This is a genomic window from Arthrobacter zhaoguopingii (assembly GCF_009828605.1).
GTDB lineage: Bacteria > Actinomycetota > Actinomycetes > Actinomycetales > Micrococcaceae > Arthrobacter_D > Arthrobacter_D zhaoguopingii.
This window is the reverse complement of record NZ_WIAE01000008.1, coordinates 56,175-112,848: the sequence shown is the minus strand read 5'-3', so window position 1 is coordinate 112,848 and position 56,674 is coordinate 56,175. Positions and strand designations below refer to the sequence as shown.

Below are 56,674 nucleotides of genomic sequence, written 5' to 3'. Positions count from 1 at the left end.
CACTGTGAAGAACACCATCGTGAACGCAATCAGCGAGTCGGCCGCATGCCCGCTCGCGAGGCCGTGGTGCAGCTCCTTGGCGCACAGGGCGATCGCGACGACCGCGGTGAGGTCGAAGAGAAGTTCGAGCGGTGACGGGCTACGGTGGTCCTCTGTCGGATCGCGCCTGAGCATCGTCGTGTTCCCGCGGGTGGCCACTCAGGCACCCACGTGCAACAGCCCGAACCGGGTTCGCTGCCGCTCGGGAACCAACCCGAGGTAGTCCTTTTGGGAATGCCGGTAGACGGCGAACCCGGCGAGCCCGACAAGCCTGGCGAGCCGGTCGTCCACGTTGATCCCGGCGCGATCCCGCGCCGTAACACAAAGGCCCTGCGCGACCTTATTGCTGGCATAAGTGGTCATGGCTTCATAGAATAGTTGCATGCGCATACACCGACAAGATAGTTAAGTTGGTGTCGATGCGTCGACCACAGCATCGCTGCAGACCCACAGCTCATCGCAACCACGGAGATTCACTATGACAAGCGAAATGATCCGCAATCCCCGGACCGACCACCTCCTCACGCCCGAAAATTCAGCCCTCCTCGTCATCGACTATCAGCCGGCACAGATCGCCTCGATCCGTTCAATGCCGCGCGAGGAACTGATATTCAACATCGTGGGCACCACCAAGGCGGCACTCAACTACAACCTTCCGATCATTCACTCCACCGCCAACGTCGGAACGGGCCTCAACAAGCCGCCAATCCAGGAGTTGCAGGACATCATTGGGGACCTGCCGACCTACGACCGGACCACGGTCAACGCGTGGGAAGACGTTGAATTCAAGCAGGCAGTCAGGGCACTAGGGCGCCCCAAACTCATCATGACCGCGCTCTGGACCGAAGTGTGCCTGGTCTTTCCCGCACTGGACGCCCTTCAGGAAGGCTACGAGGTGTACGTCCCCGTGGACGCCGTGGGTGGCACATCGGTCGCGGCACACGAGGCAGCACTACGCCGGATCGAACAGGCCGGCGGAAAGCTGATCAGCCGCGTCGGACTGTACTGCGAACTCCAGCGGGACTGGACCCGGGAGGAAACCATCCCCGGATTCATGGACGTCTTCGAGACTTATGGCGGGTCTCTCCACGAGAATCCAGTGGAGTCGGGTGCGCACTGAGAAGCCTCCCAGCGGAGAGCGTGGAAAATGCCTCGTGCTGATCAGCGCCCTGACGCACCATCACTTCACGGCAGTGGAACTGAAACCGCCTAGCTGATCTCGGGTCGAGGGTCCAAATCGCGAAGATTTGGGCCCTCGGACCGTGTCGGTGGGCATTATGTTCTGCAACGCCCTGGGGGACCCTGTCCACTACAGGAATGCGCTCCTGCGGCTGGTGACCCCGGAATCCAGGCAGGCCTAGGGCAACTCCGGGATGCCTCCCGCTTCACCACATCGACCGAGGACCTTGGCTACGGTTCGCGCACCGAGCCCGCCGCCGGGGACGGAAACGTCCATTACTTCAACTTCATGCAGGGAATCACCCAGTCGTTCCAGGCGTGTTGGGTTACGCGGGCCGTGGTGCTCAGCAGCCTGGCCGTTGTCCACCGCTGTGTGTCAATCAGGTAACCGTTCCTTATGGTCACTGGGCCAGGACCGGCGAATCGATCTGCGAGGCTCCGGCTCAGCCGCCGCAGGCCCGTTCTCCTTGGCCTAACTCTGAAGCCAGGCTACGGCCCTGCGAGGCGAGGTGAAGAACCTCGTCGGGCAGGGCGGTGCATTCACTGCGATATAGAAGTTGGCGATGACCTGATCCACGGGCGAGGAACCCAGCAGGGCGATTCGGGACGCGGCCCGGGCTCCGGCGAAGACCGCTCGCGCCCCGCGCGTGACCGTCCCGGTATTCGCCATCTCCGCAAGCATCGGGCGGCCTTCGACTCCCGCGAGAGCGTCGACCAGGCCCACGATGGATTCGGCGTCTTCGGTGGTGACCGTACTGTCCTGGTCCATGACTAGGTGAATGATGCCGTTCGGTAGTACCTCGACGGTGGCCTTGCCGCCCTCGATGCGTTGTGCGGGCACTGCCCCACCTCCTCATGACAACGCCGATGCTTCCGGGACCGACGACCCGGATTCCCTCATGAACTCAGGAATCAGCGGTACCTCAGCATAACCAGATCCTGTGGCTGCCCTAGCGGCCAGCCCCCGGGTGCCGTCTGCAAGGACGCCCGTAATGCGATCGAGGTCCCGCATACCTGCCCCACACGCCGCCCTGCCTTACCCTACACATGTGTAGGGCATAGGATCGAAGGATGACATCGCAGAAGAACCGAGCGTCGGCGATAAGGGCCCGCAAGGACAAAACGGCACGAGCCAGGTCAATCGTCACTGGCGCGACCCCGACTAGCCGCAAGGGAGCAGTGGTGGGTGCCCCTGCCCGGACCCGCGCACCCCAGGGGGCCGAGCAACCGACGCCCTGGCTGGCGGACAAGCGAACCGGGTTCCTCGTCTCCGCTTTCGGCGGTTCCAGCGCCCTAGCCGGCATTCTTGGCGTGTCCCGCAGCCAACCCGGGAAGTGGAGCAAGGGCGAGGAAGCACCGAGCCCGGAATCCGCGCGCCTGCTCCTCGATCTGGACCACGTCATGGCCCGCGCCGCTTTGATCTGGCCAATGAGTGTTGCCCAGGAGTGGATGGTTGGATCGAACTCCTACCTCGAGGGAGCCCGCCCAATCGACGTGCTTAAGACCCGCGGTTCGACCGAAGTCATCGAGGCTCTGGATTCGGCAATGGCCGGGTCCTTCTCCTAGATGCTCGTCTACCGGGTCTTCCCTCACGTTCCAGCAGCCCGGCCGAACCAGTCAGGCCACCACAGCTACCTTCACAAGCCCCAGGGCAGGGGCCGGATCGATAACCCCTCCCACTACGACATGTGGTACTTCGCGCTGAGCCCCGAAGCCGCAGTCGGGGAGGTCTTCGGGGACCTCCCGCGCTGGAGCGAGGACATGTTGATCATGCCGCCTGGCCTCCGCCGGGTTCTCGGGGTCTACGAGGTCGCCGACGACCTTGCCCTGCTGGACCTTGATGACGCACGCACCCTCCTGGACCGCGGGCTCCGCCCGACGCAGGTCATCGCCCGCAACCGGCCGGCCACCCAGGCCTGGGCGCTGAACGTCTTCAATGAGCGCACCGATTCGGGCGACCAGAAGTGGGCCGGGGTCAAATGGTGGTCCTTCCAACGCCCGCACTGGACGGTCTTCGGGATCTGGGTAGCACCGGGGGAGGCGCCGCCGCACCGGTTCGCCCGGCTCGAGCCGCTGGATGTGGGCCACTCCGCGGTGCAGGACGCTGCCAGGTCGCTCGGCAAGACCTTCCGCTAGACGCCACAGCCCCAATTGGGCAGGCGGGATTCATCCGCCGCACATATGACACCCAGGGCGTCTCAACCGTCGGGATGGCACCTGGCCGATTCGGCCGAGCGAGAGAATCCGTTATGCAGCTGTCGGCCGCTCGGATCATGAATGGTTTGAGGGGAGGTGACGTCTTGATGAAGTGTCTGGAGACCGTGCATGTCCTGCGGCGTGCCCGGGATTCGGTAACGAGCGCGGGCACCACCCGGTCACGGCCGCGGTTGAATCTCTCCGGCAGGATCGGACTATTTACAGCAATGAAGCGCCGCACCCTGTCAGTGCGAGGTGCGCAGTCGTGGGAAGGCCTCTGGTAGGGAAAAACGGGGGGGTGGACAGTGTCCACACCTGGGGCTTCGGATCGCGTGGTACTTCGGTCGGACCGGGCCGGATTCCCCATGTTTCCCGAGGAGCCCAGTGTTTGCAAGGGCTGGAGTCCGGTTCGAGTCCCCCTGCGGGCACATGTTTCCCCTAATCAGAGGCCCTTTTGCTCTCTGACTGTGGACAGCCGGCCCAATTCTGCGGTCCGGGTGCCGGTTCCGGTGGCTGGGTTGGGGTTTTCTAGAGGTGGGGTGCTTCCTTTCTGTCGCGAAGGCCCGCTTTGGGCGTTCTTATTACTTCATGGGGGAGCGGCGGGGTGGCTGCATGACTTTGGTGAGGTTTTGGCCTGGTCACCCTCCTCGCTGAGCGGCTTGGGCGAGGCAGTTGACCGGTGATGCTCGACCTTAGGCGTCTGGTGTCCGCTCACTGACGTGAGCCACCGGCTGGTTGCCGGGATCGGGTGAGCAGCCGTGTCACAAGCGGCAATGATCGGCGACTAGTCGGCATTGCTATATACCGGTAGTTAACGTTACTATCTACTGGTATCCAGTGTCGCTGAGTAGTAAGGGAAGGTTCCGTGGGCAAGCAGACAACCGAGATGCTCAAGGGCACGCTCGAAGGAATCGTGCTGGCGATCCTGGCCGTGCAGCCGGCATATGGCTACGAGATCACGGCCCGGCTCCGCGAGCAGGGCTTCGCCGACATTGTCGAGGGCACCGTCTACGCGCTGCTGGTCAGAATCGAACAACGCGGCCTCGTGGACGTGGTGAAGGTTCCGTCCGAGAAGGGTCCGCCGCGCAAGGTCTACTCGCTGAACGCGCTGGGCGCGGAGTACCTCGAAGAGTTTTGGAGGAACTGGCAATTCCTTGCAGAACGGATCGAGCAGCTCCATCACAGCATCGACAACCCGCAGAAAGAAAGAAGCTAATTATGGCCGCAAAATGGATCGAGACCCTCACCGGGTCACTCGAGCAGAAGAAGCAGTACAAGCAGGACAAAGCCCGCATTGATGCCCTCCCGGAGCCGTACACTATCGCGGCGAAGGCCATGCACCGGTACTTCATGTACTACGGAGGCATCACCGACGGTGGCACGCTCCTCACGATGTTCGGTGACCTGGCCGATCTGTGGGAGCGGGCAGCCATCGATGGGACGCCGGTGCGCGCGATCGTCGGCGACGATCCGGTGGAGTTCGCCGAGACCTTTGTGCAGGCGTACTCCGGCAAGCAGTGGATCGATAAGGAGCGTGAGCAGCTCCTAAAGGCCATTGACGCCGCCGCCGCCGATGACACCCCGAAAGAGGACTGAGCCATGACCACCGGTCAGGTGCCCGAACCGGCAATCAGGGTCCACGGCATCGACAAATCGTTCAAGGACCTGCAGGTGCTGCGGGGGGTCGACTTCGAAGTGCAGCCCGGAAGCATCTTCGCGTTGCTGGGCTCCAACGGTGCGGGCAAGACCACGCTGGTCCGGATCCTGTCGACGTTGCTGAAGGCCGATGCGGGTACCGTCACGGTCGACGGATTCGACGCCTCCGCCGAACCGGGCGAGGTCCGTGGCTCGATCAGCCTGACCGGCCAGTTCGCCGCGGTCGATGAAGTGCTCACCGGCCGGGAGAACCTTGTGCTGGTCGCCAAACTGCGTCACCTGAACAACGCTGGCGCGATCGCTGATGACCTGCTGAACCGCTTTTCCCTGACCGAAGCAGGGAACCGCAAGGCGTCGACCTACTCAGGGGGTATGCGGCGCCGGCTGGACATCGCGATGAGCCTGATCGGGAATCCGCCGGTCATCTTCCTGGACGAACCCACCACAGGGCTCGACCCCGAGGCGCGCATCGAGGTATGGAAGACCGTCAAGCGACTCGCCGGACAGGGCACGACGGTGCTGCTGACCACCCAGTACCTCGACGAGGCCGAACAGCTCGCCGACCGCATCGCCATCCTGCACCAAGGCACCATCATCCAGAACGGCACCCTTGCTGAGCTCAAGGAACTCCTCCCGCCCGGCAAGGCCGAGTACATCCAGAAGCAGCCCACCCTCGAGGAGGTCTTCCTCACCCTCACCGGTGGCACTGGTGGAACCACCGACACCGCCAGCATGAAGCACCTCAACGCCACGGTTCAGGCACGAAAGGAAACCCGATGACCACCCACGCCCTCGGTGACACCGGGGTTCTGACCGGCCGCTCGCTGCGCCACATCCTTCGCAGCCCCGACACGATCATCACCACCGCGGTCACACCCGTCGCGCTGTTGCTGCTGTTCGTCTTTGTGCTCGGCGGCGCGATCGACACCGGAACCGGCCAGTCGTACGTCAACTACATGCTCCCGGGCATCCTGCTCATCACGATTGCCTCCGGAATCGCGTACACCGCATACCGGCTGTTCCTTGACCTGCAGGGCGGCATCTTCGAACGCTTCCAATCCATGCCGATCGCACGATCAAGTGTGCTGTGGGCCCACGTCTTCACCTCCCTGGCCGCGAACCTCGTCTCGGTCGCGGTCGTCATCGGTGCCGCGCTGATCATGGGCTTCCGCACCGGAGCGGGCCTGGGCGCATGGATCGCCGTGGCCGGGATTCTGATCCTGTTCACCCTGGCACTGACATGGATCGCCGTGATCGCCGGACTGTCAGCGAAGACCGTTGACGGCGCAAGCGCGTTCAGCTACCCGCTGATCTTCCTGCCTTTCATCAGCTCCGCGTTCGTCCCCACCGACACGATGCCCGGCCCGGTCGCATGGTTCGCCGAGAACCAGCCTGTCACCGCCATTGTGGACACCATCCGGGCCCTGTTCGCTCAGGAACCCATCGGAAGCGACATCTGGATCGCCCTCGCCTGGCTCATCGGCATCCTTCTCCTCGCCTACGCCTTCGCAATCGCCGCCTACCACCGCAGAATCAGCTGACACTGGAGGCTGCGCGTGGCCAGAGCACTCCATGCCAAACGCCTCCACCTGTCTTCCTTCATGTGCGGAGGCAGAACAGTCGCTCGGGGTCACACGCCACTTCGGAAGGCCACGCGAGGCGACAGACGGTGTTGTGCAAGGGTTCTGGCGAACATGTGCCGCAATAACGGCGGCGCCTCTCACGTCCGCCACTGGTTCGCGTTGACATATTCATTAGCGCCAGAACCCCGCAACATGGACCTATAAATCATATGTTTGGCCGCACAGATCGGGTGCTTACTCGGGCGCGTGCGTACAGGCCGCGGGTTGTCAGCCGATGATGGGTCGTTCATCGGGGTAGCGGAAGAGTTGGTTGCGGTTGCGGAGGGCGAGGGCTGAGGCGAAGCTGATTGGGCCGATGCGTCCTGCGAACATGAGGGCGGAGAGGACGTATTTTCCTGTCGGGGGGAGTTCTTCGCTCAGTCCGACGCTTAGGCCGCAGGTCGCGAAGCCGGAGATGACTTCAAAAAGAATACGGTCCATTGGTTCGTCGGTGACCGCCATGAGCATGCCTGTCCCCAGCAGGACAATTGTTGCTCCCAAGAAGGTGACGCTGATCGCGACCCGGAGCGCTCCTTCCGGGATGGTCCGCCCGAATGCGCTGACGTTTTTCACGCCGCGCGCTTCAGCGATGATGGCCAGGAACAGGATGGCGACAGTGGTGACCTTGATGCCGCCGGCCGTGGAGGCTGATCCTCCGCCGGCAAACATCAGGGCGTCGGTGGCCAGGAGTGTCATGTTGGTTGAGGAGTTGGTGTCAACGAGGTTGAAACCGCCTGAGCGCATCATGACGGAGGCGAAGATCGCGTTGAGGACCTTCTCACCCAGGGGCATATCGGCGATGGTTGCGTTGTTGGACCACTCCAGCGCACCCCATATCAGGGCGCCGAGGGCGAAGAGAGCCAGGCTCACTGTCAGGGTGAGGCGGGTGTGAAGGTTCCACTTCCGGAAGTCCAGTTTCGCGTTCATCAGGATAAGAAAGACGGGGAATCCGAAGCTTCCGACAAAGACACCGACCATGATGGGGACCAGGATCCAAAGGTCTGTGGTGAACCCGGCTAATCCGTCAGCGTGGGACACGAAGCCGGCGTTGTTGAAGGAGGAGATGGCGTAGAAGATTCCGTGCCAGAGGCCTTCCGTCAAGGAATCCTCGACGATGATAAACCGCGGTACGAGGAACAGCGCAAGGATGAGTTCCAGGGTCAGGGAGGTGAGGATGACGATTCTGAGGAGGGTTCCGACTTCTCCGAGCCTTCCGGTGTCGATTCCCTGCAGGGCCAGCAGTTTCCCCCGCACTCCCAACTGTCGTGTGACGGCTTTGGCCAGCAAAGCCGCCAGGGTGATGATTCCCAGACCACCCACCTGGATTGCCAGGAGGATAATCACTTCGCCGAAAAAGGACCAGTGCTCGGCGGTATTGACGGTGACCAGACCTGTGACAGTGACAGCGGATACGGCAACGAACATCGCATCATGCAGGGCGGTGGCCTGCCCGTCGGCAGCGGACACAGGCAATGTGAGCAGGAAAGTGAAAAGCAGACACACCAGGGCGAAGACAATGAGCGCTAACCGTCCTGGGGAGCCGTTGGCGATACGGTCTATGAAGTTTCTGGTGGCTGCTAATGGGTAGAAAATATTCCTGCGGTCTCCGGTTGGCATTCGACTTCCGGTCATGGACATGATGCTCCCTTCTGTCAGACGCCTTTCGTGGCGGCCAGTCAAACACATCACAGCTGAGGTAATGGTTGTTCCGGGAGGCGCTTCGTGGGTTGGAGTGGCATCTCAGTCAGTGTCGCTGTTATTCAGGTGACTGATGGGCGCCTGGTATGTGGGTTGGTGCAGCACCGATTTGTTGATCAACGGACCCCGCGGTCAGATCGAGCGAGATTAGTCACGGGCCTCCTGCCGTGGGCCACGGTTCAAATCGGTATCCCATCCCGCTTTCGGTGATGAAATATTTTGGTCGGGTGGGATCTGGTTCGAGCTTGCGGCGTAGTTGGTTGAGGTAGACGCGCAGGTACTGTGCTTCCCGGGCGTACGCGGGCCCCCACACCTCAAGCAGCAGTTTCTGTTGTCCAACGAGTTGTCCGGGGTTTCGTACCAGCAGTTCCACGATTTTCCATTCCGTGGGTGTCAGGCGCACCTGCTCACCGTGGCGGTCAGCTTTGCGGGCAGCGATGTCGAGGCGGAAATCCTTGGTGGTGATCACTGGCGTTTCCGGTGTGGGGACGGCTCGCCGTTCTGCTGCCCGTAGGCGGGCGAGGAGTTCGTCAAGGCCGAAGGGTTTGGTCACGTAGTCATCGGCGCCAGCGTCAAGTGCTTCGACTTTGTCTTCGGGTCCGTGGCGCGCGGAGAGCACGATGATCGGCACTTGGGTCCAGGTGCGAAGACCGGCGATGACCTGGATGCCGTCCATATCGGGAAGGCCGAGGTCGAGAACCACCAGATCTGGTCGGTGTTCGGATGCCGCGGTGAGGGCGGAAGCTCCGTCGATGGCTGTGACGGGGCGGTAGCCGTGGGTTCGCAGGTTGATTTGGAGAGCGCGGAGGAGTTGTGGTTCGTCGTCCACGATCAGAATGGTGATCACTCCCTGACTCCTGTTGACAGCGGGAGCCGGAGGACGATGGTCAGCCCGCCGCCGGGGGTGGGTTCGGCGATCAGTTCCCCGCTCATTGACTCGGTGAATCCGCGGGCTACGGCCAACCCCAACCCGACTCCGGTGCCTGCGTCGTCCAGGCGCTGGAAGGGTTGGAACATGCGCGCGATGCCGTCTCTGTTGACACCGTTTCCATGATCGCGGATCCGTAGCTCGCTGGCCGGAAAGTCTTTGACGGTGCCCGCGACTGATGATAAAAACTCGATACTGGAATCGCCGGCGTACTTGTAGGCGTTCTCGGTAATGTTCGCGATGACTCGCTCCAACATCCCGAAGTCTGCATGCACGGCTGGGGCGTTTGGCGCCAGCAGGATTTTCACGCTCTCAGATGGCATGCCTTGCAGGGCTGCGGCTACGACGTCGGTCCAATGCACGGGGCCAAGGTGCGCGGTGACTGCATCGCCGGTCAGCCGGGACATGTCGAGCAGGTTATCGATCAGCGATGCCAGCCGGTCCGACGAAGCCTCGATGGTTCCCAGCAATTCGGCTTCTTCATCGGGGGTGAACCTTGTGCCTTGCTGCTGGAGGCTCGTTACCGCGAGCTTTATGGCGGCCAATGGTGTGCGCAGGTCATGGGAAACGGCCCGGAGAATCGCGGTGCGCATCACATTTCCCTCGGCGAGGCGACGATTCTCCTCGGCGCTGGCCAGTAGTTGCTGCCTCTGCCGCAGTGCTGCCAGCTGGGATCCGAAGGCTTCCAGTAACCGTTGTTCCCGTGCCGTGAGGGTGCGCCCATGCAGCACTAGTTCCAGGCCCTCGGGTAGGCTTGTGCTCGCATCACCAGGTGGGCGGGCCCCAGCCGGATCATCGCTGCCCGATGATGGTGTTTGCGTACCGTCCAGAGCGAGAAGCTCGGTGATATGCGGGAGCTGCGCATCGTTCTCATCACCTTCCCGGGCGTACAGGGCTGCTCCGGCCATACCGAAGTGGGATCGAACATGGTGAAGGAAGCCTTGGAGTGAGTCCTCCGCGGCGAGTACCCCGCGGGCGAGTTCTCCGAGGGTCGCCGCGTCGGCCGAGGCGTTAGCAGCCTCCCGGGACCGTCGAGCGGCGAGTCCGACCACCAGTGACACGGCCACCGCAACGGCCACGAAGATGACCAGGGTGAGGATATTCTCCGCGTCGGCGATCTCCAAGGATCCGAACGGCTCGGTGGAGTAGTAGTTGAGAATGAGGCTGCTCCACAGCGCGCCAAGCAGCGCCGGCCATAACCCGCCAACCAAGGCAACGGCCACCACTCCGGCGAGCTGGAGGAGGACATCAGCGGCTAGGAAGTCACTTCCAGCCAGGAACATGCCCCACTCCAGCAAGGGCGGGAGGCCCAGAGCCAGAACTAATCCGGTCAGGGTACGCACACGGCCAAGTTCCGGTGCCGAGATTTGTGCCATGCGGGAATTCTCGCAGGCCCCAGCGGCTTTCGGCTCACTAGCGTACCGCGAGGGCCACGGCGCTGACGTGCCGGTGTCAGCGGCCCCCGGGACGATGGCGGGTTTCACCAGTTCCATGGCTATGGTCTTCATGAGGGTGGGTCAGTCAGGTGAGGGCGCTGAACGCTTCGGCTTTTCGTGTTGGTCCTGCGACGATGATTTCGTCGTCGCTGTAAAGGACAGTCCGGGCGGTGGTGTAGTCCCAGTTCCCGTCCCTGCGTTTCACGGCGATGACCGTGATGCCGTAGTTCGCCCGAATTTTGGTGGTTCCCAGTTCGCGGTCCCAGGTTTCCCTGGGCGGCCGGGTCTTGACCATGGCGAAGTCGTCGTCGAATTCGATGTAGTCGAGCATCGTTCCCCGAACGAGATGAGCAACGCGTTTACCCATGTCGTGTTCGGGGCGGATGACGTGTTTCACTCCGAGCTGGGTGAGGATTTGGGCGTGGGGTTCGCTGACGGCCTTGGCCCAAAGGGAGGGCCTATCAAATCCCAGCAGGATGGATGTGGTCAGAATGCTTGCTTCGAGATCGCTGCCGATTCCGACGACGATACGGTCGAATTCGTGCACGGAGAGTTGGCGCAGCGCATCTTCCTTGGTGGAGTTTGCGCGTACGACGTGAGTGAGCCGGCCGTTGAAGGACTGAACGATTTCTTCGTCGGCGTCGATCCCGAGGACTTCGGTTCCCGCTCGGGCAAGTTCCAGTGCCAGGGAACCGCCGAACCTGCCTAATCCAATGACGACGACCGAATCGGCGTCGGCGATACGGTTGGTGCTCTTCGGTGCAAAGAGGCTGGGCTTAGCCAATGAGGGGCCTTTCCTTGGGGTATTCGTAGAGGAGCGGTTTGGATCGCAGGGCAAGGGCTGAGGCGAGCGTGATTGGGCCGAGCCTGCCCACAAACATGACGATGATTAACAGGAATTGACCGGCTATCGGGAGTTGGGCCGTGATGCCTGTAGATAAACCGACAGTGCCGAATGCGGATACCACCTCGAATAGCAGCCGGTCGAGCGCGAAGTCGGTGATGAGCATCAAGAACATGGTGGAGATAATCACGAGGGCAACCGCGAGCAGGACGATGGTGAGCGCTTGCCGGTGCACGGAGCGTGGGAGGCGTTTGCCGAACACGTTCACTGCCGTGCCTCCGCGGATCTCGGTGTGAAGGATGAAGAAGAGAACCCCGAAGGTCGTGATCTTCAGGCCGCCGGCGGTGCCCGCGGGGCCTCCGCCGATGAACATCAGCACATCCATGAACAGCCACGTCACCGGGTGAAGGGCCGCGAAATCCACACTGTTGAACCCTGCAGTACGGGTCATCACGGACTGGAAAAACCCTGCTTGGATTTTCCCGCCGGGCGTCATCGGGCCGAGCGTACCCGGGTTGCCCCATTCCACGGCCGTGATGAAAATCGCGCCGGCAAGGAGCAGAATCGCGGTACCGCTCAGGACGAGCCGGGTGTTCATCGTCCAGTGCAAGGGAGTGCGGTATTCCCTGCGCAGTTCGAACAAGACAGGAAAACCCAGACCTCCCATGATGACGGCCAGACCGACGGGGACGCAGATCCAGGGATCGGTCGCGAAACTGATCAGGCTGTCGCTGAAAAGCGCGAAACCTGCATTGTTGAACGCGGAAACCGCATGGAAGACCCCCAACCAGAGTGCATCGGGCAACGGATAGGAGTAACCGGTTGCGAACCGCCAGGTGAGCGCCGCTGCGGTGATTCCTTCGATCAGAAGACTGACCTTGAGTACTCCAAGAAGGACGCGTCGTACATCCCCGAAACTGCCGCTCTTGGTCTCTACTGCAGTGGAAATCCGAGACCGCAAGCCCAGTCGGCGGGCCAAAAGGATGCCCAGCAGAGAAGCGAAGGACATGATCCCGAACCCACCCACCTGGATCAGCGCGAGGATGATCCCATGGCCGAACGGCGTCCAAAACACCGGTGTATCCACGATGATCAGTCCCGTCACACACACGGCAGACGTCGCCGTGAACAAAGCTTCCAGGAACCCCGCTCCTCCAGGGCCGACCTTTGCTACCGGCAACATCAAAAGCCCCGTGCCGGCAAGGATCGCAGCGGCGAAACCAACGACGATGAACTGCGCCGGATGCCTCGGAGCCAGATGGAGCCTACCCCAAGCCGATGCGCGTGCCACCTGTGGATACATCTTCTCCGCGAAAGCACGGGGCCACGACTTGAATGACCGAACCATCACCACCGTTGAATATTCCCTACGTTCAGATTCTGTGCCGCCTCACCCGGCTGGACGGGATCACACTATCGGCGGGACGATCGGAAACGGGCAGTCTTTATACTTCCTTAACGCCCCGGACGTGCACCGGAGAACCTCGGACCGGGGAACCGGCGTCATCCCGCCCTGAAACCACAGCCCCCGGATCGGGCAGCCCGAACCGCGAACCCATCAACGGAGGCTCACACCTTGGAAGCCCCGTCCTGCAACCGAAGAGTTTCAAGACAGTCGGCAGGATTCGATACCTGATACCGCCTGGCCAGCTCGCGGATCGATAAACCCTCAGCCCGGGCATCTCTACGGATCCTGGAAAACAGTTCCATGCGCACCCTCATCCGAACCTCCAAAAGCTCGTCCCGCTAGATGGAACAAGACTGAAGGTGGTCCTGAATCAAACCGTCACAACGGCCCGGCGAGTCGCAGAGTGGTCCTGAACCAGGCCGTCCTAGTGGTCCTGAACGAGGCTGTCATACCCACCCGGTTTGGTTCAGCAACCGGAAGGCCCCCTGATGACCGGTCCCGACCCGCACTGGATTCGGAGCGCCGCCTCGGCGTTCTCCTGCAGGGCATCGTCCTGTAAAGCCCCGATGTCTCCGATTTCCTCATCGGGCTGGCCGGCCTGGCTGTGGCCGTGTGGGGCGGCGGAGGGATTTGCCGCGGTTCACAGCTGGGTCAGCCCGCGGGCATTGAACTGCTGGTGCCCGAGCACCGCAAGCAGCTTCAGCTTCTCGAAAGCCTCTGTCTGTGGCGGTGCTGTGAGGACCAGGAGGGCCTGGCCCTGGTCCTCGGTGAACAGTGCCTGGCAGTCAAGTTCGATCTGCCCGAGTTCGGGGTGGAGCAGCGTCTTGTGGTCCTCGAACCGGGACGCCACCTCATGCAGCTCCCAGAGCTCGGCAAACTCTCCGCTCGTCCGGAGCAGCTCGCGTACCAGCCTGCCTGCCCGGGACTGCGGGCCAGTCCCGCCGTACGCGGCCCGGAGTCCAGCCACCTGGGCCTTGCCCTGCCGGGCCCGGTCTTCGACGGGGTACATCGAGCGTTCAGTCGGGTCGGTGAACCACCGGTACACGCCGCTGCGAGCCAGCCCGGTGTGCCGCGAGTGGTCACCGAAAAGCGCCATGGCCAGGCTGTTCTGAACGAGCGTCTCCCCGAGACTGGAAAGGATCACCGCCGGGGTGTCCGACAGCCGGTCGAGAACCCGCATCAGCGCGGGCGCCACATGGGTGTCCCGCGGGGTGCGCCGGGGTGCGCTGTGACCGGCGAGGCGGTAGAGATAGTCCCGCTCGAAAGCGGTCAACCGCAGCGCCCGGGCCAGCGCTGCGAGCATCTGTTCGGACGGTTGGGGACCCCGGGCCTGTTCCAACCGGATGTAGTAGTCGGTAGACATCCCTGTCAGCCCGGCGACCTCCTCGCGGCGCAGCCCGGAGGTGCGCCGCCGCGGCCCCGTCGGGAGACCAACGTCCTCCGGGCGCAGCCCGTCACGGCGGGAGCGGAGAAAAGCAGCGAGGGCATGGCGGTCCATGCTTCAATCATCGGTGACGAACGCCCCGGTAAACAGGGACCAGGAATCCTACGATCATCACTCCTCTCCCGCTCCTCCAAAGTCCGGCGCAGGATCAGGACATGAACATCACCGGAAACACCATTTTCATCCCCGGCGCGACCTCGGGCATCGGCCTCGAACTCGCGCTTCGCCTTCAAGAAGCCGGAAACTCCGTCGTCATCGGCGGCCGCCGCAGCGACCTGCTGGAGCGACTCACCGCCGAGCACGGCCTCTCCACCGTCACCATTGACACCACCGATCCCGCCTCCGTGCTGGCCGCCCGCGACCAGGTCCTGGCCCAACACCCCGACCTCAACGTGCTGGTCGCCATGGCCGGGGTGATGGAAGCTGAGGACGTTCGCACCTCCGGTTTCCTTGAAGGCGCAGAACGGATCGTCGAGACGAACGTGCTCGGTCCGCTGCGCCTGATCGCGGCCTTCAGCGAGCACCTGCAAACCCGGCCCGAGGCCACTCTGATGACCGTATCGTCAGGGCTGGCACACACCCCGCTGGCCCTCACGCCGACGTACAACGGCTCCAAGGCCTTCATCCACCGGTTCACCGAGACCATCCGGCTCCAGTTCGCTGACACCCCGGTTCAAGTCATCGAGCTCGTCCCGCCGGCCGTGCGCACCGAACTCATGAGCGGCGGGTCGCAGAACGAGCACTACCTTCCGCTCGACGCATATGTGGACGAGGTCATGGCTCTCCTCGAGACCCAACCCGAGGTCAGGGAAATCCTCGTCGACGCCGTGAAATTCCTCCGTTTCTCCGAAATCGAGAACCGTTATGACGAAGCAGTTGCTGCCCTCAACCCCTCGGTGAAACTCAAGGTCGCCGACAGGTGAGGCGGCAGATGGTTCTGCTGACCGCCGCGGACCTGCGCCGCACTTGAGTATCATCACCCGGTAACCAGGTGACCGGGGTGACCGGCTTGGGACCGCAGCACCAATAATGGAGGGGTGGGTTAACGCCGGGCGTGGTTGATGTGGGTGACCGGTGTAATCGCCTACCTCATCGCCGTGACCCAGCGGACGAGCTTCGGCGTCGCGGGGCTTAAGGCGACCGAACGCTACTCGGCCAGCGCCTCCGCACTTTCCATCTTCACCGTGGGGTGTGGCGTGGATGGCGGTTCGGGGCAGGTGATGCGCGCTCGAGGTTCCCGCCTGGCGGCGAACCGCCCCGGCACCTGCGGACACAATGACCACCATTCCTGATGTGCCTGATCGGCTGGGCCTGCTGTGCAGGTGGGTATTCCCGCCCTGCACAGCTTCCGCCGCTGCTATTCTGCGGTCAACTCGTCGGCCATCAGTTCTTCCTCATCGGCGTGGACTTCCTCGAAGGTCTCCGTGTCCTCGTCTTCCTCGGTGTCCTCGTCCGGTTCGTCTGACTGCTTGGTGCCGTCGAGGAGAATCTGCTCGACCTCACTGGCCGTGTACCCCCTGCGACCAGCTGGGTGACGTAGGCGAGGTGGCTCCCGGCCGGTGAGCGCCATGAGTCCTTGGCGGTGGTCTCTTCATACCCTGCGCACACCAGCGCGATTAGGGACACCTCGGGGCGGGCGGTTGTCTTGGCCACATGGTCCCGCAGCGGGTTCTACCCCTACGTGTCCTTGCCCTCGGTCTTCGCCCCGGCCATCTCGGCGGCCACTGCTGGCTCGTACCCGCTGGCGACCTCTGCGTGGTGGGTCAGGGCGTAGATCCGATTCTGCACCCGTGCTGCATTCAGCGCGGCGAGCTGCAGCTTTGCCTCCTGGGTTGATGTAGTGATGCGGGTATAAGCGATACGCTTTGTGTCCCCAGTTTAAGGCAGAAAGTCCCAGCGATGGCACTCGTGAAACAGATGGTGTCAAGAGGAGTTCTCGAGACAAGGGCATCCCGTCGTTCCGGGTGCTCGACGTCTAGACTGCACATCGATCATGTGTCTTAGAAGGCTTTACGTTCTTGAGACAGTGTCTGGACGTGCGGAAGACCCGGCTGTGAACCGGCTCCTCGCTTCAACCGGACAGCTAGTGGATGCGCCACGCAATCGTCTGCCAGTTACGGGTACTTGTGATGGATGACCGCGCTGGAACTGTCCTGATCTGGAAGGGGAGCTTTGGTCGACCGTTCTTCTTCTTTGGTAGTCCATTCAGGGCTAAGTCGTTACGAGCGAAGTGGCAGGCGGAGGCCGCGAACTCGAGGTGAATAGTCAGATTTGCGGTGGGGACTGGCTCGCGGGTGATGTATTAGCTGGACGGGTCAGGGACTTCATCTTCGCGGCGCATTTCGCTCTTTTTCACCCCAAGTGATCACCAACATCTGCACAGCATGGGCGGCGCGTCTCAAGCGTCGGGATGGCACCTGGCCGATTCGGCGGAGCGAGAGAATCTGTCATGCAGCTGTCGGCCGCTCGGAACATGAAGGGTTTGAGGGGAGGTGACATCGAGATGGAGAATCTGGAGACCGTGCATGTCGTGCGGCGTGCCCGGGACTCGGTAGCGAGCGCGGGCACCACCCGGTCACGGCCGCGGTTGACTCTCCGGCAGGATCGGATTATTCACGGCGAAGAAGCGCCGCACCCTGTCAGTGCGGGGTGCGGCAGTCTTGGTGAAGGCCGCTGGTGGGGAAAAGCGGGGGTGTGGACAGTGTCCACACCTGGAGCGTCGGATCGGGTCGTACATCGGTCGGACTGAGTCGGATTGCGTATGTTTCCTGAGGAGCCCAGTGTTTGCAAGGGCTGGAGGCCGGTTCGAGTCCCACTTCGGGCACATGTTTCCCCTAGTCAGAGGCTCTTTTGCTCTCTGACTGTGGACAGCCGGCCTAATTCTGCGGTCCGGGTGCCGGTTCTGGTGGCTGTTTTGGAGTTGTCCTGGGGCTGGGTGCCGCCTTTCTATCGCGAAGCCCGGTTCGGGCGTTCTTACTACTTCATGGGGGAGCGGCGGGGCAGCTGCATGACTTGGGTGAAGGTTTTTGACCTGAGCATTCTCCTCGCTGAGCAGGTCAGGCGAAGCAGCCACGGAGAGTCAACGATTGATGCGCATCATCACTACAATCAGACTTAGGAGCCTCGAAGGAGACATTCGGGGGTAGCTCTACGTGCTGCAGGCACGACGCCATCTGGCCTCCGACGGCGCGGACCAACGGAGTATCGGGTCTTATCCCTGTGCTGAAGGCAGGGGCACTATCGTCCCGTCCAGGTGACGCAGGCCCGCCAATTCCAGGGTGCCTGCGGGGGTGAGCTTGTAGGCATAGCTCTCACCCTCGGCTAGTGCCCCGAGGCTCTCATCGGACGGGAGGTGCTGCGTGAGGGTCTGGCCCGCGTGGACATTGGTCCATTCGAGGGGCCCGCAGACCGCGACGGTCCCGTCGCGGTGCATGATGCCGACCTCCGTCATGGTGGCGGGGGCTCCCTCGGGGTTGTCAATCCGGACATAAACTGTCTGGCCCGGGGGCAGCGCGGTTCCTGTCACGGGGACCGCTGCCGCGTCTCCGGTAAGCGGCCGGGGAGGCTGGGGCCGGCCTCCGATCGCCTCGCAGGCCGATACCGGGTGGGTCGCGGCGCCGTCGGCCTCCCGCCCGCTCCACGGGTTGCAGGCGCCCAGGGAAACCTCTTTCGAGGGTTGCATTCCCGGGCCGCCCACGACTTCGCAGACTGGCTGTGAGACGGACTGGGCTTGATCCGGGGGTGTCTCCGCTGGCAGTGAGGACGTGGCTGCGGTATAGAGGATGCAGTAGCCGATCGCGGCAATGCCGGCCAATGCCGCCAGCGTGCTGCGCGGGTACGGTACAGAACCTCCGCGGCTGACCGTCGGGGGCGCCGGCTGGCCGTCAATGCCCTCCGGGTCCGTGTTGCCGGCCGGTGCGTCCCTGTACGGCCCAGGACTCTCGAATGCTGGTGATGCTCCCAGATCCGTAACCTGCAAGCGGCTGGACGTGCCGGCCGGGTCTGGTCCTTGAGTTCATTGTCTCCCCATCGGCCAAGAGTATGCACCTCCCGGCCTACATCCGGGCGTCGGCCCCGTGTCGCCCGTTGTTCCGGTGACAATTTTCGGCTTCACGAAGGACGCCCGGTCACAGGCCTTGCTGCTTGGCTCCGGTGATCGTTGGATGTTGTGGAGATGTGGAGGCAGTACGTGCCCGCCGGTTCCATGCCGAGCTGATTTCCACTGGGGCGTGCGGATCCACCAGTCCATGCGGGCGCTGGTTAGAGGGAGGATGAAACCTTCTCCGGTTGGTGGACACTACAAGGTATGGGACCAATGGAGCCGGTGAGCGATGACGTGATTCTGGGGGCCGTGCTGGGTGGGAACACGGAGCGTTTCGGCGTGTTGTTCGACCGCCACGGGCGCAGGATTCTCGCCTACGTGCGCCGGTCCGGGACGATCAAACCTCGTCGATGACGGGCGTTTCAACACGGAATCCTTTGGTGAGCGCCCGCCCCGCCCGAGACCGGCTGTGCTGGTCGTCTTGGGGATTTGCCGCTACCGATGTCAGTTGCACGGCTCCACGCCTGATCCCTCATTGGTCCTTCCTGCGGTCGCGGTCACGCTCCAGGCCACGCTCCTTGCCGCCCTCATCGTCATGCTTACTACGAGGGGCGCCGCAGTGGTCATCGGGCTGCTGCGTGAAGTTCTCGAACCCAGCGCGCCGGGCTTGTCCCTGCAGGAGGGACCTGATCGCCAGAGTCAACAGGTCTCGCTGGTTCTGAGGCAACATCAGCATTTCCAGGGTGTAGAGCGCAACTTCTTCCTCGGACGCGCTGCCGGTCATTGCGAAGTACGCTTGACCGACGTCGTGCAGGTTGAGGTCCTCCCGCAGAAGGGTCTGTACGAATTGCCGGCGCTGCTCCTCAGCGTCCACTGATCAAACTCCTCACTCAGGATTTCGTATCGTCAACGGTTCCAGCTACCCGTCGATGCGACGGAGGGACATCCCCTAGGGACGCTGCGCGGGCTGGACCATGAACGTACCCGCGGCCGGCCGACTGTTGACCAGCAGCCCGCTTTGGATGGAGGCCAGCAGTTCGGTTTCCCGCCACACGACTTCGTTGCGGCGGTCCGCCAGGGTGCGCGACCCTGCGAGCGACTGCGAGTACCCGTGAACCATTTGATGCCCAGCAATGCGCATCATGTCGAAAATGAATCCGTTGAAGGTTCCTTCCGCCACCAGGGCGACAGGGATTCTCTACTCGAGCTGAGATTCTGCATGGCTCCTTCTTTCAGGGTTGAGTCGGCCCATCAGCCCGCTCAAGAGGGCGCATACCGGCCCCGGTCCAGATTCTGCAGTTGACGGCGCCGATAACGCCGGATGCCTATTGCTGGGTTCTCCTTAGCTGTCTTCGTCCGTGGCCGAGGCGTCCGTTTCTGGAGGACGCGGAAAGGATGGATCGAGGGCCGGGACTCGACGGGAGTGAACGGACGGTGCCGCCACCCAGCGGTATGGAAGCCGAGGATGTAGGGGATTACTGTCTGCGGCGCTTCGAGCGTCGGACTATGACTTTTCTTGATCCGTAGGAGCTGAGCGTCGGAAATTATGTGGAATAGTTCATCGGACCACGCCGGGGGCCGCCCAAGGTCTTCTGTGCCGGACACGATGAGCGTTGCGGCCTTCACCTGGCCGAAGATGTTGGATAGCACCTTCCCGCTCGAACACTGCCCTCACGGCATGGACCAGCTTTGGCGAGAGCTCGGTAAGCTGCCCCTTCCAAAGTTCATGGATATCCCTCCTCGAGTGATCCGCCAACGTGGTTGCGCCGAACATGATCGTCATCACCATGTCAACAATCTCGGGACTGAAGCCCTCCTGCTCGATCCGACTGGGCAGCGAGGCGAATCCACCGAGATCCTTTTGGGTCTGTCCGCGCGCCGAGGAGCCAAGCAGGACCAACTTTTCGACGGACCAGGGGCGGCGCGCGGCAATACGCAGAGCGACGTCACCTCCCATGGAGGCGCCGATGAGGGAGAACCGCGGGAAGCCAAGGTCATCAATGAAGTTCAGCACATCGTCCGTCACCTGCTTCATGGTGACCGTCGACGAAACTTCGTCGAGGCGGGTGGCGTGGCCTAGCAGTTCCGGCGCAATGAACCGATATTGATCCCCGCCTGCCTCGGCAATGTTGTCGAACATTCGTGGATCAAGGAAAAGTGAATGGAGGCAAACGATCGGATGGACGTCGCCTGGTGCGCTGTCGTTCATTGAGGACATCCTTGTCTGTCAATCAAGCATCCCGGGGGAGCCGAATGCGGAAACAATCGATGGCTACGGGCACCGCCGACGACTTTGTCCGATGGGAGCGGTATCGAACCTCCCTACTGGGGCTCCGCCCTGGACGAAGACGATGTGCCGGTAAAACTACCGCCCATTCAAATGATTGTCAATATATGAACTGTACTTCAAATAACGTTTTCGTTGGTATCCAGTAATCTGCGGGGTCCTCGATAACCGGCTGGCCAGGTCGGCCAGAGCCGCTGCTCCGTCGGGGACGAGCGGGCGAGCTCGCCAGCAGGCAAAAACGGGGGGTGCCTCTATGGTTTTCGCCAAGCGGCTGACGGCAGGATTGTGGGCTGTGGGTCTTGGTAGAGGGTTCCGTCGCGGAGCATAGTGTAGAGGACGTCGGAGCGTCGGCGGGCGAGGGCGATGAGGGCTTGGTTGTGGCGTTTGCCTTCGGCGCGTTTTGCGCTCGTAGTAGGCCCGTGAGGGCGGGTGGTGCGACGCCGCGAAGGCGGAGAGGAACAGGGCGCGTTTGAGTTTCTTGTTCCCGCCCCGGCTCGAGTGCTCACCGCGGATGGAGGTCCCGGAACGGCGGGTGACCGGGTCGATGCCGGCGTAGGAGGCCAGGTGGGTGGCGGAAGCGAAGTGTTTGCCGGTGACTTCGGTGAGGATCCGGGCGCAGGTCCTGACGCCGATGCCGGGCATCGAGGTCAGGACCCGGTGAAGAGGGTGGGCCTCCACCAGGGCCTCGACCTGGGCGGTGATCTCGTCGCGCTGGCGCCGCAGGGACAGGAGCTGTTCGGCCAGTTTCGGGAGCACGATCCCGGCCGCGCCGGTGCCCACCACCACCACGCTCTGTTGCCCGAGCGCGGTGAAGACGGCCTCGGTGAGGCGCTCGGCGGCCCGCGGGGCGTGTTTCTCCAGCCGGGCCCGGACGTGCCCGCGGTGCGCAGCGCTGCAGGGGTCGGGTACCGGGTGAGCAGATCCGCGACGGCCGGGTGGTCCAGTTGCGGGCCCAGGGGCCGTTCCAGGGCGGGGTGGATCTGGGTGAGCAGGCCCCGGATCCGGTTCGAGACCGCGGTGATCTGCCCGGCGAGATCGTCATCGAACCCGCAGAGCACCCCGAGTTCGGCCAGCGTCTGATCATTCAGGGCGATCGAGCGCAGGGTGTGGGGCATGGTGCGGGCGGCGTCGGCGATGATCATCGCGTCCCGTGCATCGGTCTTGGCCTGGCCGGGGTGCAGGTCCGCGATCCTGCGCATCGCCAGGCCCGGAATGTACCCCACCGTGGCCCCGGCGGCCTGGGCGACCGCGACCGGCAGCGCCCCGATCGTGGCTGGCTGATCCACCACCAGCAGGATTTTCCCGTGCCCGGTGAGCCCTGCGAGGATCTCGCGCAGCTTCGCTTCATCGTTGGGCAGGGCCTTATCGAACAGCTTCCGGCCTGCACGGTTCAGGGCCACGGCATGGTGGCCGGATTTGCCGACATCCAAACCGATGAAGACGTCCACGTCCTGCTGATCCACGATCACCTCCATGCCCGCTCCCTCCTCCGTCACCGTATGTGCTGGCTGGTCAGCGGCGGCAGGTGTCGCATCCACGTTACGAAGAACCCCTCGTCGTGCCTCTGACAGCGATCAACTGCCGCCAGGCCCGCCCCGGTGACAACACCCCCGGATCATTGATGACTGGGGGCAGCAACCATGCCGGGACCGACCGGCCAACACACCCACATCCTGCACCAGAACCCGGGCTACGAAAAAGGTAACGGGGGATTGCTGCCCCACAGCGAGCTAAACGTCACATGTAAAGACTGGAGGCGCATTGCTTTTTCACTTTTAGTCCGTTGGAATCCAACCAAATTATCCAGCGTGGCGAACCACTGGCCGGAGTGGTCGCCCGTAGGTCAGTGCATGGATGAGCACAGATGTGTTGCGTCAAGTTGACCTGGTACACCCGGTGCAGCGCAGGCGAGGTGTCACGGGTCGCCGGTGGTTCGCATGGTGGCAGATCGAGTCAAGTGGCCCTACGTGTCGCGCTGAGGATGGCGTCATGGGTGTGGGTGGTTGTGTCCTGTGTGTGGCTGTTGCGTGGGCGTCGTTCGTTGAGGGTAACCGTCCATTCGCGTCCGAGCCGCTGGGCGATGTCGTTGGGCTGGCAGTAGTCCCTCGGTTCGAAGCCGTCGCGGGCGGCCATGTTGCTGATGTCGTGGGTGACGAACAGGATGGTTCCACCAAGAACCACAGAGTTGAGGATCCCGGGGAGAGCCCGGTCAACGCCTTTCTTAAGCAGCGGCACGTAGTGCATTGTGACGAGAGTGTAGGGGCCCTCCGGTAGTGGGTCCTGATTAATGTCGCAGGTGACCCAGGTGATGGAGGTGTTGTTGCTTGAGGTGCGTTGGGCTGCGCGGTGGAGTGCGGTAGGGGCGACGTCGAGTGCGGTGACATTCCAGCCTTGTTGGGCGAGCCAAATCGCATCGGCGCCTTCCCCGCATCCGATGTCGAGGGCACGGTCTGCCGGAAGGTGCGAAACTTCGGTTATGAGGGTGGGATTTGGGTCGCCGCTGAACAGGCGCGGACCGGTTTTGTATCGGGTTTCCCAGGACGAGTCCGGATTCATGGCAGATTTCCTTATGAAGGCGGATTGCAGAAACGGAAGGGTGGGTGCTTTATCTGGTGGGGGCTTTGTCCGGGTGGTCCGCAGGGAGAGTGTTCACGCGTCGGGTGATCAACGGGCCGCAGATGAGGGCGCCGGTGAGCAGAATGCCGCTAGTAGCCCAGAACGCGACGGTATTGCCGTGGATGAGCGCATCCATGTCGGTGTCTGCGGGTGCTGGATGCGTAGACAGGTAGGAGGCGGTGGCACCGAGGGCAACAGTATTAAGCAGAGCTGTCCCGACGGCGGCGCCGATCTGCTGGGCGACGTTGACCATAGCTGAGGCGGCTCCGGCATCCGTGGAATCCACTCCAAGTGTTGCCAGGTTCATCGCCGGCCCAAAAATCAGCCCGAACCCGATACCGGCAACGATCAGCCCGGGAAGGATGCTCAAAGTGTAGGTGGAGTCGGCATCAATGAAGGTGAACGATGCTGTCCCGACGGCGGCGGTGACGAGGCCGGCAATGGCAAGCGTACGGGCTCCGACGCGTGGGAGCAGAACGCTTCCTGCGACGATCGCCCCTATCACGAGCATGATCACCATCGGCAGGAAAGCCAGCCCGGTGGCCAGAGGCGTAAGACCACTGACAGTTTGCAGGTGGTACGTGAGGAAGAGGAAGGCACCGAACATTCCGATGCCGGCGATCGCGACCATCAGGTAAGCGCCTCCCCTGTCACGCTGCAGCACCACGCGCATCGGCAGGATCGGGTGCGCGGCCTTATTCTCAGTGGCAACGAACAACACCAGCAGTGCCAGGCCGGTCACGATTGAGCCGATGGTCAGGGGGTCGGCCCATGAACGGGATTCGGCGATGGTGAGGCCGTAGACGATAGCGAACATACCGAAGCCTGAGGTGATGGCGCCGAGAGTATCGGGGCGGACCTTCTGTCGGGGAGCGGATGCATCAGGGGGAAGGATCTTGATCACCATGACTGTAATCGCGGCGCCTACGAGGACGTTGATCAGCAGGCACCAGCGCCAGGTCAGGTATTGCGTGAGGAGCCCGCCGAGAATCAGGCCGATTGCGCTGCCGCTGCTTGATACTGCGCCGAAGATGCCGAAGGCTTTGCCGCGAGCCGGAATGTCGGCGAACGCAGTAGAAAGCAATGACAATGTCGTCGGTGCCATCAAGGCAGCCGCAATGCCTTGAAGGGCCCGGGAAATGACGAGCGTCTCGAATCCACCTGAAAGCCCTCCCAGCAGGGAAGCCATGATGAAACCGGCCAAGGACAGGAGGAGCAGTCGTTTGCGGCCGATGATGTCCGCGAGCCGGCCGCCGATGAGCAGGACGCTGCCGAAAGCCAGTGCGTAGGCGGTGATGACCCAGGGCCGGTCGGCGTTCGAGAACCCCAGAGCAGTCTGCGTGGCCGGCAGCGCCACGTTCATGATCGTCGAGTCAAGGACCAGGAGCAGCTGGGTGGCAGATAGTGCTGCCAGAACCCACCAGCGAGCATCTGCACTGGTGCGGGGAGGCATTAGGGACAAGTTAGGCATGAGGGTCTTCCTACTGTGGTTCGTCGATTCGCCAGCGCGGATGCTTGGGCGTCAAACTTCGTTTCGGGTAGCGCGGATCGCGGTGGAAGTGTCCTCGGCGATCAGGTCAAGGTTGATGGTTCCCGCCGCGATGGCGCCTGCATTCGCGGCCCCTAGGACATTCAGGTTCGGGTTGGTGAGATTACCCGCGACCCATACGCCTTCCACGGCGGTCCTGCCGGTCTCGTCCGCCGGGATGTGATCCCCCATCCCCGAAGGATGAGGTTGGGGTGTCAAACCCAGCGGGGCAAGGAGTCCTGCGCGAGGTTTGGCCAGAGGTGCCACCGCAATGGCATCGAAGGAAAGCTGCTCACCCGTTACGAGCCGTGCCCCTGACACGCGGTCGTTCATGGTAACTATCTCAACCACTTCGCCGCGGACGGTACGAATACCGCGCGCAGCGAGCTGCTCCGCCTGCTCCACGGTTGGCTGGTTCTGAGTGTGAAGCAGCAGTGTGAGCTGATCAGTCCACTGGCTGAAGAGCAGCGCTTGGTGAATGCTTCCCGGAACAGTTGCCAGCACACCAACGCGCCGGCCGCGCAGCTCCCAGCCATGGCAGTAGGGGCAGTGCACGACGCTGCGCCCCCAATGCTGATCAAGACCTGGAACATCCGGGAGCGTGTCCGTGATCCCCGACGCGGCCAGCACGCGTCGAGCGTAAGTCTGTTCGCCGGAGGCCAGGTTGGTAAGAAAGCCCGCGGAAGTACCCGCTGTGGTAACGACAGTTCCGTTGACGACCGTGACGTCATACCTGACCAGTTCCGCCCTGGTCGATTCCAGGAAAGTTGAACGCGATGTGCCGTCGCGAGAGGGAAACCCGTATATGTGCTCAGCCCGCGCATTTCGCGGTTCAGCTCCGTCGATAAGAAGCACCGATCGGCACGCACGTCCCAGCATCAGTGCTGCACTCAGGCCTGCGGAACCTCCACCTATGACCATGACGTCATAGCTCCGCCTTGCCCAACTAGTACGACTGTCATTAACGCGCTGCATGCTCATACGGGTAAGCGTGACCTGCAGGTGCGACGGATCAAAATAAATTTGCAGAAATCGCAAATCGCTCACAGTATTGATGTGTATGACGATGGACTTCCACGATGTAATCGACGCGCTCGGGTCCCGGCTGAGGCAACAGCGGCACAGCAGCGGACTCACGCTCGCCGCGGTTTCCGAACTCACCGGTATACCAGTCAGCACCTTGTCACGTGTCGAATCAGGCAAACGCCGACCCGGGCTCGAACTCCTGCTGCCTTTGGCTCGGGCCTACAATGTGCCCCTGGAAGATCTCATCGGCGCGCCAACCAGCGGCGACCCACGCCTTCATCCCCGCCCATTTCAGTACCACGGGATGGTGGTGATTCCCCTGACCCGCAACCCAGGCGGCTTACAGGTCTTCAAGCAAATCCTGCCCGCAGCACTTACCGACAACATGACCCCAGAGCCCAAATCACACGAGGGCTACCACTGGCTCTACCTGCTCAGCGGCCGGCTCCGCATGATCCTCGGCGAAAAGGACTTCATCCTGTCCGCGGGCGAGGTCGCAGAATTCGACACACACCTACCACACTGGTACGGCAACGCAGACGAGCACGCCGTCGAGTTCCTCAGCATCCTCGGAGCCCAAGGACAACGCATTCACCTCAAAGCAGCCATGCGGAAGTAACCCCAAAGCACCACCGCCGCGACATCTGAGGATGGATGCTGCGACCTGTTGCGCCAGGTGCACCCAAACGCAACTGTTCAAATCGCCCCGCAATATGTTGTTTTAGGGTTCTTTTCTGGTTTTTGTGTGAATTGCAGCGGTGAGTGGCGTTGTTTTCGCAGTGCTGTGTGGCCGGACAAGCCGCACGGGTTCGCTCCCCAGCGCGCCAATTCCAGCATCACGCGCCCGAGCCCGCGGTCCGCGCCTGGTGTGTTCCTACACTTCGGAGGCGCTCCAGCTCCCACCGTCGCAGATTGAACACATTTGTAAGAGCAGTCGGTAATCCTGTGGGGAAATCACGGTCCAGGAGTACGTCGTCGAGACTGCCGTCCAATTCGCCTGACGCTAGGACACTATGCTTGCAGGTCGGCTCGTCCGGCCGGATCAGCGGGGCGTGATGACCAATCGGCCGATGGTTTCACCGGACTCGAAGGCACGGTGTGCGTCTGCGACCTTGTCCATTGGGAAGGACGCGGCGATGTGGGGCTTGATGATGCCGTCGGTGAGCAGCTGTGAAGCGTGCTCGATTGCGCAGGGGGCGGGCTGGCCTGCGAAGCCGCGGACCCGACGTCGACCGGTCGGGATCGAGGCGAACACCGCTCCGAGCGCGGACGGTGACTTGAGTGCTGCGGTCGTCACCATGCGCCCGCTCGGCTTCAGTCGCTTCCGCCACGCCAGGAGGTCGACGCCGGTCGTGTCGAAGATGCCGTCGACGAGCGGGATGTCGCCGGGGCCGGTCCGGCGGTAGTCTAGGACCTGATCAGCCCCGAGGCTCATGACGAAATCGGCCGTCCGGTCGGTCGCGATGCCGATAACCCGAGCACCGTGGTGAACTGCCAGTTCAACCATCGCTGAGCCCATTCCTCCTGCAGCGCCGCGAACAACGACGGTGTCCCCGGAGATAACGGGAACGTGTTTCAGGGCAGTCCAGGCGATGGTCGCAGGCACCAGAGCGGATGCCGCTTCCTCCGGGGTCATGCCGGTTGGAGCCGGAGCTGCGGCTTCGGAAGGAAGCAGTGCGTAGTCGGCGAGCATCCCCACGGGGAGCGAGAACGCGTTGCCAAGGACTCCCCATACCCGATCGCCCGGCGCGTAGCGGGTGACCTTTTCCCCGACAGCGTCAACGACACCCACCAGGTCGATGCCGGTGCCGTAGGGCGCCTTCGTCCAGGTGATGCGCTTATACCCACCATCGCGCGCGAGCACGTCGACATAGTTGACGCTCGTTGCCTCGATGCGCACACGGATCTGCTCCTTGCCGGGAGCCGGCACATCGACCTCGACCGCACTGAGGACCTCCGGGGTTCCATATGCCTTGTACTGAATTGCTCTCATGGAGGTTCCTATCTAAGATATCTGGAGCATCTGCTCCAGATGCCATGTCTACCACAAGTGGATTGCCCACTCCAGTTAAGGGGATTGCATGCGTGCCGATGCCCAGCGCAACCGCGAGCGAATTATCGATGCAGCGTCGAATTTGTTCGACGACATCGGGACATCGGTCTCGCTCAATGACATTGCGGCAGGCGCCAACGTAGGCATCGCCACGCTTCTGCGACGGTTTCCCGACAAGCAAGCGATCATTGACGCTGTGTTCACACGCGACCTCGACCTGTGGTTGGCCAGCGCAAGCCAGGCGCGCACCTCGGACAGCCCGGGGGCGGCGTTCCTCGACCTGACCCGCGCCCTGCTCACCAACCAGGCGCGTCACCCGCACTGCGCTGACCTTGTGGTCCATGCATTCTTGCGATCGGAGAAATTTGCCGAGCAACGCGAGACGTTTCGTGCAGATGTGAAGTCACTCGTCCACAGAGGCGTCGAAGAGGGCGTGGTCCGCCCCGGCACCACGTGGAGTGACCTGGTACTGCTCATGGAGTCCGCCGGGGCACTCGCCCTGCTGGACCCGCACCACGCCGAGGAAAAAATCCTTCACCTGCTGGAGCATTTCGAACGGTCATTTAGGGTCACCCCGAACTGAAGGACTTGGCGAATCCGTAGCCCCCCGCATAGCCTCGCACTCGTACGCGGCGAACTGGCGGCATGGCCGACATCGCACCGGGAGGCCGAGTGCGCGTTGATGCTGTCTCAAAATGGTACGGCGATCTCAACCGGTCAATGCACCACCCGTGATTCTGAGAGTATCGCGGGCTGGTTCGAGGTGGTGATGTGCCCTTGGTAGAGGTCGTTGGAACTGGCCCATTTCAAGACCTGCCGAGGGCGATCGTTGATGAGGTCAGCGATGTCATCGAGGTCTCTAGCTGTAAACCGTCGAAGGTCGGAGCCTTTCGTGAGGTATTGGCGAAGGACCCTGTTGGTGTTCTCGTTTGACCCGCGCTGCCAGGGGCTTCCCGGGGCGCAAAAGTAGACGTTCATCCTCAGGTCCGCGGCGAGCTGCTGATGCTCTGCCATCTCCCGACCGCGGTCCCAGGTCAGAGACCGGCGCAGCGGCTCGGGAATGTCCTTGAACGCATTGGTCAAAGCGATGCGTACGGCATCTGCCTTATATCCGTCGGGGAGATGGACGACTTTGACAGCCCGGGTAGTGCGCTCGACCAGCGTCGCCACCGCGGAAGGCCTCTTACCCATGACGAGGTCACCTTCCCAGTGCCCCACCTCAACGCGGTCCTCGACCGACGCCGGCCGGGCGGTGATGGGCACCATGTTCTTCAACCGGCCGCGGCCCAACGATTTCTTCGCCTTGCGTGGCCGGCGGATGGTGCACCCGGATCGCAAATGCTGGGACATGCCCCGGTCAAGCTCACGGCGGTAGACGTAGTAGATCGAGCGGTAGATACCCTCATGGGACAGGCGCATGGCCGGGTCCTGGGGATAAGCCAGCTTCAGCCAGGCGGCAATTTGCTCCGGAGACCATCCCAGAACGAGCTTCTCCTTCACGACCCGTAACAGCGCCGGTCTTTGCTTGAGCCGGGTCGGCTTCGGCCGCTTCATTCGGACATGGGCTGCCTGCTCAGCAGCCGTTGCCCGGTAGGCGGTGCGTCCGCCGTTTCGCGCGAGCTCCCTCAAAATGCTCGAGTGAGACCTCCCCAAGGCCGCGGAGATTCTGCGGGCAGACAAACCTGTTGCAACACCGCGAGAAATTTCCTCGCGCTCTTGATGAGTCAGGTGCCGGTGGTTCCGTCGAGGAACCTTCGGCTTGATGCCTCCATGACCCCGGAGGAAGTACTGGACCACGTGCGCCGGTTGGCCTACCCGGTCACCGACCTGACGGAACGATTCACCGTCCCGCCACCCCTCCCAGATCCCCTGCTGCTGCTCCGTCGTGAACTCCACACGCACCTCCACCACTCATCCTGCCAAGTAGTGGTGCATTGACCGGTTGAGACCGCCACAGCTTTCCAAGACACTCATTGGACCCGCGAACATCAGTCGAGTTCCTTGACGTTGCAGCCAGGCGCTGGTCGAAGTGTCGATCCGCCAGGACCACCGCGCGGGCCGGCGCGTTGTGCTGGGCCGCTCCACACCGTGGCAGACCAAGGACCCCGCGGACGCCGACAAGAAGCGCTTACCCTCGGGCCTAGATCGCTGCCCGACAGCAAACACTGAGCGCCGGGCAGCGCTCACCTTCTATCCATCGGGAATACCGAGTCATCCGCCCTGGAGGTGGCCCTGGTGGGAGCCCGCCAGTTGGTCTCGGCCGCGGTGGAGGAAGAAGGCGTCACCGCATGAGCGATCACCTCCTACGCCTACGATCGACCGAGGTGACTAGGACCGTTGGGAGATCGATTATCAGATGACCGGCGCCAGCACTTCCGTTGGATCAGACCTGACTAATGCACGCGTGGCAGCTTATCCGCGTGTGGCTCCGGCCGGCAGCCAGCCGGTCGCATGACTGGGGATTTAACGCATTCCGTCCGCATGCCTGCCTCAGAGTTCGCGGGGAGGGCGGCCATCTATCTGCTTGGCTACTTCGTAGCGCTGTCCCTGGTTCTCAAGGATGCGCACCGACGTCGTGGCCTTCTTGAGGGCCTCCTGGAACAGATCCGACCGGTGATGACGCTCGATCGTATCCTCATCCTCCCACCCCTCGGAGAGGTGGAATGTGTTGGGATCGAGGATGTCAGCAGCGAAGACGTAGTACACGCACCCGGGCATTTGGCCGGTGGGCGGGATATGCTCTGCTACCGCGTCCACGAATTTCTGGCGGTCGTCGGGATGCACCCGGTAGTAGGAGTTGAAGATGAACGCTGTCTTCGTTGCGCGGCTTTTCACATTGGACTCTTCCATTGTATGTATGCCTTTCTGGAGCTGTTGACTGATTGAGAACTAGGCCTGCAGGAGCATGTGTTTTCCGCTGAGAGCCCCATCAAGCTGTATCAGGGAGCCCCCTTCGCGCAAGCCGCCAAGGAGCACGGGAGCGAATCCCAGCCGCTCGGCGAAAGTTGTGAATTTCCCGTTGGTGGACTCGTCGTCTCCAGCGCAGAGGACAACCTGCCGGCCTTCAGGGTGAATTGGGCTCGAGGAGATGAAGCGTCCAAACATCGCATTGAAGGCTTTCACGATTGCGGCTCCCGGGAAGTTTCCCGCTACCCATTCGCTTCCTGTCAGGTCGCCGATGTTAGCCCGTTCCGCGTTTCCGTCGCGTGTGGGCGAAGCGTACTGATTGGTCGCGTCGACGATGATGGTCCCGGTCCAGCCAGCGCGCAGGTTCCCCACCTTCGGTACTTCCGAGAAAGGCAGGGCGAGGATGACCATATCGGCCGCGAGGGCATCGGGGACTGACCCGGCAGTGACGTTGTCGCCAAGACTGTGTGCGAGCTCCCGCAGTGTTTCAGGCCCACGACTGTTGCTGATCGTGACGTGGTAGCCGTGCGCGGAGGCGTGACGGGCAACAGCCTGCGCGACAGTTCCTCCGCCCACGATGCCAACGCTCAAGATTTCTGAATCGGACACTGTCGTTAGCTCCGTTTTGGGTTGAAGATGGATATTGATTGACCGTGCGCGTGCCGACGCCGCTCGATCACTTCTGCGGCCTGTTCGAGCGAAAACGTCTGTCCGACGTTGATGACGTCCGGCCGCTTTGCCACGAGTGCGACTGCAGCCTCTGTGTCGGATCGCTGGACGTCGTTGGCGAAAGCCGTCCAGCGGAGAAAGCTGACGCCCTTGTTGGACAATTCCCGGGGGATGAGGTCTGGCCCTCAGCTCAACGGCCGATGAATGCGGGTGGGACGTACTGCTCGCCTTGGGTGGCGGCGCGCGCGATTTCGTTGATGGCGTTCTGCGCATCGACTGAGGAGTAGAGATCCATAGAGAGGTCGAGCATCAGCGCATCTGCGCCCGCGACCCCACCACTCGACCAAGCTTTAAGCAACGCTCGGGACGCCGCGTGGCCACGCGTTGCCCCCTTCGCCAACTGCTCCCCGAGCGCTTGCGCCACGCGATCGAGCTGATTGTCCGCTTCGACGCGGTAGACGAGTCCAATGCGTTCGGCCTCTCTCGCGTCGATCGTCTCGGCCATCACCACGTGTGCCGTGGCTCGACCCCGTCCGATCCTTTCCGCGAGACGCTGCAGTCCACCAGCGAGGGGAGTCATTCCCGAATTCGCCTCAACCCAGGTGAACGAGGCTGTGTCGCTGGCGATGATCAGATCTGCGCGAAGGACGAGCTCGTAATGACCGCTGATGACAGCGCCGCGCACCGCGCAGACCGTCGGGATCCGGAGCGCCTCGATAGCCGCGTACGCCTGATTTACTTCTGCGATGAAAGTGCGGAACCAGTGGGGGTCTTTCCCAGGCCACTCTCTAACGTACCCTCCGGTGCCGAAATTCGGTCCTTCTGCCTGGATGACCAAGGAGCGTATGCTGCTGGCGCTGGCATCGTGGACTGCCTGAAGGAGGTCGCTTGCGAACTCTCGGCTCAATTCGTTCTCGGGCGGATTCGATAGAATAATGGACCCTACGTCGCCTCTTTGTTCGAATGTGACGGTACCCATGGTTTCTCCTTTTTGAAGTGACGCTCGTTGCCTCATCGGTCTGACGCGTGCTCGAGCAACTCGCTGGGTGGGGGAGGTTAGCGACGTGATTCTCCGTCTCACACCCAGTATAACGCGTTCTTGTCCATTCAGTCTATAATTAAACACTGTGACGTGCACAGAATGATCACTCTGGCCGACACTCTGACGGCTTCTGCCGATAATCAGCGCGGAACTCGCGCCCTATGCGGCTTCATCGCGGGGTCCGCGCAGAGGCTTTCTCATTTTCAAGGTTACGAGCAGCGCGAAACGTCTCCCCGTTCGATGGCCACCTCAGACGCGTGGCTCTGAATCTCTTCAGGTTCGCGCAGAAGCGTGCGGATGCAGTTCGCCGTGGTGGCGGCAACGCTGTTCAGGGTCGCGGCGCCGTCCTCAGCTCCGCTATGAGGAATCCGCAGCAGTATTTTCCCGCTGCCGGCGCAGACCATCTGCGGCAAGCTCGGCTGTTCCGGTCTCGTGCGGTCAGCATGGCCGCGGCCGTCGGGCGCGGGAGGAAATCCGGCAGGCGGGAGATCTCCACCGGCCACGCCAAGGTCGAAGGCACCCGGGACTTCAAAGCCCAAAGCCTCGCACCGGCCGACATCGGAAAGGTCATTGACGCCTGCCGGCGCGCGGTGTATCGCTACCTCAGCCTTGAAAGCAGTTCGTTAGTCTGACGCGACCGGCATCACGGGCGGCGCAGAGCGATGGAGCGACAATGGTTCGACGACAGCGGAACGTCCTGGGGTGACACCGGCACCTGTTCGGAAGGGTCTGTCCCCGTGGGGAAGGGCCAAGAGGCGGACGATTTCATCAGCGGTCGATTGGGCTGATGCACTGACGCCGGGGCGTACCGAATCTGAGAGTGGTTCCCCGGCACCGGTGCCTGCCGGGTAGTGCGAGCCGTGGGCACCGGTGGCCGCGGAACGGGAGGCGCTGCCGGGACGGCGGGCATGGCCGAAAGCCGGGGTGGCCTTGGTGACCGGCCCAGGCACCATGATGCAGGTGTCGATGTCGAACTGTGCTGCTTCGTAGGATGTAGCTACGGCCAGGGCATCGAGCGCGGCATGGGAGGCGGCGTACGGTGCGCGGAAGAGCTCTGTTGTTGCTGGAAGGGTGCTGGCGACGTACAGCAGTGTGCCGGAACGCTGGCCGCAGAGGTAAGGAAGGACTGCACGGTTGACTCGGTGGGCGCCGAGGGCGGAGAGGTTGACCAGGTGAACGAGGTCCTCGTCGGCGAGCCCACGCGCGAGTCCGGTGGAAAGGTCCCCGGCGGTGTGCACCACGGTGTCGATCCGGCCCGCCTCGTCGACGATGGTGGCTGCCGCGGCGTTTGAGGAGTTCTGAGACGTGACGTCCAGTTCGACCACGCTGAGATCGATTCTTTCGGTCCGGGCCAGTTCGATCAGGGCACGAGCACTGGCCGAGTTTCGACCGGGGACATCGGCCATGGTCGCGTACACGGTGTGGCCGGCCCGGGCGAGTGAGCGGGCTGCTTCGTTGCCGGCTCCTGTGGCGGCGCCGGTGATCAGGATGCTGGACATCGAGGTGTCCTTAGGTCGAAGGAGTTACGGTGGCAGTGCAGCGCGGGGCTCACGGGCTGTCGGAGGTGGATCGCGGCCGGGTCTCCGGTGCGATGGCCCGTCGCGGGAACGGGTCCCGGGCAGGCCCGCCGTTCGCGGCGGATACCTGTCCGTGCATCCACCGTCCGCCTCCGGCCGGTGGATGCGGGGACCTTCCTGGTGCAGCACGGGGGTTCGCGGAGCGGGGGGCGGCCAGGTGTTCGGCGGCGGCGAGGGGTTCGAGCAGCAGGGCCCGTTGGTCTTCGGTGAGCGCCTGGGGAAAGCTCAGGGCCAGGTGTGCCATGGTGAGGGCGGCGACCATCCAGTAGGTTCCCTGTGTCTCCCCGGTGGCTGCGGTGACCATTTTTCGAATCCGCCGCTGGTCGATATGTCTGGCATGTGAGGCGACCGCCGCCGCGGCAGGGGCATATGAGGTGTGCCTTTGGATGAGGGCGTGGCGCTCGGCGGCCGCCCTCAGTTGGGTCTCGGTCCACCCCCGGTGCACGATACGGGGGGCGGGCAGAACTGCTGGTCTCATCGGTTGTCCTAAGGGGTGGGCTGCCGGCCGGGTAGCCGAGGGCCGTGCCTGGAATCGGGCACGGTGGGAGCAGCCGCGGAGGGCCGCCGTTGCCGGGGGTTCCTGCTCGGCCGGGTCAGGACACCTCCGACGAGGGCACCGGGGCGGCTCAGATCGCGCCTCTGTTGAGGAAAATGGTTTGACCGTTCTTCCATCGGCCTTCTCCGGCCAGCAAAGCGGTCACTTCCGAGTAGCCCTCGGGTGCGCCAAGACGTTCCATGGGGCTGAGGGATGTGATGTGGTCGGTGACCTGCTGTGGTTTGCCCTCGAAGAACAGCGGGGTTGCTGTGGGGCCGGGAGCGACGGTGTTCATGGTGATGCCCCGCCCGGGCAGTTCCCGGGCCAGGACCAGCGTCATGGCTTCCGCCCCCGGCTTTGGGCGCCGCGCAAGCCCCATAGGTGGGCATCTGCAACCGCGTGATGCTCGTCGACAAATTGGTGAGGGCTCCGCCTCTCCGGATCTGGCGCGCGGCCAGCTGACTGATGAAGGTTCCGCCCAGGTCGGTGCGTTGGATCCTGTCGAAGGTCCCAGGATCCATCTCGGCGATGGGCGCCAGCGGCATGATCCCGGTCGTGTTGACGGCCACGTCGACTCCTCCGTATTTCTGGGATGCGTGATGGAAAAGCGCGGCCATGTCCTGCTCATCCGCGACGTTTTCTTCGTAAGCCACCGCCACCAGCATTCACACGATCACCGGTGGGTCATTCGGCGGGTACCAAGACGTCCTCGAGGCCGCGCCAACGGGCGCGTACTCGCGTGTGTGGATCATGGCCGGCGAGAACCAACTGGTTGTTCGCGGCCAGCTCCTCGCAGCGTTCGTATGCGGCAACTACTTCGTCTTCGTTCTCGAAGATTGGAAACGGGTTGCTGGAAGTACGGTTTTCGTCAAAGTGAGCACTGTCAGAAGCAAGCTCGGCCCATCCCTGGCGTGTGTTGACCCGGACGACCTGAAGTCCGGGAGTGTGCCCGCCCACGCGGTGGAGGCTGATTCCCGGGACAAGCCCGCCGTCACCGTCCCAACGGCGCGCCCGGTTCTCAAGCGCGGCCGCTTCCAGCGCTGCGACGTCGGCTTGTTCGAGCGTGGGTGCTTGTTCGGCACCTGGTGCGCGGGCGAAGGCGAGTTCGTCGTTTTGAATGTGGATGACCGCTCTCGAGAACGAGGGGAGGCATCCGAGGTGGTCGTGGCGCGCATGCGTTGTGTCGACATCGGAGAAGTCGCCGGGATGGAGGTGCACCCGCTGCAGTTCGAATGGAGGTCGCTTGGTGCGCTGTCGTTCATTGAGGACATCCTTGTCTGTCAATCAAGCATCCCGGGGAGCCGGATGCGGGAACAGTCGATGGCTACGTGCACCGCCGGCGACCTTGTCGGATGGGAGCGGTATCGAAACTCCCCGATGGGGATCCACCCTCCGCGAAGACGATGTGCCGGCAAAACTACCGTCCATTCAGACGAATGTCAATATATGAACCGAGCTTCAAATAACGTACTTCTTGGTATCTAGTGCTCTGCGGGGTGCACAAAGACTGGCCGTCGGGGATAGAGCAGCTGAAAGCCCCAGGTCCTAATGCAATCAGCGACGGACTGCTCGCCGGCCCGTGCCTAATCGGCGCGGGCCGGACGGGTGCGCGCCCCGGTTGGAGCGGTCCAAGAGATCAAGCATTTTTCACCGCCCACTGACGGTCTGGCCGCCCACTATGCCGTTGGAGGGACCGTCAGGGGAAGAGCCGCCCGCCAGGAGTCAGATGAGATCCCCTGCGCCCGTTTCCGCCTGACTGTCCGGGCGCCCGGGTGCTTTTGGCTGGTGCGGGCCAATCGCCGTTGGATCACCGCAGGCCGCTTGCACTGGGGCGACACGGGGGCGACACGCGGACGCACGCTGCCTTCCGCACTCGAGGATCCAGCCGGTGGACCGGCGCCCGCCGGGTCGGAAGCGACGCCCCCGCTGCGCAATTCGGAGAGCGAAGCGGAGCTGATGGAACCGTCATCGTACAGCGGCCCGGCGGCGCATGCCGCAAGACTCAGGTAGAGACCTTTCTGCTCAGAAGCTCCGTCGCTTCGGCTGCGGCTGACCGAACCGCATCAACGAAGAAAGGCTGGAAGCGGTCCATCCGGGTCGTGGGAGTGACCACGCCCACCGCACCAAAGACATTGCCCCTGGCATCAAAAACCGGCGCTCCAACGCTGGAGATTCCAAGATCCGATTCCTGGCCGTCCAAAGACCAGCCGCGTTTTCGTGTGTTGTCAAGCTCCGCCACCAGCCGTCGGCTCACAGCTTCGCGCTCGGAAGCGGAAAGGTTCTGAAGAGCCTGAGCAAGCATCTCGGCCTGCGCAGGCGGGTCCAGATGCGCCAGAACAGCCTTGCCGGACGAGCGAATGTGCTCGTTGCCCGACTGGCCGACGTAGAGCCCGCTGACACGGAGCGGCTGAGAACCTTCCACCAGGACCTTCAGGATTACGCTCCTTCCGTCGCGCACGGACAGGTAGGCGGTTTCGGAAGTCTGCTCCGCAAGTCGATTCACGATGGACGCGAGGCTCTCGTTCACATCGAACGTGTCTTGATACGCGCGAAAGAGCAGTCCGACCTGGCTTCCAAGCGTGAGGGTCAGGTCGTCGTGACGCTCGACGTATCCCCGTGCAACCAAAGTGCGCAGCAAATGATAACAGGTGGTGATGTTCAATTCGAGTGCGGCCGCCACCGTCTGAACGGTGGGGGGTTCTGGCGCGGAGGCCACGAGTTCCAGGAACGTGAGCGCACGTTCGACGGTCTGCAGAGTCTGTTGCTTTGGTCGAGTGGTGGTGTTGTTCACATTATGAAATTATCACGAGAAACTGACAAGCGCCGAGTACCCTGCACTGCTTCGGCACAGCGGTGAAACCCTCCTGAGTTCAATTTTGGAATCCAGGCCCTGAGATGTCGCGGCTCCTCCGGGCCGGATTTCCGCCGGCGCCCGAAGGGTTCCAATTGCGAAACGGGAATCATAGGCCTTTCGGCCAACGCCTTGCCGCTGCTTCTGGGTGCCGCGGTCCGGCTCCCCGACGGCGCGGGACGCCGGGGAACTGAGGGACTCCCGTTCGTTTCCAGCCGTCCGGCGTCCGGCGGGCGGCTGCGCGGATGCCCGCTTCCGAGGACAGCGGCCGACCTGCCACAAGCTGACCGGTCTCCCGATGTGCTTAGGCCATGCCCGGGGAGGCCCGGGCCCAAACCTGCTCCGGACGGCGGGCGGCCAGAAGAAATATGAAATGCATATATTGAAACGTGGTTCATCATTTGATATGTTCCTTCCAGCGTAGCTATGGGAGCCTCTCGAACTGTCAGGATCACATCGCTATCCGAGACTCTCAGGAGGCAACAAAGATGTTCTCTCACGCAAAGCTCACAACCGCCGCAGCAACCGCCGCTTTGTTCCTTGCAGGGTGCAGCAGCCCACCGACCGGCAGCGCGTCGGAGGACGATTCATACTCAATCGGCCTTGTCTCTTTCTCCCAGGCCAACTCAACCAGCAACAACATTCTGAGCGGATTTCAGGAGGTCGCCGACAAGGAGGGATGGGATACGACCCTCGTTGACGCACAGGGTGCACCGGACAAGGCCATCGCCGCCATCCAGAACCTGGTCGGAAAAAAGGTTGATGCGATCTTTTATACGGTATTCCCCGCAGACGCAATGGCGGCCGGTGTGCTCGCAGCAAAAAATGCGGGCATCCCGGTCCTGACGGCGGGTGGAGGACTGGCCGATGGCGTACAGGCAACATGGGACTTCGGTTACGCCCAGGGAATGGCCAGCGCAGCGGAGGTGATGAAGGACCTGGGACCAGGGGGCAACCTGCTCGCGCTCGGATATGACCTGGGCGGACCGTGCAGCGGGCGCGGGCAGGCGATGAAGGAAGCGGCAGAAAAGACCGACGTCAACGTAACCTTCCAGCAGGTCACCATTCCAGGTCAGGTGCAAAGCGGACAGCAGTCCGCACAGGCATGGTTGGCGGCGCACCCGGCCGATTCCGGACCAAACGTTATCTGGGCCTGTTTCGATGAACCTGTCCAAGGAGTGAGCGCGGCGGTCAAGGCCGCCGGCCGCTCGGATGTGACCATTCACGGGCTGGATGGCCCCGCAGTGAATCTGCGCGCCGTTCAGGACGGAAGTCAGGACAGTACCGTCTGGATTGACGCAGTGGGCTCTGGCCGGATAGCAGCCGAAGCGATTCCCGAGATCCTCGAAAACGGAGTTGACGGCGCCGCAACCATCGATGAAGTGGCACCGTTCACCCTGGTCACACGCGAGAACATCGAGGAGTTCCTCGCCGAGCACCCGGAGGCCCTTCAGTAAGCCCGGTGCGGCGAGGGCTGCCCGGCAGCCCTCGCCCACGGCGCCGGATACACAACCAACGCGTGACCGGCGCCAACGACCGAAGATGTTCCCGGCCACGACAGAGGCAGAGGATAAGGCCGACAGGCCGCGGTCGACAATCTAGGCAAACCTCCCTGAACCCACTCCCCACTTGCTGCGGGCTGCGGCCAAGGCAGCAACATGCCGCGGATTCAGGTTGCCGAACAAACCAAATATATCCATCTGCTCCCGGCGGAAAGCCCGAGCGCAGCACGACGATCTGCCCGATGAAGAAGGCTGAAATGGAACTGACACTCGGAACACAACGCAATGTATCCGCCACGTCCCCCGTCATAGCGGCAAAGGGTATCTCGAAAAGTTATGCAGGCGTCCCCGCACTGCGCGGAGCGGACCTGAACCTTCGGGCCGGAACCGTGCATGCACTGGTGGGAGCGAACGGCGCGGGAAAGTCCACCTTCGTCAAAATTCTAGCCGGCCTCGTACATCCCGACGCCGGTGAAATTAAGGTCGATGGCGAGGCGGTCTCCATCGACTCACCCTCGGTGTCCACAGCCCTCGGTCTGAACTTCATCCATCAGGAACTGAACCTCGTGCCCGGGTTCACCGTCCTGCAGAACATGGCAATGGGCTATTCCCTGCCGACCACGGCGGGCCTGGTCCGGTGGTCCGCCGTGCGCAGACGGGCCACCGAAGTGCTGGGCCGTTTCGACGCGCGTCTGCCGCTGGACGCCGACGTCGGCCTACTGTCGGTGAGTGATCGCTGGATGGTCTCTCTGGGACGTTCACTCATGCGGGACGCCCGGGCAGTGGCCATGGACGAACCCACCGCGTCATTCACAGCCGCCGAGGCGGAGAAACTGTACGAGGTTATCGGCACGCTGACCGGCAGCGGCGTCGCTGTCCTGTACATCTCACACCGACTCGATGAAGTACTCGCCCTGTCCGACGAAATAACCGTTTTCCGCAACGGCAAAGTCGTCGACAGGCACGAGAGGGGAGAGGTGAACCGGGCCGAACTGACCGAATCCATCGTCGGACGGGAGGTGCTCGCCATGCACACCTTCCGGCGGCCGGCAGCCGCACCCACGGAAGCCGCCGAACCGGTCCTTACTCTTCACAACGTGACCGCCGGCAGCCGTGTCACCGGCGCCAGCCTCCAGGTCCGTCAGGGGGAAATTCTGGGTCTCGCCGGTCTCGTCGGCTCCGGCAGGACGGAACTCGCCCGCGCGATAGCCGGTGCGGATGAAATCACCGGGGGCGCCATGATGCTGAATCGGGAACCCTACGCGCCGCAGTCACCATGCCACTCCATCCGGCAAGGGGTCGTCCTAGTGCCCGAAGAACGACGGTCCGAGGCGCTGTTCCTGGAAGAATCCATCAACTTCAACATCAATCTGGCAACCCTCGACAAGAACACGCTCGCGCCGTGGCTTCCAATCCTGAGCGCTTCCCGTTCCCGTAAGGCAGCGGACGCCCAGGTGCGGGAGCTGTCGATTAAAAGTTCTTCCAGCAGCCAGAACGTGGGTCACCTCAGCGGAGGAAACCAGCAAAAGGTCGTCCTTGCCCGATTCCTGCGTACCCGGCCGTGCCTCCTGATCCTCGACGAACCGACCGTCGGAGTGGACGTGGGTGCCCGCGCCGAGATTTACGCACTGGTCCGGGCGCTGACCAACAACGGAACTTCCGTCCTGATGATTTCAAGCGATTTCGAAGAACTCGGAATCTGCGACCGGGTAGCCGTCATGCGACAGGGGCGGATCGTGACGGTCGTTGACGGAGACAACGCAACCGTCGATTCCCTTACAACGCTTTGCTACAGTCCGGAGGACTGACATGACCACCACCGCAGCACCCAAAAGAGACTCATCCAGCGTCAACCTCGACATCTGGCAGCTTTTCGCCCGGTATGGTGCGATCATCCTGCTTGTTGGGCTGATCGCAGTCTTTGCACTGACGCTCCCCGCGTTTCCCACCTGGAGCAATGCCGTCAATATACTTGATCAGATCGCCCTCCCCGCCATCGTCGCAATGGGTCTGACCGTCGTTCTCGCCGCCGGAGAATTCGACCTCAGCATCGGTTATCAGACAAGTCTGGCTGGCGTGCTCTGCGTAGGGTTTATTCAGAACCAGGGGCTGGGCCTCCCGCTCGCCCTGTTGGTCACGGTTCTGGCAATGGCGGCGGTCGGCCTCCTTAACGGCATTCTGGTCGCACACTTCAAGATCAATTCGCTGGTCGCAACCCTGGGTGTGGGGACAATCGTCGTCGGCTTGAACTACGCGTACACCAAAGGCATTCCCATCAATCTCAGCGACCCCGGCGGCTTCGTCGGACTCTCCATGGGCCGCATCCTTGGCCTGCCGATCCCTATATATCTCATGGCTGGCGTTGGTGCTGCGCTGTGGATCATGCTCAACCGGACCCCGGTCGGGCATTCAATCCAGGCCGTTGGCGGGAACGCGGAAGCGGCTCGCCTCTCGGGCGTCAGAGTCAAAGGCATCCGGATCCTCGTCTTTGTGATCACCTCGATCTGTTGCGCGCTTGCCGGGTACTTCCTCGCATCCCGGACAGGCGGCGGAGCCACAACGGCCGGCGACGGCTTCCTCCTGAGTGCCTTCGCGGCGGCGTTCTTCGGATCGGCAATCCTCCGGGACGGGAAATTCCACATCCTCGGTACGCTCATCGGTGTACTCACCGTCGGCGTGGCCTTCAACGCTATGGCCATCGCCGGATCCGACACCTCCTACCAGTTTCTGTTCCAAGGCGTGCTGCTCATCGTCGGCGTGGGGGTCGGCGTGCTGGCCCGACGCCGCAGCATGACCCGCTAGCTCCCGCCGGCACCACGCCCGGGACCATCCACGAAAGGTCCCAGGGCGACACCTGTCCCTCACCGTGAGGTGACCACCTCATAGGGAGCGTTGCACCATGGCTCACGTATCGGCGGACCGCCCCGACGCCCGCCGCCAAGGTCAGGACAGCCCGAGCGGCCTGCCGATCCGCCCCGCCGGCATCCTGACGCCCGGCCCGCCGTTTGGCCGAAACCCCAACCCAGGAGACGTGATGTCCACACAGCTGCCCCCCGATCCCAGCATCCCGCCCCATCAAGACGGGCGCAAGCTGATCCAGCTGTGCTTCGTCGTGCCGGACCTGGCCTCGGGAATGGCTTACTTTTCCGCCACCTTCGGAGCAGGGCCGTGGTTCCTGGGGCCCGAGCCGGCCGATCAGCCGGGCCACTTCCTTTACAGGGGCAAGCCGCGGCCGCTCGGTGCACGCATCGCCCTGGCATACGCGGGGGAGATGATGTACGAACTCGTCTGCCCCGAACCCGGCTCACAGTCGATCTTCACAGAGTGGGCTGCGGAGCACGACTACGGACTTCACCATTTCGGGTTTGCGGTCCACGACTATGACGCCACCGTGCGGGCGCTCGAGGTAGCCCGCCGCGAGATTCTCTTCAGCGGAGAAACCCCCCGCGGTGCCCGGATTGCCATGGTTGAAGGCACCGGCCCGCTCCGCGCACTCGAAGAATTCATCGAAATCATTCCCGCCAGCGCAAACTTCTATACCTTCATGAGAGGCCAGGCCGCCGTGTGGAACCGCTCAGAACTCCTCTTCACCGGCAAGCTTCCAATGCCGCATCGAAACGCGGCGGAGACGTAGTCCCAATGCCTAGAAACCGCGAGGTGCATCCGATCAAGCTGCATCCCGCCCGGCGCTTGAGCCAGCGGATCACCGATACCCCCGTGCCGCGGTTACCCGCCCCTAAGGGCGCCCTGCCCAAAGTGCCACCCTGCACGGCTTGGCGGCTCCGCTGTTCCCCAATCCAACGCGTGTCACTATTTGACCTCAAGTTCATATAGTGACACAGTTATTGGCAAGCTACCCTCTGGAGGAATTATGAGCACCACAGTCGCTGACATAATTGCCGCATCCCTGCACCGGCATGGAATCAGGATCATCTTCGGGCAGAGCAACCCGACAGCGCTCCTGCTCGCTGCCGAAAAGATCGGCATCAGGCAGGTGTTCTACCGCACGGAGAACGCCGCGGGGGTCATGGCGGACGGCTACTCGCGCATCTCGCAACAGATCGGAGTCGTGGCCGCCCAGAACGGACCTGCGGCAACGCTCTTCGTGGCGCCGATGGCCGAAGCGCTAAAGGCGTCCATTCCCATGCTCGTCCTGGTGCAGGAAGTCCCTGCCTCGACCCGGGACCGCAATGCCTTCCAGGAACTGGACCACTTCGCATTGTTCGCCGGGGTCTCGAAATGGACCCGCCGCATCGATGACCCGGCGCGTGCTGAAGACTATGTTGACCTCGCTATCACCGTGGCCAACAGCGGACGCCCCGGACCCGTCGTGCTGCTGCTGCCCAAGGATGTCCTCGAACTCCCGGCCCGACCCGGGCGCTTCCCCCGATCCCAGAATTTGGGCGGCTTCCCCCTGGACCGGCCCCGACCGGAAGCCGGCACCGTGGCGCACGCCGCGCAGCTTCTCGCACAGGCCCGTTCACCGCTGGTGATCGCCGGCGGGGGCGTTCACATCTCGCAGGCCACCACCGAACTGGCAGCCCTTCAAAACCTCGCTCATCTTCCCGTTGCCACGACCAACATGGGCAAGGGCGCCATCGACGAAACAGCCCCCTTATCGCTGGGAGTCGCGGCAAACATCACCGGAGAACGCGGGCCGGCTCACTTCCACCTGCCCCTTATCTCCCAGGCGGATGTGGTTCTCCTTGTCGGAACGCGGACCAATGAGAACGGCACGGACGGCTGGACGCTGACCTCGCCCAAAGCAACGTACATTCACATCGATGTCGACGGGCTCGAGGTGGGTCGGAACTACGAGGCCGTCCGACTCGTCGGGGACGCACGGTCAGCACTGGCCGATCTAAGCGCCGCCCTTGATGTCATCGACCTGAGCAAGCGGCAGTCTGCGTCGGAGGAACTGGCGGCCACTATTGCCGAAGGCCGGCGAAAGCATGCCGCCGCCGTGTCGGATCGGGTGAGCTCCAACTGCACGCCGATCGGGCCGGAGCGGCTCCTCGCAGAACTCGATGCACTGCTTCAGCCCGAAGATATTGTCGTCGCCGATGCCAGCTACGCCTCCATCTGGGTGACTAGCTACCTCACGGCCAAACGGGCGGGCCAACGCTTCCTCGTCCCACGGGGGCTCGCTGGCCTCGGATGGGGCTACCCCCTCGGGATCGGCGCGAAGCTGGCCAACCCTCAGGCACGGGTCGTTTCCATAGTAGGTGATGGAGGTTTCGCCCATGTCTGGGCCGAGGTGGAAACGGCCGTGCGCGAAAACATCCCGGTTGTCGTCATCATCCTGAACAACAAGGTGCTGGCATACCAGCGCCATGCCGAAAACTACCTCTTCGGCACCACCACCACAGCGATCGAATTTGCGCCGGTGGACCACGCCGCCATGGCACGGGCGCTGGGCGCCCACGGGATCGTCATCCGCGATGCGAACGAGATCGGCACGGTGTTGAAGACCGCGTTGGAGTCCCAGGCAACCACAGTCATCGACGTCATCACAGACCCCGAAGCATACGCCCCCGTACGCGTCTGGGACGAAGATCCGGGGCAGATCAACCCGGAATAGCAGGTTGTATTCGCTCACACGGTTTCGGACGTAGCGGAGGTCCGAAAGAGATCCATCTATCAGGGAGGCTGGCAATGGGCATCACACACGAAGCAGAGCTGTTGGCGCAGGTTCCGACGGGGCTGTTGATTAATGGCCGGTGGGGGCCTGCGGCATCCGGGAAGGTCTTCGGCGTTGAGGATCCGGCGACAGGTCGGACGCTGCTCAGTGTTGCCGATGCCGGTCCGGAGGATGCCATGGCCGCCCTCGACGCGGCCGTGGCCGCTCAAAACTCCTGGTCTAGGGTTGCTCCTCGGGAACGCGGAGAGATCCTGCGGCGGGCCTTTGAGCTGGTAACCGCCAGGATCGAGGATTTTGCGTTGCTGATCACCTTGGAAATGGGCAAGCCGCTCGCCGAGGCCCGCGGCGAGGTCGCCTACGGCGCCGAGTTCCTGCGCTGGTTTTCCGAAGAAGCGGTAAGAACCTCAGGGCGCTACTCGCTCTCCCCGGACGGCAAATCGCGCCTGCTGGTGACGAAAAAGCCGGTGGGCCCGTGTCTGCTGATCACGCCGTGGAACTTCCCATTGGCCATGGCGACCCGAAAGATCGCCCCGGCGGTTGCTGCCGGGTGCACCATGGTCCTTAAATCCGCGAACCTGACCCCGCTGACCTCCCAGCTGTTCGCGGCGGTCATGCAGGAAGCCGGTCTGCCCGCCGGGGTCCTCAACGTCATCCCCACGTCCACGGCGGGTCCGACCACCGGGCCGCTGATCAAGGACCCGAGGTTGCGCAAGCTTTCCTTCACCGGGTCCACCCCGGTGGGCCGGAACCTGCTCGCGGCGGCCGCAGGCAACGTGCTGCGCACGTCCATGGAGCTTGGCGGGAACGCGCCGTTCATCGTGTTTGAGGACGCGGACCTCGACGCCGCCGTCGACGGGGCGTTGGTGGCAAAGCTGCGCAACATGGGGGAGGCCTGCACCGCAGCCAACCGGTTCATCGTGCACAAATCCATCGCCGGGGAATTCGCCGGGAAGTTCGCCGCCAAAATGAACACCATGATCACTGCCCGGGGAACCCACCCCGAGTCCACCGTGGGCCCGCTGATCGATGCCCGCAGCCGGGACAAGGTTCATGAACTAGTCACCGACGCCGTCGCCTCCGGTGCGAGCGTGGTCACCGGCGGGGCCCCGGTGGAAGGTCCCGGGTACTTCTACCGGCCCACCATCCTCACGGGCGTCAGAGAAGGAACCCGGATCCTGTCGGAGGAGATTTTCGGGCCCGTTGCCCCGATCATCACCTTCACCAAAGAGGCGGAGGCCGTGCGTCTGGCGAACAGCACCGAGTACGGGCTGCTTGCCATTGTCTTCACCACAGATTTTAACCGGGGCCTGCGGATGGGCGAGCAGCTTGAGACCGGCATGATCGGCCTGAACGCCGGGATCATTTCCAACGCCGCAGCACCGTTTGGTGGGGTCAAACAGTCCGGCCTCGGACGCGAAGGCGGCCTCGAGGGCATCGAGGAGTACCTCTACACCCAGTACACCGCCATCGCCGACCCCCACACGGACTGACAACTTCAGGAAAAGAAGCCCGCCACCGCGTATCAGCCGGAAAGGCGCCTCACCACTCCTACATTCGCCAAGCTAAGACCTGTCTATCCCTTATGCAACTGGATTATGGAGAGCAGCAATGTCGACCACAAGTTCCATCACCATCGAAGCTCAGGACCATGCGTCAAGAGATCGACAGCTGGAGCAGGCCACCCGTCTGCTTAGTGAGCAAGCTACGGAATGCGGCATTCTTATTACAAGACATAGTTTCAGAACATTCACCGCCGCCCTCAGTCCCGATGTCGCGTACGGGCTTATCCAGGAACTGGACCTGCTGTGAAGCAGGCAGGGCTACCTGGCCAGTTCACGAACGAGCATCTTCAAGGAACCATGAAGGAGAAGTCGCCGGCTGTTCGAGGGGAGGGTGGCAGCTGCTCATGTTCATCAACTCAGAAACCCCCGGGAGACACTTCTGTGGCCCCCCAGCCGTTTACCTCGCCACCCATCGTGGCCGCTTACGACAGCGCTGGTCGTGAGGGTCCACCCACAGGGCCCATAGTCTATGAGCTCAGACGGTTGGCGGCCCTGATGGAGGGATGTCGAGTTGAACCGGGTCGAAGCTGCGAGGACGACAGCGCACTCGCGTGGGTCTGGCAGTCCCTGGAAGACATCGAAGCAACGATTACCGGCCTCGTCCGCAGACAAAGCCCGTAGTCCCCGGGTGTCCCACGACACCAGCGATTGGGTTTGACCACACCTGCCCCATCCCGTTGGCGGAGCGACCCAGCGCAGTGGTCCTGGTTCCGGTTCGGCGCCGGACATGCGGTCCGGCCACAGGTGATTCCTGTGACAAGGCTTGGGAGAGGTGGAGCATTGAAAACATTTCCAGAGCCTGGCATTCTGACCCTGCCACGTTCCGCGATGAGGCACTCGAACCAAAGGCACTCGAGGACGCCCCCTCCATGATCGCTCCTATCGTGCGTGTCCGGTGTCTGGCACTGTTCAACCGTGGGAGCGACGCCCTCCCGGGACGCTTCCGGCTTCTGGACCATTCCCCGGACCGGGAAAAACTCCTGCTGGTACTTGCGCAGCTCCTCCGAGGTCAGTACCGTGGGCACGAAGCCGCGGTACTGACCAAACAGGCCATGCAACATTCCCACCAACTGCAAAACCAAAAATCCGGCATGTTGGAGCTCATTCCCAGAGCTGTGTTCGCCTGTGGGGCCTTGTCGACCAACCTGAAGGCAAGTAGTGACTCGCCCACGGGAGACTCCTGACGCGCATCATCCAGGACGAAAAGCGACCCGCGTCGGGGCGCGGCCCACTCAGGATGCAGGCGGGGGTCAATTTCAGAATCCGCCCGTCGGGCGAATTGTCAGCTCGCTCACGTTGACCTGACCAGGCTGGGAGATAGCAAAAGCGACTGCTTCTGCGACGGACGAGGCGTCCATCGTCTGTTCCTGATGTGCGCTGCTGGCGGACCTCATCGACTCGTCGGTGATGTCAGCCCGGGTGCAGGCGCTGAGCCCCGGGAGTTGTCCCCGGCGGCGTCGACGAGCCGCCGCTCGAAGCTGCGGTTGATGCTGTACCGGTCGCGGGCCTGACTGTGACCGAACCGGTAGGCCGCCACGGAGAACTTAGCCGACGGGCATGGGTTGCGTGCATGACGGTAGAAGCGCCGTTTCATGGTCTCGCATGCTGTTCCATCAGGCTCGCCGGTGACGCCCAGAAACGCATTATGGTGTTCGTCGACGGTGGTGAGAATGAGGAAGTCATGGGCCACCATTCACCGGTAATCCCCTGCGCGTCGTGCCGGCCCCACGGAGCTTGCCTGCCGGTGGACCCGGTTGTCGGCGCGGTCTCCGTCCACTTCGGCGGGTCAGACAAGGGCCGGCTCGAATTCGGAGCTCGGAACGCGGCCCGGTTCTACCGAGCGCCACGACTGCGCGAGGATGTCCACCGCCTCGCGGGTCTCTTCGACCGAGTGGCTGAAGGGCAGGCGGAGGAAGCGCTCGAAGACGCCGCCGATCCCGAAACGGGGGCCGGCGCCCAGCAGGAGGCCGCGGCCGCGGGCCGCCAGGGCGAGATGTGAGCTGACCGGCTGTCCGATGTTGACCCAGGTGCACAGGCCCCCCGCGACATGCGGAACGTCCCAGGACGGCAGGTGGTCCCGAAGCATGGTTTCAAGCCGGTCGCGTCCTTCGGCCAGCTGTACCGCCCGGAAACTCAGAAGCTCGTCGTAGTTGCCCAGCATTTCGAGGGCGATGACCTGTTCCAGAATGGGTGTGCCGAGATCGTTCGCGTAGCGGGCCTGCTCGAGCCGGCGGATCGTCTCGGTGTCCGCGCGGATCCACCCGATCCGGAGCCCTCCCCACACCGTCTTGCCCAGTGAGCCGATGAGCACGGCCGGACCGTATGCGGCCAGCGGAAGCTCTGCTGCACCGTCGATCCGCAGCTCTGCCATGGTTTCGTCGGCCACTACCACCGAGCCGGCGCGTCCGGCCGATGCCATGAGGCGCTCCCGTTGATGGCCGGGCATGACGGCGCCGGTGGGGTTGTGGAAGTCGGGCATGAGGTAGGCGAGGGCGGGACGGGTCCGCTGGAATGCCTGCTCTAGTCCGTCGTCGTCCCACCCGCGCCGTGGGTCCACCGCAACCGGGACGAGCCGGCGGCCTGCCGCTTTCAGTGCCTCGTAAGCGTGCGGGTAGCTCGGAGTCTCCACCAGTGCCGTGTCGCTGCGGCGTAGCATGGTCCGGGCTACGAGGGAGATGGCATGCTGGGCCCCGAGGGTGACCATAACCTGCGCGGGTTCGGTCGGCACACCCCTGGCGGTGTAACGCTCGGCGAGGGCGCGCCGGAGGCGGGGGAGTCCGAGCGGTTCATAGCCGTTGCCGTTGAGGTACGCGGGAAGCTCGCGGGCGGCCCGTGAGGCGGCTTCCCCGACCTGCGGCGCGGCAGGAAGGGCCGCCCTGCTGAAGTCCAGCGCGATGATCGAGGCTGAGTCCTGGTCCCCGGAGGCTGCGTGGCGCCCAGGCATCGCGACCACGCTGCCCGAGCCTCGTGTGCTCTGAAGGTAGCCGGCCGCGCGCAGACGCGCGTAGGCCGCGGCCACGGTGGTCCGGCTAAGGTCCAGTTCGGCGGCGAGTTCGCGTTCGGCGGGCATTCTCGTGCCGAGGGGAATCCGTCCGTCGAGCGTGAGGAGGCGGATGCGGTCGGCGAGGGCTGCGTAGGCGGGTCCTGCGCCGCGCCAGGTGCCGAGATCGGCGCGGAGCCGACGTGCGGTGAGGACCATCATGGGGCCACTATGCCATGATTGGCATCTTGTTGTAAGTCCAATTGCCACTTGTACTTGTCTTATGACCCTCCTCGGCGCCTGGCGCGGCGCGCAGCTTCTGGCCGGCCTGTTCCTGTACGGGTTCTCGCTCGCCATGATGATCCGGGCGACCCTCGGGGTCTCGCCGTGGGATGTCCTCAGCCAGGGCTCGTCCATTCAGACCGGAATTCCCTTCGGCTATATGACGAACATCATCGGTGCGGTCGTGCTGCTGTTGTGGATACCGCTGCGCCAGAAGCCGGGAGTCGGTACGGTCCTCAACGTCCTGCTCGTGGGACCCAGCGCGGAAATCGGGCTGGCGGTCCTCGGAGAACCCGAGGCGCTTTGGGCCCGGATTCTGCTGTTCTCGGGAGGACTCGTCCTGCTCGCGGTTGCCAGCGGACTCTACATTGGAGCGCGGCTCGGCCCGGGGCCGCGCGACGGCCTGATGACGGGGCTGCATCGGCGCTTCGGCCTGCCCATCTGGCTCGTTCGGACGGCCATTGAGGGCACAGTCCTGCTGCTCGGGTGGCTGCTTGGCGGCTCGGTAGGCATTGGCACGGTCGCTTTCGCCTTGCTCATCGGGCCGTTGATTAGCCTCGTGCTGCCGGTATTGCGCATTCCTGAGCATCGGGAACCCAGATTCCAGCCCTCGTGCACCCCTAGGGCTCTCGGTTCCGCGGTTCCCCCTACCTAGCCGGGGAAACCGGCACCCGAGCCCGGCCGATGGTGGGCGGTCAACTGAACCCTAGGACGTCCCTGCCCGGAGAAACCGCACATTGGATTGTGAGGATCCGGGTGTGGCGGGGTGAGCGAGAGTCGGAGATACATTAACCGGCTCCGTCGGAGGGACGTGCGGCCCCGCGAACTGTGCCAGGTTGGCATTCGACCAAGAAGTCTGCTCGGTGCGGCGCCGTGCAGCTTCATGAATAGAGTGCGCGCACCGGGTCTTGGTGCGGCCGGGCCAATTCCTCCGGTGCGGTGCGTGCCTTATGCCCCTCGTCCTCGCATTCCTTTAACCGCCCATCGGGCGACATGAGCGCGGCCATGTGCGGGTCGGGGTGGGCAGCCGGCGGGTGCTCAGGCTCAGGGCCGATCCCAGACGCAGCTGTTCCCACGCCCCCCAGATGGTTTCCATGCGGGCGAGGGACTCAGGTGTTTGTACCATTCGGGGCCCCAGAGGAACTCGCAGCCGTTGTTAACCTCGCGCACATAGGTGGGGGGTCAAGAGGACAGTACAGCAGGCGACCGTGTCTGGGGAGCCCAGCGCGGGAGCCTGGTCCCTGGCGGGATGGAAGTATCCACCATTGGAGCTTGACGCTGCAGGGGCGGGGCATTTGGGATCGGGGGTTTCGAAGGCCGTGGCGGACTCAGTCATGTCTTTTCCGGAGCCAGCCAAGGGTGTGACGTCGCCGGGCAGAGGTTCGCCACCTCATCCAGAACCCCCAGCAGCGGCCGGGCCAGGTGTCCTCCCGGGTGCGTGCCGGCGTACTATTCCCCGTCTTGGACCCCTGCGACAGTCAGGGCGGTAACCAAAGGTCCGGCGGTGCCGGTGCCTTCACTGGAGAGGCTGTCGAGGGTGCCGGTGCCGCGGACGCGCTTTTCGGGGTGGAACTCAGGGCGGTCCTCGCCAGCGCCGGCGGCAATCCGCCGGTTGACGGCGCAGTCACTGAGGCAGGAGAGGGTTTCCAAGGCGGCGCCGAGGATCCCGGCCCGCTGCCGGTCCGGTTCTCGCAGCCATCCTCCCAGTGGTATTTGACGCGGGTCGGAGTGGCTTGGCGCTGCCGTCCGATCAGGGTGGGGGCTCCTGGTCTTCCACCTGGAGATTGGAGCTGCGCAGAAGATCGTGGGCGATGCTGCTGGCCCGGACGATAACGTCGAGTTGTGCAGGATTGTAAAGTTCCACGATGGACTCGGTGACAGTGTCCTGCGTCACTGCTGCACTTTTTGTCACCTGTCCTTCAGGATCGTTCAGCCAGGGATAGTCCTTGAATATGTGTGCCAGTGAGGGCGCGTATCGTTCGGCGAGTTCCTGGCGCACACTTTCATCCGCGTCGGGTGCCAGCGCGTCGAGGTCCGCGCTCACCTGGTCTGGGCCCGCTTCGAGCATGTCCCGCAGATCACTCATTGCATCTTCGCTATAGAGCTGGGAGTAGATCAGCACGAGGGACCGGTCCGCCTCCGACATGCCAGCTCCCACGCTCTCGAATCCCGGGGGAACGTCCGTCACGGACGATCCGTGAAGGATTGCCTGGATCTCGGCCCTGGCCCGCTGCAATCGTTCGATGCTCGCGTGGAGGTCGCTGTCGATGGCGCGCAGTGCCTCGGTCGATGAGTCGCCGTCGACGCCGACCTGGTCGATCTGGTCGAGCGGGACGCCGAGGTCGCGCAGGCGTCTGATCTTCAGGAGGCGGACGAGGTGTCCGACCTGGTACTGCTTGTAGCCATTGGACATACGGTCAGGCTGCTCAAGAAGACCGGTCCGGTGATAGTGACGCACGGTATTCACGGTCGTCCCGGCCAGGTCCGCGATTTCCCGCGTGCTCCAACCCATCTGTCGCTCCTTTCTCGATTACCTTCGGAGAGTGGATACCGGCGTGTGCCACCCAGGGTGCACTAACCGGTTCGCCACCGATTCAACACCGTGTTCCCACCACACACACAAATGAGAGCAAGTTACCCCGACGGCGGCTGGTCCGAGCTGATTGGTCGACCGGCTGAACGATTGGTGTCCGCCCGCGGGTAAGCTGACGAACCCACCGGCGCACCCGGGGTGTAGGAGGACCTCAGTCAGGACCTCTGGCGGATCAGCGCGCGAAATCTCGTCAGCATCGGTTTAGGCCCGGCAGGCCATGTGGCAGCCGTTCTTGCAATGGACCGGACTGGCGCCGAAGGGGTGGCGGCCGGCAAGTGCCAGGGAGCGCTGCTGAACCCAACAAGAGCCCGGAAATTTCATCGGCGTCGTCGACGGGGTGCAGGGTCCTGGGTTGCTCGTTGAGACGGGTGCCTTCGTTTCCGGATCGGTTACGAACGCATAGCGTTAGACTTGGTGGTCCCGGCAAGGTGAACATAGGGTGTTGCTTCAGTTGCCTCAGCAAGCTTCATCGCCGCAAGGGACAACGGCGAGGCACCACGCGAAGTTCGATTGCACGTGAAGTCACCCTAGCCGTACGTCCGCGCGAAAGCAGGACCGATGCCAAGATACCCCGACGGTCAGGTGCAAAACAGCATCCTCTCCTGAAGTCCCCACCAAGCTTAAGCAGGTTCCAGGAACATCGTTTCCACTGGAGCTCGAACGCCAGACAACCCAGGGAGCAGCACCGTGGCATTCGCGGCCGGACAGATAGGCGTCGAGCACTTCTTCGCCGACCCAGCTTTTGCCCATCCGGTGATCTCGCCAGATGGCTTACGGATCGCGTACTTAGCGCCAGCACTGGGGCGGCGGAACGTTTGGGTGCGCGGTGTCGATGAAGACCATTCGGATGCTATGTGTGTGACCGGCGATTCACGGCGTGGCATTACGAGCTTTTTCTGGGCCGACGATTCACGGTGGTTGCTGTACCTGCAGGACACCGACGGCAATGAGGACTGGCACCTGTTTCGGGTGGATCTAACCGCACCGGAGCAGCCAGCGACCGACCTGACACCGCTGCCGGCAGGTTCGCGCGTCTTTGGAGTGGATTCGCTGACTTCGTGGCCCGGCCACGTGCTCGTTTCCATGAACTTACGACCGACGGCCATCGACTTGTTTCGCGTCGATGTCGCCACTGGCGAGACAGCGCTGCACCACGAACAGACAGACCCGAACGAGATCGTGCTGCTAGACACGAACGGGACGCCCGCCTTTTCGACCCGGATGGCCGAGGACGGAACGCTTGAGATCTTCGCGATCGACGGTGATCGTGGCAGCCGTCGGTTACTGCGGCGTCTGGGGGGTGCGGAGTACCCCGTGGGTGTGCAGCCGCAGATGGTGACCCCCGACGGCCAGGGTCTCTTGATAGGTGCCTATCAGGATTCTGATGACCTGCGTCTCCTTCGGATCGACCGTCATACCGGCGAGGAAGCTGTGATTGCGGCCGTAGAGGGCCACAGTCTTGACATCCTCGGCACGATGGCGCCGACTGTGTTACCTCCGACGGTCTTTACCAGCCGGCGAACCGGAGAGGTCATTGCCGCCCGATTCGTGGACGACCGGCCCCGCATCGAAGTTTTAGACGAATGTTTCGCCGAAGTTTACGCTGAGCTCTCAAAGCTTTCCGATGGGGTACTGGGCACACTCTCCTCGGACCTGTCGGAGCAGCGATGGGTCGCTACCTTCATTCATGATCGGGACCCTGCGGTCACGTGGTTGTACGACCACGCCACCGGCGAAAGCAGGCTCCTCTTCCGCCCCTACCCCCAGCTCGATCCGTCCAGCCTGTCCCCGGTGACGCCCATTCGCCTGAAGGCTCGTGATGGTCTGCCACTGCGCGGGTTCCTGGCTCTTCCGGTCGGCGAGGATGCCCAAGCGCCTCCGCTCGTACTCCTCGTGCATGGCGGACCCTGGCAGCACGATACCTGGGGGTATAACCCCCAGGTGCAGTTTCTAGCGAGCCGCGGCTACGCCGTGCTCCAGGTGAATTTTCGTGGGTCGACCGGGTACGGCCGGCGGCACACTGTGGCTGCGATCGGGGAATTTGCCGGCGCAATGCATACCGACCTCATTGATGCGTGTGACTGGGCGGTTTCCGAAGGTATTGCTGACCCGCGGCGTATCGGCATCATGGGAGGGTCCTATGGTGGCTACGCGGCACTCATCGGTGCTGCCATCACTCCCGACTACTTCGCCGCCGCGGTCGACTACGTAGGGATATCCGACCTCGCGAACTTCCTGCGCACGCTTCCTCCCTTCACCCGCCCTTACAACATGAACAGCTGGTTCCGATACGTTGGTGACCCTGACGATCCCGCTTCAGCTGCGGAGATGACAAAGCGTTCGCCGATATCGATGATCGACCAGATCACCATCCCCTTGCTGGTCGCTCAAGGCGCCAACGACGCCAGGGTCGTGCAGGCTGAATCCGATAACATCGTCGTGCCGCTTCGTGAGCGTGGCATCCCCGTGGAGTACCTTCTTGCCAGTGACGAAGGCCACGGGTTCGATAACCCTGAAAACCAGATCCGCCTCCACCGCGCTATCGAAAGCCACTTCGCCGAGAACCTCAGTAACGGGAAAACCTGATCATTTCATCAGTCAGGACGCAAAACCGTCGCGGCGATCAAGGGATTGACGGTGATGGCGGTCATTGTTCGCGTGACTGCAGATCCAGCGGCATTGGCGCCCCAGTTTCCCATCTGAATCTGTTTGCCTCGGGTGTAAACGTCACCGCTCCAAGGGATTTCTGGGTGGAAATGTGACAGCGTACCGCTGGCCGATAGAAGGGAGATGGCCGCAGCGGTCCGTGGGTTGGGATCTTCGCCCCCGAGCAGGGTCGCCCGGACGGAATCGAGGAGCGTTGCGCGGCGCTCACTCCCAACGGAAAGACTCGTCGAATTGAAGATGCCAAAGGTCTTGGTGGCGCGGCTGATCAGATCACCGCGGGCAACAAGTCGATCTAATATCGGGGCGCGAAGCACCGGACCTATCGATGCGAGTACAGACTGCGCGTTCCGGGGTTTCTCGGCCATGTACTCCCAGGCGGACCGAAGATGCTCATCGTTCGGTGGATCCTCGCCAAGCGCATGCAAAGTAATGGAAAAGCGGCCAGATTCCCTTGCCTCCACCCTTCCCGCCAAGGCAAGATCGGCGATAACAGCACCTCCCAGCACGTAAAAAAGCGTGGTCTCGCCGGCGATAGTGCCTGACGATGGCTGAAAGAGCAGAAGAAGCACATCCTCAACAAGGGTCGGTTCAGAAGGCGCACCAGGGCTTCCATCCAACCCGTTGTGGTACTCAAACTCGCTGGTCATCATCGTCTCGCTTCCACTTGAAACCTACGCAGGTCATTCCGCCATGCCCGCAATGTGATCGTCCGCGAGGACAGGCGCCGGAATGTCCCAGCGCGTAACACTTCATTCAATCAAACGCCCTGTTCCCACCACATGGTCAAGTCTCCGACACTTGACGACCCGCACAGCAGCCTCGGAGGGGGTGCTCAGGGAAGGTTGCGTGGGAACCTCTTCAGAATAGGCGGATCTGTCTATCCCTCGAGAGATGAGGACAACCCCGAGGGAGTTGATCACCGTCTAAGGCCACTGGACGAAACTACGAGCTAGTGCCCGAATCCACCGCACAATGGAGTATGCCTGAATCCTCATACTCCGCACTTGCTGATCGCCTCCTCACCATCGCTTATGACATTACGGCGACATCGGGACCGGCTGCTCTGTCACTTCGTGAGGTACAGCGCAGAGCAGGAGTATCTGCGGCCACTGCGTACTGGCACTACAAGGGCCGAGCAGATCTGCTCTTAGCTGTAAGCCGGCGCGCTACCGCCAAACTCGCTGACACCCTCAACGACGCGATCACGCAGCCCCTGCCTTCACCGATATCGGATCTAGCAGCGGTCTGCCTCGCCTACATGCACTTCGCTCGCGATCACGAGGGGCTTTTTCAAGCCATCGTGATGAATTCCTCGACGGAGGAGCTCACGCACCCAGCCGAATCTGCGCGTGGCAAAGCCGGACTAGCGGCATTCGAAGTCCTCCAACGAGCCGTTGCCGATTACACAGCCGAGGCTGGGACAGGTTCCCCTGTCGGCAACGCTGCTTTGCACGTGTGGGCGGCTTGCCACGGCTTGGCGGTGCTGCTGATCGACTCACCAATGGCCGGCTGGCCCGAGAGTGACAAGGAGCAACTACGGCTCCAGCACGTGCAGTTCGTCTTGAATTCGCTCTCGAGGCATTGAAGTACGACGCGACGGTGCGGTCTAGCGGTGCTAGACGAATCCTCTCTAGCACTGCTAAACTGGGCTTAGGCGGGACCTCCCGTGAACTCAGGAACTGAGACAACCACCGACGCAAGGAACATGCAATGACAGTAAATCTGAGCCACCCTGACGGCCTCCTGATACAGGATTCCTACGCTCCGGTTGCTTCGGCGACCGGTTCACGTCTTCTGCTGCTCGCCGGACAATGCGCAGTAACACCCGAGGGAGCCGTGACCGCGACGGACCTTGCAGGGCAGG

56 protein-coding genes and 2 pseudogenes (2 of these 58 only partly in view) are annotated in these 56,674 nt (G+C 62.9%); 24 read left to right on the top strand and 34 right to left on the bottom strand.

From position 1 onward, the window contains the following. Together GVV77_RS12415 and GVV77_RS12410 are read right to left on the bottom strand one after the other, a co-directional pair. Positions 1 to 174: the 5' portion of a low temperature requirement protein A gene (locus tag GVV77_RS12415; protein WP_159618810.1), read on the bottom strand. Its footprint begins 999 nt before the window's first position; the window shows 174 of its 1,173 coding nt (coding positions 1-174); its start codon is at positions 172 to 174; the stop codon falls past the left edge of the window. A gap of 24 nt (positions 175 to 198) precedes the next feature. After that, positions 199 to 402: a hypothetical protein gene (locus GVV77_RS12410; protein WP_159618808.1), complete on the bottom strand. Its 204-nt coding sequence runs from the start codon at positions 400 to 402 to the stop codon at positions 199 to 201. Between the two features lie 115 nt (positions 403 to 517). Here GVV77_RS12410 and GVV77_RS12405 point away from each other — a divergent pair, with 115 nt between their 5' ends. Then, positions 518 to 1,159, top strand: a complete 642-nt coding sequence (locus GVV77_RS12405; protein WP_159618806.1) for a hydrolase — start codon at positions 518 to 520, stop codon at positions 1,157 to 1,159. Between the two features lie 531 nt (positions 1,160 to 1,690). Here GVV77_RS12405 and GVV77_RS12400 read toward each other — a convergent pair. Continuing rightward, positions 1,691 to 2,059, bottom strand: a complete 369-nt coding sequence (locus GVV77_RS12400; RefSeq protein WP_159618804.1) for a DUF7793 family protein — start codon at positions 2,057 to 2,059, stop codon at positions 1,691 to 1,693. A 341-nt stretch (positions 2,060 to 2,400) separates the two neighbouring features. Here GVV77_RS12400 and GVV77_RS12395 point away from each other — a divergent pair, with 341 nt between their 5' ends. The 6 genes from GVV77_RS12395 (at position 2,401) to GVV77_RS12370 (ending at position 6,611) form a co-directional block, all read left to right on the top strand. Continuing rightward, positions 2,401 to 2,784: a hypothetical protein gene (locus GVV77_RS12395; RefSeq protein WP_201293229.1), complete on the top strand. Its 384-nt coding sequence runs from the start codon at positions 2,401 to 2,403 to the stop codon at positions 2,782 to 2,784. Then, on the top strand, positions 2,785 to 3,354 hold the full coding sequence (locus GVV77_RS12390; protein WP_159618802.1) for an RES family NAD+ phosphorylase: 570 nt from the start codon (positions 2,785 to 2,787) through the stop codon (positions 3,352 to 3,354). 925 nt (positions 3,355 to 4,279) lie between these two features. Further along, positions 4,280 to 4,630 (top strand): PadR family transcriptional regulator, encoded by a 351-nt coding sequence (locus tag GVV77_RS12385; protein WP_159618800.1) that lies wholly within the window; start codon positions 4,280 to 4,282, stop codon positions 4,628 to 4,630. 2 nt (positions 4,631 to 4,632) lie between these two features. Continuing rightward, the gene (locus tag GVV77_RS12380; protein ID WP_159618798.1) at positions 4,633 to 5,010 is read left to right on the top strand and encodes a DUF1048 domain-containing protein; all 378 of its coding nucleotides are present in this window, start codon (positions 4,633 to 4,635) and stop codon (positions 5,008 to 5,010) included. Positions 5,011 to 5,013: 3 nt separating this feature from the next. Further along, positions 5,014 to 5,850 (top strand): ABC transporter ATP-binding protein, encoded by an 837-nt coding sequence (locus tag GVV77_RS12375; RefSeq protein WP_281350590.1) that lies wholly within the window; start codon positions 5,014 to 5,016, stop codon positions 5,848 to 5,850. After that, positions 5,847 to 6,611, top strand: coding sequence for an ABC transporter permease (locus GVV77_RS12370; protein WP_159618796.1), 765 nt, complete (start codon positions 5,847 to 5,849; stop codon positions 6,609 to 6,611). Before GVV77_RS12375 ends, GVV77_RS12370 begins: the two co-directional genes overlap by 4 nt. 309 nt (positions 6,612 to 6,920) lie before the next feature. On the opposite strand, the gene GVV77_RS12365 is transcribed toward GVV77_RS12370, so the two are convergent. The 6 genes from GVV77_RS12365 to GVV77_RS12335 form a co-directional block, all read right to left on the bottom strand. After that, complete coding sequence (locus GVV77_RS12365; protein WP_246199790.1) at positions 6,921 to 8,309, bottom strand: TrkH family potassium uptake protein; 1,389 nt, start codon at positions 8,307 to 8,309, stop codon at positions 6,921 to 6,923. Between the two features lie 232 nt (positions 8,310 to 8,541). Beyond that, positions 8,542 to 9,237 carry a response regulator gene (locus GVV77_RS12360; RefSeq protein WP_159618792.1) on the bottom strand — a complete coding sequence of 232 codons (696 nt, stop codon included), beginning with the start codon at positions 9,235 to 9,237 and terminating at the stop codon, positions 8,542 to 8,544. Further along, complete coding sequence (locus GVV77_RS12355) at positions 9,234 to 10,694, bottom strand: DUF4118 domain-containing protein (RefSeq protein ID WP_159618790.1); 1,461 nt, start codon at positions 10,692 to 10,694, stop codon at positions 9,234 to 9,236. The genes GVV77_RS12360 and GVV77_RS12355 overlap by 4 nt, the downstream gene beginning before the upstream one ends. A 145-nt stretch (positions 10,695 to 10,839) precedes the next feature. Beyond that, on the bottom strand, positions 10,840 to 11,538 hold the full coding sequence (locus GVV77_RS12350; RefSeq protein WP_201293227.1) for a potassium channel family protein: 699 nt from the start codon (positions 11,536 to 11,538) through the stop codon (positions 10,840 to 10,842). After that, entirely contained in the window at positions 11,531 to 12,901 is a 1,371-nt protein-coding gene (locus GVV77_RS12345) for a TrkH family potassium uptake protein (protein ID WP_159618788.1), read from the bottom strand. The genes GVV77_RS12350 and GVV77_RS12345 overlap by 8 nt, the downstream gene beginning before the upstream one ends. A gap of 745 nt (positions 12,902 to 13,646) precedes the next feature. Next, on the bottom strand, positions 13,647 to 14,504 hold the full coding sequence (locus GVV77_RS12335; RefSeq protein ID WP_159618784.1) for a helix-turn-helix transcriptional regulator: 858 nt from the start codon (positions 14,502 to 14,504) through the stop codon (positions 13,647 to 13,649). Positions 14,505 to 14,605: 101 nt separating this feature from the next. Between GVV77_RS12335 and GVV77_RS12330 the strand changes: the two genes are divergently transcribed. Together GVV77_RS12330 and GVV77_RS12325 are read left to right on the top strand one after the other, a co-directional pair. Next, on the top strand, positions 14,606 to 15,373 hold the full coding sequence (locus GVV77_RS12330; protein ID WP_159618782.1) for an SDR family oxidoreductase: 768 nt from the start codon (positions 14,606 to 14,608) through the stop codon (positions 15,371 to 15,373). A gap of 144 nt (positions 15,374 to 15,517) precedes the next feature. Beyond that, positions 15,518 to 15,742 carry a hypothetical protein gene (locus tag GVV77_RS12325; protein ID WP_159618780.1) on the top strand — a complete coding sequence of 75 codons (225 nt, stop codon included), beginning with the start codon at positions 15,518 to 15,520 and terminating at the stop codon, positions 15,740 to 15,742. Positions 15,743 to 15,807: 65 nt separating this feature from the next. On the opposite strand, the gene GVV77_RS18530 is transcribed toward GVV77_RS12325, so the two are convergent. After that, the gene (locus tag GVV77_RS18530) at positions 15,808 to 16,020 is read right to left on the bottom strand and encodes a hypothetical protein (RefSeq protein ID WP_159618778.1); all 213 of its coding nucleotides are present in this window, start codon (positions 16,018 to 16,020) and stop codon (positions 15,808 to 15,810) included. A 1,641-nt stretch (positions 16,021 to 17,661) separates the two neighbouring features. Continuing rightward, entirely contained in the window at positions 17,662 to 18,132 is a 471-nt protein-coding gene (locus GVV77_RS12315) for a hypothetical protein (RefSeq protein WP_159618776.1), read from the bottom strand. A gap of 642 nt (positions 18,133 to 18,774) precedes the next feature. On the opposite strand from GVV77_RS12315, the gene GVV77_RS18495 reads away from it, so the two are divergent. Further along, entirely contained in the window at positions 18,775 to 18,906 is a 132-nt protein-coding gene (locus tag GVV77_RS18495) for a hypothetical protein (protein ID WP_281350589.1), read from the top strand. A 118-nt stretch (positions 18,907 to 19,024) separates the two neighbouring features. Here the strand turns inward: GVV77_RS18495 and GVV77_RS12310 are convergent, their stop codons facing one another. The 7 genes and pseudogenes from GVV77_RS12310 to GVV77_RS12280 all read right to left on the bottom strand — a co-directional run bounded on the left by GVV77_RS12310 (position 19,025) and on the right by GVV77_RS12280 (position 25,970). Next, complete coding sequence (locus GVV77_RS12310) at positions 19,025 to 19,366, bottom strand: hypothetical protein (protein ID WP_159618774.1); 342 nt, start codon at positions 19,364 to 19,366, stop codon at positions 19,025 to 19,027. A gap of 75 nt (positions 19,367 to 19,441) precedes the next feature. Then, positions 19,442 to 19,636 (bottom strand): hypothetical protein, encoded by a 195-nt coding sequence (locus tag GVV77_RS12305; protein WP_159618772.1) that lies wholly within the window; start codon positions 19,634 to 19,636, stop codon positions 19,442 to 19,444. 414 nt (positions 19,637 to 20,050) lie between these two features. Next, positions 20,051 to 20,701 carry an alpha/beta fold hydrolase gene (locus GVV77_RS12300; RefSeq protein ID WP_159618770.1) on the bottom strand — a complete coding sequence of 217 codons (651 nt, stop codon included), beginning with the start codon at positions 20,699 to 20,701 and terminating at the stop codon, positions 20,051 to 20,053. Positions 20,702 to 21,030: 329 nt separating this feature from the next. Then, positions 21,031 to 22,254: pseudogene (locus GVV77_RS12295) on the bottom strand (IS110 family RNA-guided transposase). Positions 22,255 to 22,732: 478 nt separating this feature from the next. Next, positions 22,733 to 23,335, bottom strand: a complete 603-nt coding sequence (locus tag GVV77_RS12290) for a class I SAM-dependent methyltransferase (RefSeq protein ID WP_159618768.1) — start codon at positions 23,333 to 23,335, stop codon at positions 22,733 to 22,735. 49 nt (positions 23,336 to 23,384) lie between these two features. Beyond that, positions 23,385 to 24,848 (bottom strand): MFS transporter, encoded by a 1,464-nt coding sequence (locus GVV77_RS12285; protein WP_159618766.1) that lies wholly within the window; start codon positions 24,846 to 24,848, stop codon positions 23,385 to 23,387. Between the two features lie 69 nt (positions 24,849 to 24,917). Next, complete coding sequence (locus GVV77_RS12280; RefSeq protein ID WP_201293226.1) at positions 24,918 to 25,970, bottom strand: NAD(P)/FAD-dependent oxidoreductase; 1,053 nt, start codon at positions 25,968 to 25,970, stop codon at positions 24,918 to 24,920. Between the two features lie 13 nt (positions 25,971 to 25,983). On the opposite strand from GVV77_RS12280, the gene GVV77_RS12275 reads away from it, so the two are divergent. Further along, positions 25,984 to 26,568: a helix-turn-helix domain-containing protein gene (locus GVV77_RS12275; protein ID WP_159618764.1), complete on the top strand. Its 585-nt coding sequence runs from the start codon at positions 25,984 to 25,986 to the stop codon at positions 26,566 to 26,568. A 423-nt stretch (positions 26,569 to 26,991) separates the two neighbouring features. Here GVV77_RS12275 and GVV77_RS12270 read toward each other — a convergent pair whose 3' ends face one another. Beyond that, positions 26,992 to 27,942, bottom strand: a complete 951-nt coding sequence (locus GVV77_RS12270) for a quinone oxidoreductase family protein (RefSeq protein WP_159618762.1) — start codon at positions 27,940 to 27,942, stop codon at positions 26,992 to 26,994. Between the two features lie 88 nt (positions 27,943 to 28,030). On the opposite strand from GVV77_RS12270, the gene GVV77_RS12265 reads away from it, so the two are divergent. Further along, positions 28,031 to 28,585 (top strand): TetR/AcrR family transcriptional regulator, encoded by a 555-nt coding sequence (locus GVV77_RS12265; protein ID WP_159618760.1) that lies wholly within the window; start codon positions 28,031 to 28,033, stop codon positions 28,583 to 28,585. A gap of 134 nt (positions 28,586 to 28,719) precedes the next feature. Here the strand turns inward: GVV77_RS12265 and GVV77_RS12260 are convergent, their stop codons facing one another. From GVV77_RS12260 to GVV77_RS12245, 4 genes are all read right to left on the bottom strand, one after another. Continuing rightward, entirely contained in the window at positions 28,720 to 29,904 is a 1,185-nt protein-coding gene (locus GVV77_RS12260; protein WP_425483363.1) for an IS30 family transposase, read from the bottom strand. 588 nt (positions 29,905 to 30,492) lie between these two features. Beyond that, a complete protein-coding gene (locus GVV77_RS12255) occupies positions 30,493 to 30,852 on the bottom strand; it encodes a putative quinol monooxygenase (RefSeq protein ID WP_159618739.1) in 360 nt (119 codons plus the stop codon). 39 nt (positions 30,853 to 30,891) lie between these two features. After that, a complete protein-coding gene (locus GVV77_RS12250) occupies positions 30,892 to 31,500 on the bottom strand; it encodes an NADPH-dependent F420 reductase (RefSeq protein WP_159618737.1) in 609 nt (202 codons plus the stop codon). A gap of 268 nt (positions 31,501 to 31,768) precedes the next feature. Next, on the bottom strand, positions 31,769 to 32,557 hold the full coding sequence (locus GVV77_RS12245; protein ID WP_159618735.1) for an enoyl-CoA hydratase/isomerase family protein: 789 nt from the start codon (positions 32,555 to 32,557) through the stop codon (positions 31,769 to 31,771). Between the two features lie 422 nt (positions 32,558 to 32,979). On the opposite strand from GVV77_RS12245, the gene GVV77_RS12240 reads away from it, so the two are divergent. Then, on the top strand, positions 32,980 to 33,252 hold the full coding sequence (locus tag GVV77_RS12240) for a hypothetical protein (RefSeq protein ID WP_159618733.1): 273 nt from the start codon (positions 32,980 to 32,982) through the stop codon (positions 33,250 to 33,252). On the opposite strand, the gene GVV77_RS12235 is transcribed toward GVV77_RS12240, so the two are convergent. The 6 genes and pseudogenes from GVV77_RS12235 to GVV77_RS12215 form a co-directional block, all read right to left on the bottom strand. Further along, a complete protein-coding gene (locus GVV77_RS12235; protein WP_159618731.1) occupies positions 33,244 to 34,119 on the bottom strand; it encodes an SDR family NAD(P)-dependent oxidoreductase in 876 nt (291 codons plus the stop codon). The genes GVV77_RS12240 and GVV77_RS12235 overlap by 9 nt on opposite strands. Before the next feature lie 49 nt (positions 34,120 to 34,168). Further along, positions 34,169 to 34,675: a hypothetical protein gene (locus GVV77_RS12230; RefSeq protein ID WP_159618729.1), complete on the bottom strand. Its 507-nt coding sequence runs from the start codon at positions 34,673 to 34,675 to the stop codon at positions 34,169 to 34,171. A gap of 148 nt (positions 34,676 to 34,823) precedes the next feature. Continuing rightward, the gene (locus tag GVV77_RS18490; RefSeq protein WP_281350588.1) at positions 34,824 to 35,111 is read right to left on the bottom strand and encodes an SDR family oxidoreductase; all 288 of its coding nucleotides are present in this window, start codon (positions 35,109 to 35,111) and stop codon (positions 34,824 to 34,826) included. Further along, positions 35,095 to 35,397: pseudogene (locus GVV77_RS18585) on the bottom strand (SDR family oxidoreductase); the annotation flags it as partial. The pseudogene GVV77_RS18585 and the gene GVV77_RS18490, both read right to left, overlap by 17 nt. A gap of 19 nt (positions 35,398 to 35,416) precedes the next feature. Further along, entirely contained in the window at positions 35,417 to 36,016 is a 600-nt protein-coding gene (locus tag GVV77_RS12220) for an MBL fold metallo-hydrolase (RefSeq protein ID WP_159618727.1), read from the bottom strand. A 718-nt stretch (positions 36,017 to 36,734) separates the two neighbouring features. After that, positions 36,735 to 37,523, bottom strand: a complete 789-nt coding sequence (locus GVV77_RS12215) for an IclR family transcriptional regulator (RefSeq protein WP_159618725.1) — start codon at positions 37,521 to 37,523, stop codon at positions 36,735 to 36,737. Positions 37,524 to 38,071: 548 nt separating this feature from the next. Here GVV77_RS12215 and GVV77_RS12210 point away from each other — a divergent pair. The 7 genes from GVV77_RS12210 (at position 38,072) to GVV77_RS12180 (ending at position 46,535) form a co-directional block, all read left to right on the top strand. Next, positions 38,072 to 39,040 (top strand): sugar ABC transporter substrate-binding protein, encoded by a 969-nt coding sequence (locus tag GVV77_RS12210; protein ID WP_159618723.1) that lies wholly within the window; start codon positions 38,072 to 38,074, stop codon positions 39,038 to 39,040. A 302-nt stretch (positions 39,041 to 39,342) separates the two neighbouring features. After that, the gene (locus GVV77_RS12205; RefSeq protein WP_159618721.1) at positions 39,343 to 40,893 is read left to right on the top strand and encodes a sugar ABC transporter ATP-binding protein; all 1,551 of its coding nucleotides are present in this window, start codon (positions 39,343 to 39,345) and stop codon (positions 40,891 to 40,893) included. A gap of 1 nt (position 40,894) precedes the next feature. After that, entirely contained in the window at positions 40,895 to 41,887 is a 993-nt protein-coding gene (locus GVV77_RS12200) for an ABC transporter permease (protein WP_159618719.1), read from the top strand. Positions 41,888 to 41,984: 97 nt separating this feature from the next. Further along, entirely contained in the window at positions 41,985 to 42,719 is a 735-nt protein-coding gene (locus GVV77_RS12195) for a VOC family protein (RefSeq protein WP_210252847.1), read from the top strand. Positions 42,720 to 42,956: 237 nt separating this feature from the next. Further along, complete coding sequence (locus GVV77_RS12190) at positions 42,957 to 44,666, top strand: acetolactate synthase catalytic subunit (protein WP_159618715.1); 1,710 nt, start codon at positions 42,957 to 42,959, stop codon at positions 44,664 to 44,666. Between the two features lie 74 nt (positions 44,667 to 44,740). After that, positions 44,741 to 46,216, top strand: coding sequence for an NAD-dependent succinate-semialdehyde dehydrogenase (locus GVV77_RS12185; RefSeq protein WP_159618713.1), 1,476 nt, complete (start codon positions 44,741 to 44,743; stop codon positions 46,214 to 46,216). Positions 46,217 to 46,334: 118 nt separating this feature from the next. Next, a complete protein-coding gene (locus tag GVV77_RS12180) occupies positions 46,335 to 46,535 on the top strand; it encodes a hypothetical protein (protein ID WP_159618711.1) in 201 nt (66 codons plus the stop codon). Positions 46,536 to 47,678: 1,143 nt separating this feature from the next. Here the strand turns inward: GVV77_RS12180 and GVV77_RS12175 are convergent. Further along, positions 47,679 to 47,981, bottom strand: coding sequence for a hypothetical protein (locus GVV77_RS12175; protein ID WP_159618709.1), 303 nt, complete (start codon positions 47,979 to 47,981; stop codon positions 47,679 to 47,681). Between the two features lie 93 nt (positions 47,982 to 48,074). Next, complete coding sequence (gene yczR, locus GVV77_RS12170; protein WP_159618707.1) at positions 48,075 to 49,490, bottom strand: MocR-like transcription factor YczR; 1,416 nt, start codon at positions 49,488 to 49,490, stop codon at positions 48,075 to 48,077. 61 nt (positions 49,491 to 49,551) lie between these two features. Between yczR and yczE the strand changes: the two genes are divergently transcribed. Further along, positions 49,552 to 50,205, top strand: coding sequence for a membrane protein YczE (gene yczE, locus GVV77_RS12165; RefSeq protein WP_159618705.1), 654 nt, complete (start codon positions 49,552 to 49,554; stop codon positions 50,203 to 50,205). A gap of 794 nt (positions 50,206 to 50,999) precedes the next feature. Here the strand turns inward: yczE and GVV77_RS12160 are convergent. Both GVV77_RS12160 and GVV77_RS12155 read right to left on the bottom strand, forming a co-directional pair. After that, positions 51,000 to 51,200, bottom strand: coding sequence for a hypothetical protein (locus GVV77_RS12160; RefSeq protein ID WP_159618703.1), 201 nt, complete (start codon positions 51,198 to 51,200; stop codon positions 51,000 to 51,002). Positions 51,201 to 51,300: 100 nt separating this feature from the next. Further along, complete coding sequence (locus GVV77_RS12155) at positions 51,301 to 52,062, bottom strand: MerR family transcriptional regulator (RefSeq protein ID WP_159618701.1); 762 nt, start codon at positions 52,060 to 52,062, stop codon at positions 51,301 to 51,303. A gap of 768 nt (positions 52,063 to 52,830) precedes the next feature. Here GVV77_RS12155 and GVV77_RS12150 point away from each other — a divergent pair. Continuing rightward, entirely contained in the window at positions 52,831 to 54,729 is a 1,899-nt protein-coding gene (locus GVV77_RS12150) for a S9 family peptidase (RefSeq protein ID WP_201293224.1), read from the top strand. 8 nt (positions 54,730 to 54,737) lie between these two features. Here GVV77_RS12150 and GVV77_RS12145 read toward each other — a convergent pair whose 3' ends face one another. Beyond that, complete coding sequence (locus GVV77_RS12145) at positions 54,738 to 55,460, bottom strand: GOLPH3/VPS74 family protein (protein ID WP_246199788.1); 723 nt, start codon at positions 55,458 to 55,460, stop codon at positions 54,738 to 54,740. A gap of 329 nt (positions 55,461 to 55,789) precedes the next feature. Here GVV77_RS12145 and GVV77_RS12140 point away from each other — a divergent pair, with 329 nt between their 5' ends. Further along, positions 55,790 to 56,395, top strand: coding sequence for a TetR/AcrR family transcriptional regulator (locus tag GVV77_RS12140; protein WP_159618699.1), 606 nt, complete (start codon positions 55,790 to 55,792; stop codon positions 56,393 to 56,395). Positions 56,396 to 56,520: 125 nt separating this feature from the next. Further along, positions 56,521 to 56,674 carry the start of a RidA family protein gene (locus GVV77_RS12135; protein WP_159618697.1) on the top strand. 254 nt of this gene lie beyond the right edge of the window, so the window shows 154 of its 408 coding nt (coding positions 1-154); its start codon is at positions 56,521 to 56,523; the stop codon falls past the right edge of the window.

Bases quoted from the DNA above. Each gene is read 5' to 3' on its own strand.
- GVV77_RS12410 (WP_159618808.1), bottom strand. From the start codon at position 402: ATGACCACTTATGCCAGCAATAAGGTCGCGCAGGGCCTTTGTGTTACG.
- GVV77_RS12405 (WP_159618806.1), top strand. From the start codon at position 518: ATGACAAGCGAAATGATCCGCAATCCCCGGACCGACCACCTCCTCACG.
- GVV77_RS12390 (WP_159618802.1), top strand. From the start codon at position 2,785: ATGCTCGTCTACCGGGTCTTCCCTCACGTTCCAGCAGCCCGGCCGAAC.
- GVV77_RS12380 (WP_159618798.1), top strand. From the start codon at position 4,633: ATGGCCGCAAAATGGATCGAGACCCTCACCGGGTCACTCGAGCAGAAG.
- GVV77_RS12375 (WP_281350590.1), top strand. From the start codon at position 5,014: ATGACCACCGGTCAGGTGCCCGAACCGGCAATCAGGGTCCACGGCATC.
- GVV77_RS12370 (WP_159618796.1), top strand. From the start codon at position 5,847: ATGACCACCCACGCCCTCGGTGACACCGGGGTTCTGACCGGCCGCTCG.
- GVV77_RS12365 (WP_246199790.1), bottom strand. From the start codon at position 8,309: ATGCCAACCGGAGACCGCAGGAATATTTTCTACCCATTAGCAGCCACC.
- GVV77_RS12355 (WP_159618790.1), bottom strand. From the start codon at position 10,694: ATGGCACAAATCTCGGCACCGGAACTTGGCCGTGTGCGTACCCTGACC.
- GVV77_RS12345 (WP_159618788.1), bottom strand. From the start codon at position 12,901: ATGTATCCACAGGTGGCACGCGCATCGGCTTGGGGTAGGCTCCATCTG.
- GVV77_RS12335 (WP_159618784.1), bottom strand. From the start codon at position 14,504: ATGGACCGCCATGCCCTCGCTGCTTTTCTCCGCTCCCGCCGTGACGGG.
- GVV77_RS12330 (WP_159618782.1), top strand. From the start codon at position 14,606: ATGAACATCACCGGAAACACCATTTTCATCCCCGGCGCGACCTCGGGC.
- GVV77_RS18530 (WP_159618778.1), bottom strand. From the start codon at position 16,020: ATGGCGCTCACCGGCCGGGAGCCACCTCGCCTACGTCACCCAGCTGGT.
- GVV77_RS12315 (WP_159618776.1), bottom strand. From the start codon at position 18,132: ATGCAACCCTCGAAAGAGGTTTCCCTGGGCGCCTGCAACCCGTGGAGC.
- GVV77_RS12305 (WP_159618772.1), bottom strand. From the start codon at position 19,636: ATGATGCGCATTGCTGGGCATCAAATGGTTCACGGGTACTCGCAGTCG.
- GVV77_RS12300 (WP_159618770.1), bottom strand. From the start codon at position 20,701: ATGAACGACAGCGCACCAGGCGACGTCCATCCGATCGTTTGCCTCCAT.
- GVV77_RS12290 (WP_159618768.1), bottom strand. From the start codon at position 23,335: ATGAATCCGGACTCGTCCTGGGAAACCCGATACAAAACCGGTCCGCGC.
- GVV77_RS12285 (WP_159618766.1), bottom strand. From the start codon at position 24,848: ATGCCTCCCCGCACCAGTGCAGATGCTCGCTGGTGGGTTCTGGCAGCA.
- GVV77_RS12275 (WP_159618764.1), top strand. From the start codon at position 25,984: ATGACGATGGACTTCCACGATGTAATCGACGCGCTCGGGTCCCGGCTG.
- GVV77_RS12270 (WP_159618762.1), bottom strand. From the start codon at position 27,942: ATGAGAGCAATTCAGTACAAGGCATATGGAACCCCGGAGGTCCTCAGT.
- GVV77_RS12265 (WP_159618760.1), top strand. From the start codon at position 28,031: ATGCGTGCCGATGCCCAGCGCAACCGCGAGCGAATTATCGATGCAGCG.
- GVV77_RS12255 (WP_159618739.1), bottom strand. From the start codon at position 30,852: ATGGAAGAGTCCAATGTGAAAAGCCGCGCAACGAAGACAGCGTTCATC.
- GVV77_RS12245 (WP_159618735.1), bottom strand. From the start codon at position 32,557: ATGGGTACCGTCACATTCGAACAAAGAGGCGACGTAGGGTCCATTATT.
- GVV77_RS12240 (WP_159618733.1), top strand. From the start codon at position 32,980: ATGAGGAATCCGCAGCAGTATTTTCCCGCTGCCGGCGCAGACCATCTG.
- GVV77_RS12235 (WP_159618731.1), bottom strand. From the start codon at position 34,119: ATGTCCAGCATCCTGATCACCGGCGCCGCCACAGGAGCCGGCAACGAA.
- GVV77_RS12230 (WP_159618729.1), bottom strand. From the start codon at position 34,675: ATGAGACCAGCAGTTCTGCCCGCCCCCCGTATCGTGCACCGGGGGTGG.
- GVV77_RS18490 (WP_281350588.1), bottom strand. From the start codon at position 35,111: ATGGGGCTTGCGCGGCGCCCAAAGCCGGGGGCGGAAGCCATGACGCTG.
- GVV77_RS12210 (WP_159618723.1), top strand. From the start codon at position 38,072: ATGTTCTCTCACGCAAAGCTCACAACCGCCGCAGCAACCGCCGCTTTG.
- GVV77_RS12205 (WP_159618721.1), top strand. From the start codon at position 39,343: ATGGAACTGACACTCGGAACACAACGCAATGTATCCGCCACGTCCCCC.
- GVV77_RS12200 (WP_159618719.1), top strand. From the start codon at position 40,895: ATGACCACCACCGCAGCACCCAAAAGAGACTCATCCAGCGTCAACCTC.
- GVV77_RS12195 (WP_210252847.1), top strand. From the start codon at position 41,985: ATGGCTCACGTATCGGCGGACCGCCCCGACGCCCGCCGCCAAGGTCAG.
- GVV77_RS12190 (WP_159618715.1), top strand. From the start codon at position 42,957: ATGAGCACCACAGTCGCTGACATAATTGCCGCATCCCTGCACCGGCAT.
- GVV77_RS12185 (WP_159618713.1), top strand. From the start codon at position 44,741: ATGGGCATCACACACGAAGCAGAGCTGTTGGCGCAGGTTCCGACGGGG.
- GVV77_RS12180 (WP_159618711.1), top strand. From the start codon at position 46,335: ATGTCGACCACAAGTTCCATCACCATCGAAGCTCAGGACCATGCGTCA.
- GVV77_RS12175 (WP_159618709.1), bottom strand. From the start codon at position 47,981: ATGGTGGCCCATGACTTCCTCATTCTCACCACCGTCGACGAACACCAT.
- yczR (WP_159618707.1), bottom strand. From the start codon at position 49,490: ATGATGGTCCTCACCGCACGTCGGCTCCGCGCCGATCTCGGCACCTGG.
- yczE (WP_159618705.1), top strand. From the start codon at position 49,552: ATGACCCTCCTCGGCGCCTGGCGCGGCGCGCAGCTTCTGGCCGGCCTG.
- GVV77_RS12155 (WP_159618701.1), bottom strand. From the start codon at position 52,062: ATGGGTTGGAGCACGCGGGAAATCGCGGACCTGGCCGGGACGACCGTG.
- GVV77_RS12145 (WP_246199788.1), bottom strand. From the start codon at position 55,460: ATGATGACCAGCGAGTTTGAGTACCACAACGGGTTGGATGGAAGCCCT.
- GVV77_RS12140 (WP_159618699.1), top strand. From the start codon at position 55,790: ATGCCTGAATCCTCATACTCCGCACTTGCTGATCGCCTCCTCACCATC.